The organism is Defluviimonas sp. D31, assembly GCF_033436765.1.
In the GTDB taxonomy this organism is placed as follows: domain Bacteria; phylum Pseudomonadota; class Alphaproteobacteria; order Rhodobacterales; family Rhodobacteraceae; genus Albidovulum.
Genome location: NZ_JAWQFN010000001.1, coordinates 520,297 through 577,601, shown reverse-complemented (window position 1 = coordinate 577,601; position 57,305 = coordinate 520,297). Strand labels below are relative to the sequence as shown.

Here is a 57,305-nt window from a genome sequence, read left to right as displayed (position 1 = left end):
GGAGGACCGCGCCGCGCGGCTCCAGCCCCGGCAGGGCGATGCGCCGAAGCGCCGTGACCTCGATCGGCCGGCGCACGAGGATCGTCTGGCCGTGCCAGCCGAGGCTCGGCCCGTCGAGGGCGAAGGGTGGCGCGGTGAAATCCGTCTCGCGCTCGATCAGCCGGTGCGGCAACGCGGCGGGGCGTGGTGCGAGCCGGTGGTCGACCTCCTGCAGCGCGAAGATGTCGGCGCCGACCGCGTTGATCACGGAAAGCACCCGGCGCGGCAGCCGGCGCCGGTCGAGCCCGAGGCACTTGTGCACGTTGTAGGAGGCCAGGCGCAGCATCATTCCCTCGTTCGGTGCGAACAAATGTGGGCTTGAAGCGGTAATTTCGCAATCCTAGATTGAACTTATGTGGATGCGCCGCCTCCGCCGCCAGCCCTTGGTCGTCCAGGCGATCTGGACCGTCCTGGCCGTGGCCTGCCTCGCGGCGCTCGTGACCGGGCGCTGGTATCTCGCCTTCGTTTCGGTCGCGACGATCATGCTGTCGCTCCTGCCGGTGCTCTTTCAGGACCGGTTCGGCATCCGCCTGCCGATGCGGTTCCTGGCCTGGATCGTGATTTTCGTCTTCGCCACGATCTTCCTTGGCGAGGCGTTCGACTTTTATAACTGGCTTTGGTGGTGGGACGTCGTGCTTCATGGAAGCTCGGCCGTGGCCCTAGGCCTCGTGGGCTTCCTCTTCGTCTTCATGCTCTTCGAGGGCGACCGCTACGCTGCGCCGGCCTGGGCGGTGGCCTTCGTCAGCTTCTGTTTCGCGCTGTCGGTCGGGGCGATGTGGGAGGTGTTCGAGTTCGCGATGGATCAGATCTTCGGGCTGAACATGCAGAAATCCGGGCTCATGGACACGATGTGGGACCTCATCGTCGACATGATCGGCGCGGGCATCGGCGCGTTCGCGGGCTTTCTCCACCTCAAGGGGATTGAGCTCGGCGGGCTGACCGGCGTGCTGCAGGAGTTCATCCAGAAGAACCGGCGGTTCTTCCGCAAGTTCCGCCGCTGATCAGGTGCCGCAGAAGGTGCGCCGGACGACCTCGTCGGGCTTGGGTGCGTCCCGGTAGGCGGACGCCTCCGGCTGGTCGTCGAACGGTGTCGCGAGGATCGCGTTCAGCCGGTGGAACGGCGCGAAATCCCCGGCGACGGCGGCGCGGATCGCCTCTTCGACGCGGTGGTTGCGGGGAATGAAGGCCGGGTTGGCGGCGCGCATCACGGCCTCGGAGTCGGCCTTGCGGGCGAGCCGCGCCTGCCAGCCCTCGGCCCAGACTTCGAAGGCCATCGGGTCGGCAAATTCGGCCGCTGCGGTGCCGTCGGTCAGGCCGCGGAAGGTGCGGGTGAAATCGGCCGCGTTCTCGGCCATCAGGGTCAGGAGCGCCTCGATCAGCCTGGCGTCGCCCTCCTCCTCCGTTCGAAGCCCGATCTTGGCGCGGAAAAGCGTTAGCCATTCTTTCCGGTAGATCACGCCGAAACGGTTGATCGCGGTGGTGGCGGCCTCGATCGCGGGCTCGAGTTCGCCCATCAGCGGCAGCAGGCAGGAGGCGAACTGCGCGAGGTTCCAGACCGCGATTTGCGGCTGGTTGCCGTAGGCGTAGCGCCCGAACTGGTCGATCGAGGAAAAGACCTTGCCCGGATGGTAGGCATCCATGAAAGCGCATGGCCCGTAGTCGATGGTCTCGCCCGAGATGGCCATGTTGTCGGTGTTCATCACGCCGTGGATGAAGCCGAAGCTCATCCATTTCGCGATGAGTCGCGCCTGCGCCGCTGTCACCGCCTCGATCAGCGCGAGCGGTCCCTCGGCGCCGGGGTAGTGGCGCTCGATGACGTGATCGGTGAGGAGCCGGAGCGCCTCGGTATCCTCGCGCGCGGCGAAATACTGGAAGGTGCCGACGCGGATATGGCTCGCCGCGACGCGGGCGAGGACGGCGCCGGGGAGCGCGGTCTCGCGCCAGACCGTCTCGCCGGTCGTCACCGCGGCGAGGGCGCGGGTCGTCGGCACGCCGAGTGCGGCCATCGCCTCGGAGACGATGTATTCGCGGATCACCGGGCCGATCCAGGCGCGGCCGTCGCCCCGGCGCGAGAACGGGGTCTGGCCGGAGCCCTTGAGCTGCAGGTCGAAGCGCCGCCCGCCGGGCGCGACGATCTCGCCCAGAAGGATCGCGCGGCCGTCTCCGAGCTGCGGCACCCAGCCGCCGAACTGGTGGCCGGCATAGGCCTGGGCGAGTGGGGCCGCGCCCGTGGGCGTAGCGTTTCCGGCGAAGGCGGCGATGCCCTCGGGCGTCGCGAGCATAGAGGCGTCGAGCCCGAGCTCGGCCGCGAGCCGCTCGTTCACCGCGATCAGGCCGGGTTCCGCGACCGGCACCGGGTCCTGGCGCACGAAGAAGCGGTCCGGCAGCCGGGCATAGGAATTGTCGAAGGGCAGGGTCAGGGTCATGCGCGTTCCTCGCCCCCTAGATAGGCATGGCGACGAGGCAGGGGAAGCCCGCCGTGATCAGAGCCGCCCGATGCGTTCGGTCAGGAGCGCGAAGAAGCCCTCGGCATCGACATCGCCGATGAACATCGCATTGGCCTCGCGGCCCGAGACCCGCCACCAGTCTGCGACCGTCATGCCGGCGGTGAAGCGGCCTTCAAGCTCGATCTCCACGTTGACGTGGCGGCCCGAGAAGAGGTCGGGTTCGATCAGATAGGCAATGGTGCAGGGGTCGTGGAGCGGGGCGCCTTCGGAGCCGTATTTCGCCATGTCGAAGCGCTCGAAGAAATCCGTCCAGCTCGCCACCGCGTGGCCGACCCGGGTGCCGAGGTTACGGAACGCCTCGACCCGCGCCCTTGTGGTCAGCGCCTTGTGGGTGACGTCGAGCGGCATCACCACGAGCGGCACGCCGGACTTGAAGACGATGCTCGCGGCCTCCGGGTCGACATAGATGTTGAACTCGGCCGCCGGCGTCACGTTGCCGACCTCGAAATAGGCACCGCCCATCAGCACGATCTCGGCAACCCGCTCGATGATGTCGGGCGCCTTCTGGAAGGCGGTGGCGATGTTGGTGAGCGGGCCGATCGGGCAGAGCGTGACTGTGCCCGGCGCCTCCTCCCGCAGGGTCTCGATCAGGAAGTCGACTGCGTGGCCTTCGGCCAGCGGCATCGCGGGATCGGGCAGGGCGATCCCGTCGAGACCGGTCTTGCCGTGAACATGCTCGGCGGTGACGAGTTGTCGGGTAAGCGGTGCCTCGCAGCCGGCGAAGACGCGGATGTCGCTCCGACCGGCGAGCTCGCAGACGACCCGCGCGTTCTTCGAGGTGAGCGCGAGCGGCACGTTGCCCGCGACCGTGGTAAGCCCGAGCACCTCCAGTTCGGGCGAGGCGAGTGCCAGCAGGATCGCCACCGCGTCATCCTGGCCGGGGTCCGTGTCGATGATGATCTTGCGTGCGCCCATGGCCGTTCCTCCGCTATCCGGGGCCGAGACTGGCGCGGTGTTGCTGTCTTGTCCAGATTGGTCAACCGTCCAATCCACAACCGGAAAAAGTCCAACCTTCGCCATATTTAGTCGCCAGTCTGGAAACGATCCGTGGGAAAGGCCGACATCATGCAGGCTCCAACCAGCGATATCGTGGTCCATGCCGGCGCGCATTGCTGCGGCGCCGAAGAGTTTCAGAGATTTCTTGGCGCAAATCGCGCGGCACTGGCCGCGGCCGGCTACGATCTGGCCTATCCGGGCCGGGGCGGTGCGGCGGGCGGCACCTTCGACTGCGCATTTCCCGAGCCGCGCCATCAGGGCATCGCGCTCGACGAGATCGTCGATGTGATCAAGGCGGCTCTCGCAGACCTTGGCGCGGAGGGGCGCGGTCTTATCCTGTCGGAGCATGACCTTGCCGGGCACATGGCACCCCTCCTTGGCGGGCGCTTCTATCCGGCGGCGCTGAAGCGGGCCGAGGCGTTGCGGCGGGCGCTTGGCCGGCCGGTCGACCGCCTCGTCATCGTGATCCGTCCGTACGAGGCGCTTTTTGCCTGCGCCTGGCGCCGGTTCGCGCTCGACCGGCAGATGGAGCCCTTCGCAGAGTACATTCCGGCGATGGCGGGTTTTTCCGGCGGCTGGACCGAGACGGTGACGGCGCTGCGCGACGGTCTCGAGGCGGGCAGGGTGACGGTGCTCGTCGGTCAGCAACACCCGACCGACCTCATCGCGCATCTCGTGCCCGGTTTGCGGCTCGCCGATCCGGTGGTGCTGCCCGAGGCACCGGCGGTCACCGACAGCGCCATTGCGATGATCCAGCGCCACTACGGCCAGGGCGCCCGCTTCGCGGCGGGGCAACGCGACCGGATTCTCGCCTTCCACGCAAACCAGCCGCAGCTCACGACCGGGACGGGTTTCGCAGCGCCTCAGCTCGCCGCTCTGCGTGCCCGCTACGCGGAGGATCTCGACCGGATTGCCGGGCTTGCCGGGGTCGATCTCGTCGCCGGCGCGCTTCCGGCAGTGGCGGCGGAATAGCGGGACCGCACCCCTGTTCTGGCTCGGATTGGGGGGCTCCAGATCATGCAAAAAGCCTGCGTCCGGCACGGAGCCGGCTGGCGTGCCGCGACGCGTGGACGAGCCGCTTGCCGCTTCAGCGCATCAGCGCCACGAGGGCGGCTTCCCTACGCGTGAGGCAGTTCCGCGCAAGGGCAAGACCGTCACGATCCGCAAGGCTTTCGGCTTCGGGAAAGAGCCGTCTCAGTTCCGCCACGTCCTCCCGGTCCAGCGACCGAATGGCCACGTTTCCGAGATGAAGCGACTCGCTTGCCAGCCCGTTGGAGTGGATGATCTCGTGGCGATCGAAGATGAGGTGGAAGTACGTCACCGGACCGGGGGTGTCCTCGCGTACGACACTGTGGTCGTTGACCAGGTGCACGGCATGGGCGAACGCTTCCTCGGCGCCGAAATGGAGCTCTATGTCCCAGCCGCCGATCAGGATGCGGTGGAAGGGCGAAACCAGAAGATCCGTATGCGGCCGCCCGGCGCCGAACGCGCCCGCCTTGATGCGCACCGGTCGCAGCGTCGGCTCCGCAGCAAGGCGCCGCGCGCCTATCTCCCGCCGCAGGATGTGCCGAATCGGCGCGGCCGCTCCGTCGACCGTCAGGACCCTGTCGCCCACGCCAAGCGTCTCGATCGGGCGCTCGCCGTCCGTGGTCGCGATCAGCGTGCCTTTGACGAAGCAGGGCACGGCGTTCTCGTCGATCGCGACCGTAACCGACAGGGTGTCGGTATTACCCTGACCGCCACCGCGGTGTACCGCGGTGACCGCCACGCTCAAGTTGACGCCGCCGGGCGGAATGTTGGCGCCCGGTAACAGCGTGACAGTCAGGACGCCGGTCTGGCTGATCGACACGCTGTAGTCGCCCGGGGAAAGCGCGCCGTCCGATATCACCGTGACAGACCAACTCGCGGGCAGTTTCGTCGCCGTGTAGTTCGCCACGACCTGGGTCTGGCCGGGGCCGATGCTTAGTGTGGGGCTTCCGATTACCTGCTGCGTAGCCATTTCGGTTCTGTTTTTCGATCAGCTTCGAGGTCAAACTGAAGTCGAAATGTGGCGACAATGTGTCAGGCGTCTTGCTGCGTTCGCGGCCGATCATGATCGCGCCGCCGAAAGCGCAGCGCGCAGCGCGACCGCAAGGTCGCGGCGTTCCTCAGGCGACAGGAACGCCCCGAGTTCGACCTCGCGTCCCTCGCCCTTCAACGTGAGGTAGTCGGGAACCGGACCGCCCGTGGCATGGAGCGTAACCGACACCCAGTAGGGATTGGCATGCCAGCGCAGTTCGGTTCCATCCGGTGCGCGGCGGACGATCTCGATCCGGTCGCGATGAAGCGTCAACCGCTCTGTCAACTCTCCGGTGCGGTAGCTCGAACTCAGCGCGCGCCATATTGCCCAGACGGCGAGGACGATAAAGGGCAGGAGCCCCCAGAGGATCTTGGTGCCGAGGACCGCGAAGAGCGGCAGCGACAGGAGTGCCGCGGTCGCGGCGATGAAGCCGACGAACCCGGTGCGCGGCAGCGAGCGGTGGGGCCAGAGCACGAGCTCGGCCACCGGCTCACGCGAAGAGGCCCCGGATTTCTCCGGGGCCTCCTCTGGTCGTCTTACCCAGTGATAGGGCATGTCAGTGAGCGTGGCCCTTGTCCCACATGTCGCGGGTCGGGAGCGTCTCGAACGTGTGCTCCGGGGGCGGCGAGGGCAGGGTCCACTCGAGCGTGTCGGCGTGCTCGTTCCAGTAGTTCGCCTCAGTCACGCGCTTTCCAGAGCGCAGCGTGTAGAACACGATGCCGATGAAGAAGACGAAGGAGGCGAAGGACAGGAACGCGCCGAGCGACGAGATGTAGTTCCAGTACGCGAAGGCTTCCGGATAGTCGATGTAGCGGCGCGGCATGCCCTGACGGCCGAGGAAGTGCTGCGGGAAGAAGGTCAGGTTCGCACCGATGAACATCATCCAGAAATGCAGCTTGCCGGCCCATTCCGGGTACTGGCGGCCCGACATCTTGCCCATCCAGAAGTAGCAGCCCGCGAAGATCGCGAAGACCGCGCCCAGGGACATCACATAGTGGAAGTGCGCCACGACGTAGTAGGTGTCGTGATAGACCCGGTCGACCGGCGCCTGGCTGAGGACGACGCCGGTGACGCCGCCCACGGTGAAGAGGAAGAGGAACCCGAAGGCCCAGAGCATCGGCGTCTTGAACTCGATCGAGCCGCCCCACATCGTCGCGATCCAGGAGAAGACCTTGATGCCCGTGGGCACCGCGATCACCATCGTCGCGAGCATGAAATAGCTCTGCTGGGTCAGCGACATGCCGACCGTGTACATGTGGTGCGCCCAGACGACGAAGCCCAGAACGCCGATCGCCACCATCGCGTAGACCATCGGCAGGTAGCCGAAGATCGGCTTGCGCGCGAAGGTCGCGATGACGTGGGAGATGATCCCGAAGCCCGGCACGATGATGATGTAGACTTCCGGGTGACCGAAGAACCACAGGATGTGCTGGTAGAGGATCGGGTCACCGCCGCCCGAGGGCTGGAAGAAGGTGGTGCCGAAGTTGCGGTCGGTCAGCAGCATGGTGATCGCGCCCGCCAGAACCGGCAGCGACAGCAGGATCAGCCAGGCGGTGACGAAGATCGACCAGGCGAAGAGCGGCACCTTGTGCAGCGTCATGCCCGGCGCACGCATGTTGAGGAAGGTCGTGATCATATTGATCGCGCCGAGGATCGACGAGGCGCCCGAGACGTGCACCGCGAAGATCGCGAGGTCCATCGACCAGCCGGCCTCGTTGGTGGACAAGGGCGGATAGAGCACCCAGCCCACGCCCGATCCCGCCTGGTCGTTGCCGCCCGGCGCCAGCACCGAGGCCACGGCGAGCGCGGTTCCCGCGACATACATCCAATAGGAGAGGTTGTTCATCCGCGGGAACGCCATGTCGGGCGCGCCGATATGGAGCGGCATGAAATAGTTGCCGAAACCGCCGAAGAGCGCCGGGATCACGACGAAGAACATCATCAGGATGCCGTGGGCCGTGACCAGCACGTTCCAGACATGCCCGTTCGGAGTGCAGGGTTCGTCGGAGGCGAAGAGGCGCGAGCCTTCCATGCACATGTGCTGGACGCCCGGCTCCATGAGCTCGAGCCGCATGTAGACCGTGAAGGCCACCGAGATGAGACCCACGACCGCGGCCGTGAAGAGGTAGAGGATACCGATATCCTTGTGGTTCGTGGACATGAACCAGCGGGTAAAGAACCCGGGGTGTCCATGATCACCGTGGCCATGAACGGCTGCGTCGGCCATGCTGTTCTCCCATTCCATACGCAAGGCGCGGGTTATCGCCCCGCGCACGGCTTCAGGCCCCGTAATAATTGTCCGGGGACGGATGGGCAATCAAAGAAGCGGGGCCGGCGACGGAAAATTTCCGTCCCGTGGGTTTTCGGGAAATCAAGCGCGTCCGAGGACTTGCCGGGCGGGCGCCGAGAGCGGCGAGGCCGGGCAGGGCCGCGGGGCGGCTCGTATCGTGATTGGCGTCCACGCGCGGGCAGTCGGTCTTACGGCATGGCCGCGGTCCCGGCGGGGATTTGTATCTACATCGCTTTCCTTCGACTGGCGGAGCCCGGCGAGGTCCAGGCGGGGCCGCTCTATCACCGATTCCGGGGGCACGATTTGACATGGCGCAAACCGGCTCCGGTCGGGGAATCGGTTGCCCGCGGTCTCAGGTTTCGACAGGCGCGGGCGGCTGATCCGCCTCCACCGGCCCGAAGGCCTCCGCAAACGTCGCCTTCAGCGCGACGTCGAGATCGTTCATCGTCACCGGCAGGCCGAGATCAACGAGGCTCGTCACCCCGTGCTCGCGGATACCGCAGGGCACGATCCCGTCGAAATGCGCGAGATCCGGCTCGACGTTGATCGCGATGCCGTGGAAGCTGACCCAGCGCCGGAGCCGCACCCCGATCGCCGCGATTTTGTCCTCGCGCACGGCGCCGCCGGGGCCGGGCGCCTTGTCGGGCCGGGCGACCCAGACGCCGACGCGCCCCTCGCGGATCTCGCCCCGGACGTTGAACTCGGCCAGCGCGGCGATGATCCAGGCCTCGAGCCGGCCGACGAAGGCGCGGACGTCGCGGCCGCGGCGGTTGAGATCGAGCATCACATAGGCCACCCGCTGGCCCGGCCCGTGGTAGGTGTACTGGCCGCCCCGCCGCGCCTCGTAGACCGGAAAACGGTCGGGATCGGTGAGGTCCTCGCGCCGTGCCGAGGTGCCGGCGGTGTAGAGCGGCGGGTGCTCGAGAAGCCAGATCGCCTCGCCGGCGCGCCCCTCCGCGATCGCGGCCACCCGCTCCTCCATCGCGGCAAGCGCGGTCTCGTAATCGACGAGGCCGGGGCTGGTTATCCATTCGACCATGGGCTCTCCGCATCAAAGTTGCCGCAAGGGCAGGAATTCCAGACTGGCGCCATTCGGCGCGGCGGCGCATAGTCCCCCGCATAGTACGACCTCCCCGAAAGTTCACGGGGTTTTTTGATCAGATCATTGGGGGCAAGCATGTCGGTGTTACGCATTGCGGCCGCTTCGGTGGCGATCACGGTCGGTCTTCTCATCGTGTCCGCCGTCCTGGCTCAACCGGGCTTCGGGCCGGAATCAGGGGCGGTATCCGGCGAGATGATCGGCTTCAGGTAGAAGAACTTCCTGATTGTTCTGGTTACGAGTGCGCAGAACCCGAGTCCGAACCCCTTCACAGTTGCTTTAGCGACGCGAGGGGTTCAAACTCGGGTGGTTTCCAAGTCTCGCCGCGACCTGGACGTGCCTGGGGCACGGCGAAAAGCTATTTTCGTCGGGGGGTACGATATGATCAAGCAACGCATAGTCGCCGCATCCGCAGCCGCTTCGCTAGCACTGTGACCGGCCAGTACGGCCTTGGCCGATGCCGGCGACGCCATCGCCGGAGGGATCATCGGCGGCATCATCGGCGGCGCGATCGTCAACGAATCCAACAAGAAAAAGCGCTATGTGCGCCGCTCGCCGAGCTACCACTACAGCGGGATCAGTTCCGCGCAGCGCGCCCAGAACCGCGAGGTGCAGGTTGCGCTGAACTATTTCGGCTACCCGGTCGGCGCCGCCGACGGGGTGATAGGCAGCCGCTCGCGGTCGGCGATTTCACAGTACCAGGCGACGCTCGGTTATCCGGCCACCGGCAATCTTACCGAATACGAGCGCAACCTGCTCGTCGGGTCCTACCACCGTGCGGTGGCGGGGGGCTCGGCGACGATGAGCCAGGCCGCGGCCCATCCGATGGGCGTGCGCGGGCTCCTGTTGACCTGGCGCGACGAGGCCGCAGGTGTCACGCCGTACGGCCAAGGCGCGGTGCAGGGCCAGATGACCGCGATGCCGGCGGCTCCGGTGCTCCCGGTGCCCTCGGCGCCCGCCGTGACGGCGCCCGAGTCGCAGACCGTCATCGCCACGCCGGACCCCAAGGTCGAGCCGGAACCGGCCGCGCCGGGCCTGCCGACCTTCCTCGGCGGCGCGACGACCGAGGCCTCGCTCGCCTCGCACTGCAACAGGGTCGGGCTGATGGCCTCCAGCGGCGGCTATACGACCGTCGCGACCATGACCGATCCGATGACGGCGCTCGGCGAGCAGTTCTGCCTCGTCCGCAGCTTCGCAATCGCCGAGGGCGAGGAGATGGCCGCTCGCGTGCCCGGCGTCACCATGTCTGAGGTGGCGGCCCAATGTGCAGGCTTCGCGCCGGCGATGAAGACCCATGTTGCCTCGGTCTCGCTCGAAACAGCCGACCGCGTCATCGCCGATGTGCGCGATTTCGCGCTCTCGACCGGCATGGCGCCGGCGCAGCTCGCGGCGACGGCGAAGATCTGTCTCTCGGTCGGGTATTCCGGCGACGACATGGATGTGGCCGTGGCCTCCAACCTGATTCTCGCGGCGCTTGGCGAGGCCGCGTATGGCGAGTTGCTCGGCCATCACCTGAGCCAGGGATTCGGCGCCGCCCGTCGGGCAGATCTCGCCTTCGACTGGTACGACATGGCGATCACCGCAGCCGACCTGACGGGTGCGGCCCCCTTCGCGCCGGGCCAGCCGGAGCGGATGCAGCTCGTGCGCAAGGCTGCCTACACGATTGCCGGCCGCGGCGATCAGGCCGCGATTCCGGCGGTGCCGGAGGCCATGCCCGCGGCGCTTCCAAGCTTCGCGATGCCGCTCGACACCGCCTCGGCCGAGGTCACCGAGTAGCCCTCGAACGCCGTTTCGCGAGTTTCGTTCCCCGTCGCGTGTTTTTTCGCGACGGGGCGAAAATTCCCCTTCACATCGCCATAGGCTTTGGCTAAGAAGCGCCCACCTCGCCCGGAGGTGAACTTCGGGCCCGGTGCGGTTGTGGCGGAATTGGTAGACGCGCAGCGTTGAGGTCGCTGTGGGCTAACCCCCGTGGAAGTTCGAGTCTTCTCAACCGCACCAAATCCTCCACTTTCAAAGGGTTATCCGGCTTCTGTAACAGTCGGAGGACAGGCCTTTGAACCATCCGTTACCCAAGCACATCTTCAAGCGCGGTAAGGTGTATGCCCTGCGCTACTCCATCCCCACCGAGTATCAACAACTTATTGGAAAGAAAGAGATTGTCCGCAGTCTCGGCACTCGTGACCTGGGCGAAGCCTTGGCCAAGAGGGGCGGCGCGATAGACGAAATTCAGCGCGATCTAATGGCCACTGTAGAAGCCGCCGCGAGCGGAACTGTACGGGTGAGCGAGGGCCGACTTTCGGCACACTTAAAGCGGACCCCGAGCAAGGCCGCGACGATCCGCGACACCGCCCATCGTTGGCTTGCGGAGGCAGACGGTATCGCTGCGGCGACTCGGGTTCGCTACCGGCAGCACCTTGAAGCATTCGCGGATTACGCGGGTAACATCGAGGTTGCCGAGATCAACCGCGAACTGGCCTTGGCGTTCATGGACCATCTCAAGGCGACACCCTCGGACCGCACTGGCCAGCCGCTTTCACATCGTTCCCTTGGGTCTTACCAAGTGTGCCTCGCGTCCTACTGGCGGGTGCTTGAGCATTGGGGCTTGGTGGACGGGGACATGAAGAACCCGTTTTCATCCCTGCTTCGTCGGCTGGCGGGGCAGAGGAAGAAGGCCGACCCTCGGAAGAAGGTGCTTCGTCCAGTGACGCGAGCGGAGGCGGAAGCCCTGCTTGGCTACATCGCGGCCAATCCCTCGCTCAAATACCAGCGGGAAATGTTCCTTGTCGTCAGGCTGCTGTGGGTGACCGCGTGTCGTCTCAACGAAATCGCCGCGCTCCGCTTGAGCGACCTGAGCGACAAAGGCGACCACTTCGCCTTGCAGATCAGCAATGCCAAGACCGAGGCGGGAAATCGGGTCGTCATGGTCGTTGGAAAGGATGACTGCCGGTTGCTCAGGGAAACTGTGAGGCTGGCCAAGATCACCGAGCCGGTACAGCCCGAGAATGCAGACCTCCTGTTTCCTCGGTTGCTCCGTGGCGGGTACGACAAGAAGCCCGGTCACTACCTCGGGAAAGCCTTGGAGAAGGCGAGGAAGTCGCTACCGGACCATGACGGGACATGGGATATGCACTCTTTCAGACGAACGGGGGTTTCAGCCTTGGTCAACGCAGGTGTAGCCAAGGAAGCCCGTAACCTTGTCGTCGGTCACTCGAACAAGGACGACATAGGCGTGTCGGTCTATGCCAAGAGGGGCGATCTTAGCGAGGTCATCAAGACGACCTTTGAGGCGCTTTACATCGAGCTTGAGGGTGGTCTAGGTAATGGTAACGCATTTAATTGTATGGAGAAAATAAGATGCTAAGGCGTAGAACGATTGGGTTTTTGGCTACCATTTCCGTATTCGTTTCTTAGGCAAGGGCAACAAGCATGATTAAAGAAGATCGCGTCCCGAATTTCTTCGAAACAATGCGTCGCGAGCCAGTTTTGACAATAATCGGGGCCGCCTTCTGGGCAGGAGTCGGTTGGTGGGTATGGTCAACCATGACCTACAGAGACGTTGCCGAGGCAGATCGGCAGAGCTGCTCATTAATTGCCGAGGTAGCGAGCGAAGCGGCGGAAGCACGAGACAATTTCGTGGATCAAAGACGTTTCCAGTCAGAACTCAGGAGAAACCTTGGCATTAGGTTGCCCCAAGACGCGCTAAGTGCGATTGAACTTGCCTACCGTAATACCCTGATGAGTCCGTCGGAGTTGAGGGATCATGTTAACGGCAGGTGTCTCTGGAGTTTTCGGCACACTAACAAGGACAGGTAGCCCATTTCTTTCAATGGCTGGAGGCGGCTACAAGCGCCTTGTGGACGCCCTCTATGCGTACGAGGAAGTCACCGGGGGGCAGGCGCATCCGGTGAACGGGTGGTTGTTGGAGATCGCCGTGTAGGACGTTGGGGACTGAGTAAGCTTTGGGAGGCCGGGGGTGAACCTTCGGCCTTTTTCGCTTGTTACGGGTGGCTCCCTGGTGTTCATATGAAGCTGTGTTGATCCCGTAACTCCCAGAGAAAGCTATGATTCCTGATTATCAATCCTTGATGAGGCCGGTGCTTGCGTGTGCGAAGATCGGACCTAGAAAAATCTCTGAGGTTGTGGACGAAATCTCGCAGCAGCTTGGTCTGAGCGCAGAGGAGCAAAATGAGATGCTTCCGAGCGGCAAGCAAACGATCATCAGTAACCGGGTCCATTGGGCCAAGACTTACCTAAAACAAGCGGGGCTTGTGAAAAGTGATCGCCGTGGGTGGTACGAACTCGCCCCGCGCGGCATTGAGATTCTCGATACACCGTCCATAAAATTAAGCACAAAGTTCCTCGAAACATTCCAAGAGTTTCAGGACTTTAAGACTCGGAGTCGCTCGTCAGATGATGGGGGCTATGTTGAACTATCCGCGTCCGACGAGGACATCACACCTGATGAAAGCATCCAAGCTGCTCACGCTAAACTAACGGCAGCCTTGGGATCTAACCTCTTAGATAATGTTCGCTCCGCAACGCCAGTATTCTTCGAAAGGATGATCGTCGAATTGCTGCTAGCGATGGGATACGGTGGCACTTCCGAAGAGGCCGGTCGGGCATTGGGTCAGTCTGGCGATGACGGTGTAGATGGTGTGATTGATCAAGACCCGCTTGGGGTGGACCAAATCTATCTACAGGCTAAACGCTATGCAGCGGGTAACACCGTGGGGCCAGCCGACATTCGCGATTTCTATGGCGCACTCAGTATAAAGAAGGCCACCAAAGGAATCTTTGTGACGACCTCGTCTTTCACGAGTTCTGCGATGCAGACAGCTACCGCACTGGGTTCGCGGATCGTCTTAATTGATGGTGGGCAACTCGCGAAGTTGATGATCCGGTACAACATCGGTTGTCGCGACAAGGAAGTCCTGCACATCAAGCAACTTGATGAAAGCTATTTCGACGAAGCCGAGGGCTGAATTTTCCGAAAAAAAATTTGTGACGGTATATACGGTGAGGCGCGGCTACCTTTCCCCCGTGCCCCCTAGGGTCACCACCAGAAAACCAATGGCCACCCCCTCGGTTCACCGGAAGCAATCACGCCTTGCCTAAGGGTAGGGCCGCGTAACGCGCGGCGCTCAGCCATGCTCCGACGACCGACACGCTGCGCGGTAGAACCGAAGCCGCTGTCGCTCAGGTGTGAGTAGGATGACTCGTAGTGAACTCATGGAAAACAGTGGGTTGCCCTAGGTGTGCGGGGGGAACTGTAAGGAAGTTCATGGGATGTTCTGAATAAACCCTCCATACGGAGATACACACCACCACCCCTTGCCGACGCAAACCCAACGGCGCTCAGGTTGGTCATGGTGAAAAAAGTTGCCATACGGATATACACGTCACCGAACCGCGTCAGACCAAGGAAGCAAGGGCTTCTGATGCGGTGGCGGTCATTTACCCCTCATACGGAAATACACGACCGATACGCACCGCTCAGGCTGGACGTGGTGAATAAACCCTCCATTACGAGATACACGCCGCCACGTTCCTTCCGCCAACTTCCGCGTTCTTCGATTTTCTCGGTAGATCAAGGCCCCTCCGTGCCTCGCAGAAAGCAGACCCTCTCCCTTTCTGTTCTCTCCGGGTCATGCTCGGGAAACACGGTTAGATCACCGTCGAATTAGATACTCGACGTTAACTCGGCGGCGAACCTTGGATTTTGTTTCCTTTTGTCCATCGTTCGCCGCTTCTTTTTCGATCACCAGCATCGTCAACACCAATTCTTTGGAGGCAGCCTCTTGGCGCTCATTCACCATGCGTACATTTGAAGCCAGTTTGAAGATCACTGACCCTCACACGGGGGCCATCACCTATCGCCGCCTGTTCACCCGACGTGCCAAGGACAAACACCAGGTAGCCGCTGAGGCGGTGGCGCTTGGCCTCGCTCATCCGATGGGCGAACTCATCGTCTATCCCTTCTGAGCCAAGACATACCAATTGCTACAAGTTATTGAACCCTTTACGGGGGAGAGCGTATCTCCACCCGCACAGTCTCTTTGTCCTCATTGCGGGACGCTCTTTAGTTTCCGCAGAAACAAGACCTTCTGTTCCCGCACATGCAAGAACACGAGCCAACGCAGGAAAGAGCGGAAGGCCATCCCGGCCAACGCCGCTTGCAGCTACATCAAGGCGAGGGAACAATCCGAGAAGTTTGACCTTGCCATGCGTATGGCCGAGCGCCTTTATACGATGCCGCCAGGGGAACGCCTTGGATATCTAGAGGTTGTCGTGTCGCTCGCTCGCGGCGGTCACTCACCAATCGTCAAAGATATTCTGACGACCCCGCAACTCTTGAACCCCGACCCTGACAAGACCTTTCTCTTTCATCGCAAGGCACCCGGCGTTTACTTCACGATTGCCCAAGCGGCGAACCGGTACTGCCTCTGGTCACCTTGGGCTGCACCTGTGGGCCATGTCGTCAGCGGCTTAACCCCTGAGCCGCCAACCGGAGAAGTCTTCCCTGACGGGACGGTTGACAATGGAGACGCTGAATACAACCGCCGTCGCCTTCGCACCCGACGCGTTCAGAAAAGGGGTGACACCCTTAATAGAGGGGAGCCGATGGGCCGACCTCCGGTTCATCCTTGGTATGGCCTAGGCGACGAATATCCGCACCCTTTGCGGCGCTACACGCCGACCGGGGATCTGAAAAAGGGGTGACACCCTTAATAGAGGGGAACCCGTGGCGATCTTGAGTTGGACTTAGGACACCCCAAGTCTGCGCGAGCCAGCCGACGCCGCCGCGCCACCCTGATGTTGCCGTAGGTTACATGGGGAACACCGGCAGCAGACCCCAACTCCCCGACATAAATGATTGCCGACTAAGGCAACCCGAGACCCCATTTCCTATCACAAAATTGCCAAGCCATGACGCGCGGATAATTTAGATAAATCGAAAGAAAGCAATGACTAAGACCAAACAGCTACTGACCGTCGAGAACATTCCCTACCTCCTCGAATGCTTCGACACATCCCGCATTGATGATGGCGTACTGATCTGGAAAAAGCGCCCCCTAGGCCACTTCAAGAGCGAGACCGCTTGGCGGTCCTACAACTCCCGTGTCGCCGGTACTCACGCAGGACGGAAAGCCCGAGGGCATCTCTACCAAACCCTCGCGGTCAAAGACCCGAACACCAAGCAAACCGTCTATGTGAACAAGCATCGCCTGATTTGGCTCTTGAAGCACAACGAAGTCCCGCCCCCGATCATAGACCACAAGAACCGTATCACCATCGACAACCGACCGAGCAACCTCCGGGCGGCAACGGATGCGGAGAACCGCCGCAATTCAATCAAGAGCAAGGCCAGCCCCGGCAAGGGGGAGATCGTTAAGAGCGAGAACGGGAAGTTCCTGGCGCGGTTCATTCCAGAGGGCGGGACCGGTTTCGAGATAGAGACCGACCATTACATTCTCGCTTACAGCTTCGTTAACTACCTGTCGTACCTCGCTGACGAGGCCGCAAAGCTGGACAAAATCCAATGATCCTTGATCTTGCCGTCCTGTTCTTTGGTGTCTTGCTATTTTCCGATGCACCCCCGTTCATCCCCGAGTGACCCCCAAACCATCTTTGAGTACACCCGACGCCGCAAAGGCACGACCGCGAAGACCCTTCACGCCCGGAAGACGGCCAATAAGGCGCTGATCTGTGCTTGCCGGGAATGCGATCGGCACCGATCCGACCTGTCGGTTTATTGCCTCGCTCACACGCGGCGGCGGGGTACTCAAGGCCATCCGACAATTGACCTTCCAACCTCCAAGGAACTTGCCGCTTTGGAAGACGCCATCCGCGATTGGCTAGAACATGACTACGTTGGCGTGTCGATCACCCGAGAGGGCTTCAAGAAGCTGTGGGGATCGGCCTTGCAGCGGCTCAGGAAATCCCCGAGCCACGCCATTCCCTTCTTTCGGCTAGAGGGAGTCTCGGGTTTTACCCAGCGGTCCAAGGCGGAGGTCCTGTTGGCATGGTACCACCATCGCAACGGGAAACCGTTAGGGGCCGCGATGCTCCGGTATATGGCGGTCAGGCTGTGGGCCAACCTCAAGTTCACCCTACCTGACGGCAAGAACAACCTTGCGAAAGAGCGGGATTACTTCGTCGCCACCCAAGCCGGGAAGTTCGTCCTCCATCACTCGGGGTTCTGCAAATCCAAGACCGAACGCAACATCATCGGCTGGCAGGAGGATTTCCTGTCATCCTTCTCTGACGGCTCACCCCGCCATATCCCAATCGTTGAAACCACCACCAAGAAGGTGCGCCTGAAAGACACCAAGGCAGCACCGATTTCCCGCGCCATCGGAGCGGAACTTAGGGACGCCGTTGAGTATGCCCTTGGTCCGCTCTGGTACACCAACGGCGCACTCAGGGACCGAGCCGCCTTGGCTTTGTCCGCATCTAACCGATGACAAGAAAAGAGAAATAATGACCCAAGCAATTGATGCCACCGGCAATGCTGTGGCTTCCACTTCCAACCTTACCCACGACAATGACTTCCGTGCCGCGACCCGAAACGTGGATGCCGAGCGGCAAGCCAACGGCCACTTCGCGCGGAGTTCCAATTACATCTCCGACGACGACGCCAACAACAACATCCGTGTCGTGACCCGTGACGGTTCGCGGCAATACGTGGAGGGCGGTTACCAGCCGACCGATATCATCAAGATCGAAGGCATGGAGGTTCCCTACGAAACCGCCGTGTCACTCGGGTTGATCCAGCCCCACAACGGCGCTCAAGGCGACCAATGGGCTGAACCGCAGGAACACTTTGAGCAACCTCTAGGCGCTCAGCCGCAGGAGGAACAATCCGCGCTGGACGGCGCAAACCTCCTTCATGCTCAGCTTGAACTTGCCGTCGGTGGCAATGCCGATGCCGTCTTGGCCACCTTTGGCGACGATATCGTGACCAACGGGGAGATCAGCGAGGAGGGCTTCCGGTACGCCCAAGACAAACTCGGCATGTCCGAGGGTAGCGCCAGGGCGCTCTATGACGAGATGCAAGAAAGCGGTTCGCAAACCTTGGCTGACTTCATGGAGGTTGGGGACTCTCTCGGAATGGAGCGGATGGAGTTCCTCGTTGAACTGGCCGAGCGCGGTAACCGCGATGAACAAGCCATCGTCCGCAACCTTTGGTTCCAAGCGGCAACCGGCAAGCTGACGCGAGAGGGTGCCGCCGAGGCTTTCGACTACCTCTATGCGCCATATGCGTGAGGTCGGGCGATGACTGACACCGAACGCCCGGTGGCTGACGAAGCCACCAACGCTACCCGAGCGGACCTTGAGAAACTCAATGGTCTTCTAATCCGTACCCTGATCCAGAAGCTGGAAGACGGAAGCGCCACGACCACCGACATAGGCAGCGCCGTGAAGGTTCTTGTGTCCAACCGGGTGCAACCCGAGGAAGCCGTGGGCCACCAAGGCTACCAAGGCTACCAAGGCTACCAAGGCGAATACCCGGTCTCGGACTTCGACTTTCCTATCAGTGTTTGAACGCCAGCGGCTGAGCGTCTAGCGCCCAACAATCCCTATCCCAAACCTACCGCGCCTTTTCCGGTCTCTGTCGCCGGGGGAGGCGCTCCCTTCAATTCAATCAAAGGAACATCACTATGGCACGACAAAGCATTTTCCCGGTCGTCATCGAAATCGCAGACTTCATCTCCTTCAACCGGAACATCATGGACCCATCGGATATCAACTGGCTGAACCATGTGTCCGACCTTGTTAGCTCCAAGACCGCCTCACAGGAGCAAGCGAGCGCCGCTCTTGCGCAGGTCCGGGCGCGGACGCTGGCTGAGTCTCAGGGTTAACCTTGCGCGCCTAGCGGCTGAGCGACTCGCGGTGACTCTCAGAGGCTGGCTACAGGCGCAACTCGGGTTGGGGCAGGGGTAACCTCCGGACAACTTTGAACGACCTGTGGCCAGCCTCGGAGGCGCTGTGTGGAAGGTTGTCGGATTCACCATAGGGCGAACGAGAAACACAAAGAATCCATATACTAGAAACTGTAAGGGTTGCCTTGCGTTTACCCTTACAGTAAGAATGCTACTCGAAGCACCGGCTAACCTGCTGATTTGTGGGCTTAAGTCTTTGGGGTGATTGCAGACGGAGTTCGTTGAGATACTGTGGGTGTACCCCGTGCCTCTTCGAGTCTTCTCAACCGCACCACTTTCAACTCCGATCCCTCCGGCAACCTCGGCCCGTATAGGGCGGATCCAGTGTTCGTTTGCACGCCTGCGCACGCATCGACTCAGTGCCAATCCCGGCCCGTCGTGGCTCGCTCGCGGGGGTTGCCCATTCGCCGGATTGGCATTCGTGCGCTCCGGATGACGGCCCGCAAGCTTCGTCGGGAGGATGCGGCCCGGTCGCAACTCGCCATGTCGCTGGATAAGTTTTCGCGCGTCAAGTATATCTCGGACCAACGGAAGGCGATCGCGGCGCTCTGGCGAGGCGCTTGCGAAGGCTCATGAAGGAAAGGCGAACGACCGTGGCCAAGGAGAAGCCGAAGAACATGGAGGAGTTTGCCGGGCTGGTCGGCATTTCCCGCCCCACGCTGTCGAAATACTTCTACGATCCGGACAGCGTGCGCCCGAAGACCCGCGACAAGATCGAGGCGGCGCTGGAGCACTACGACTACCGGCCCAACATCTTCGCCATGAACCAGAACCGCAAGCTGACGAAGAACGTCGGCATCGTGGTTCCCTATCTCGCGGATCCGTTCTTCGCCGAGATCGCGCGGAACATCGAGCAGCAGTGTATCGACGCGGGCCACCGGCCGTCGCTGTTCAGTTCCTACGGCGATCCCGCGCTGGAAGTGGATATCCTTGACACCTTGCGCTCGCTGAAGCCGGCTGGCGTGTTGCTGGCGCCGCTCGGGCGGAACTCGAACCGGGCGGCGGTCGAGAAGTTCTGCGCCGAGGTGCCGTCGGTGCTCTTCGACAGCAATGTCGACGATGTGGGGCTGGCGTTCGTGGGTTCGGACAACGCCCAGTTCGCGGCGCTCATCGTGGATTACCTGTGCCGCACCGGCTCGCCGCCGTGCTTTTTCGAGATGCGCAATCCGGCCAATCCCAACGCGAACAAGCGCCGCGCGGGCTATGTCGCGGCGATGGAGCGCCTCGGCCATGCGCCGCAGATCGTACAGGTCGACGGCGAGGGGTGGGCGTTCGAGGAAATCGGGCGGCGCGAGGGTATCAAGGCCATCGAGGAGAAGCGGTTCGCCACCGACACGGTCCTGTGCAGCAATGACCGGCTGGCGATCGGCTTCCTGACCGCCTGCTACGAGAAGGGCCTGCGCGTCGGGCGCGCGTCGCATTGCGCCATTCGGGTCGCCGGCCAGGACGATCATCCCTTCTCGCGGTTCACCTGCCCGCCGCTGACCACAATCGCGCAGGACTACGCCGCGATTTCGGCGCGCGCGGTCGAAACCCTGTTTCGCATGATCGACGAGGGAGGATCCGGCATGCCGCGTGACGTGACGCTGTTCGAGGGGAAGTTGGTGATGCGGGACTCGGCATAAGAAAGTTATCGCGCGTAAAGAAAAATATTGACGCTGCGACAGCGCCTCTCCTAGAGTTCTGGCGAAACATCCAGACTGAGGGAGGATTCGGATGTATCGGAACTACGCACTTCGTGCGGCCACGGCCCTTTGGCTGATCGGTGCCGGCGGCGCCCAGGCCGAGACCATCACCATCGCCACGGTCAACAACGGCGACATGATCCGCATGCAGGGTCTGACCGATGACTTCACGGCCAAGACCGGCCATACGGTCGAATGGGTGACGCTCGAGGAAAACACCCTGCGCCAGCGCGTGACCACCGACATCTCGGCGAAGGGCGGTCAGTTCGACATCATGACGATCGGCATGTACGAAACCCCGATCTGGGGCAAGAACGGCTGGCTGGTGCCGCTCGACGACCTCTCGGCCGAATACGACGCGGCCGACATCCTGCCGGCGATGGCGGGCGGCCTGTCTTATGAGGGTACGCTCTACGCCGCGCCGTTCTACGGCGAGAGCTCGATGGTGATGTACCGCACCGACCTGATGCAGAAGGCCGGTCTGGAGATGCCCGAAGCACCGACATGGGAGTTCATTCGCCAGGCCGCTGAGGCGATGACCGACCGGGCCAACGACATCAACGGCATCTGCCTGCGGGGCAAGGCCGGCTGGGGTGAGGGCGGTGCCTTCATCACCGCTATGTCCAACTCGTTCGGCGCGCGCTGGTTCGACGAAAGCTGGAAGCCCACCTTCGACAGCGAGGCTTGGCACAACACCCTGACTTTCTACAAGGGCATGATGGACGAATTCGGCCCGGCCGGTTACGCTACGAACGGCTTCAATGAAAACCTCTCGCTCTTCCAGCAGGGCAAGTGCGGCATGTGGATCGACGCCACGGTTGCAGCCTCCTTCGTGACCAACCCGAACGACTCCACCGTGGCCGACAGCGTCGGCTTCGCGCTGGCGCCGGATAACGGACTCGGCAAGCGATCGAACTGGCTCTGGGCCTGGGCTCTCGCCATTCCGGCCGGCACCCAGAAGGAAGCCGCCGCGAAAGAGTTCATCGAATGGGCAACTTCCAAGTCCTACATCGAACTCGTCGCCGCCAAGGAGGGCTGGGCCAACGTCCCCCCCGGCGCCCGGACCTCGCTTTATGAGAACCCGGATTACCTGGCCGTGCCCTTCGCCAAGATGACGCTCGACTCGATTCTCTCGGCGGACCCGAACAATCCGACCGTTGACCCGGTTCCCTATGTCGGCATCCAGTTCGCCGCCATTCCTGAATTCGCCGGGATTGCCACGGATGTGAGCCAGGAGTTCTCTGCCGCCTATGCCGGTCAGCAGACCGTTGACGAGGCTCTGGCAAAAGCCCAGGCGATCGCCACTGACGCGATGGAAGCCGCCGGCTACTAGGCCCCGGCCCATCTGATCCGGAGGGCGGTGATCCGCCCTCTGGCACCCCTTAAATCCTTGCCAGGCCAAAGTCACCGCAAGCACTGTGCATCTTGCACAACCGATGGAGGTTTGCCCGATGGCCACGAAAGCGTCGCGTTCCGCTGCCAGACTCATGATGGCTCCCGCCGTCATCCTGCTACTGGGCTGGATGCTGGTGCCGCTGATCATGACCCTGTGGTTCTCGTTCAGGACCTATCTGCCGCTGCGCGGCGGCGATCTCGGCTTTGCCGGCTTCGAGAACTATGTGCGCTTCGTCACCTCGTCTGCCTTCTGGCCCGCGGTCGTGGCAACCCTGGCCATCGTCGTCGGTTCACTGGTCATCACCGTGGTCTTCGGCGTGCTACTCGCGCTCCTTCTTGATCAGCCGATCTGGGGGCAGGGCATCGTGCGTATCCTTGTCATCGCCCCCTTCTTCGTCATGCCGACAGTGTCGGGCCTCGTCTGGAAGAACATGTTCCTGGACTCGGTCAACGGCCTTTTTGCCCATGTCTTCAAGTTTTTCGGGGCGACCCCGGTCGAATGGATGATCGACAAACCCTTCTTGAGCATCGTCCTGATCGTGAGCTGGCAGTGGCTGCCCTTTGCCACGCTGATCCTGCTGACCGCGATCCAGTCGCTTGACAGCGAACAACTCGAAGCGGCCGAAATGGACGGCGCACCGCCCCTGATGCGTTTCTGGTTCATCACCATACCGCATCTGAGCCGCGCCATTACCGTGGTCCTGCTGATCGAGACGATCTTCCTGCTCGCGATCTTTGCCGAGATCTTCGTCACCACCGCCGGCGCCTTCGGCACCAAGACGCTCACCTACCTCATCTTCCAGCGTGTGCTGGAAAGCCAGAATGTGGGCCTCGGTTCCGCCGGAGGGGTCTACGCAATCATTCTTGCCAACATCGTTGCGATCTTCCTGATGCGCATCGTCGGCAAGAACCTGGACGCGTGAGATTTATCATGGCCCGTGCAGTCACCAACCGCCGCAAGACGATCAACACCGCCCTCGCATGGAGTGTCGGCCTGATCATCTTCTTCCCGATCCTCTGGACGATCCTGACCAGCTTCAAGACCGAGGGCGATGCGATCGCCTATCCGCCGAAATTCCTCTTCTTCGACTGGACGCTGGAAAACTACTCCATCGTGCAGGAGCGCTCGGACTACATGCGCTATCTCTGGAACTCGGTGATCATTGCCGGGGGCTCCACGCTGCTTGGAATCATCATCGCGGTGCCCGCCGCATGGTCGATGGCCTTCGTGCCCTCGAAGCGGACCAAGGACATCCTGATGTGGATGCTGTCCACCAAGATGCTTCCGGCGGTGGGCGTGCTCTACCCGATCTACCTGATGTTCATCAAGCTCGGGCTTCTGGACACCCGCATCGGTCTTGTCATCGTGCTGATGCTGATCAACCTGCCGATCATCGTCTGGATGCTTTACACCTATTTCAAGGAAATCCCCGGCGAGATCCTCGAAGCGGCGCGGATGGACGGCGCCACGCTGCGGGACGAAATCCTCTACGTGCTGACGCCAATGGCCGTTCCGGGGATCGCCTCGACCGTGCTTCTAAACATCATCCTCGCCTGGAACGAAGCGTTCTGGACGCTCAACCTGACGGCCGCGAAAGCCGCCCCGCTCACCGCCTTCATCGCCAGCTACTCAAGCCCCGAGGGCCTCTTCTACGCCAAGCTCAGCGCCGCTTCGACGATGGCCATCGCGCCGATCCTCGTCCTCGGCTGGTTCAGCCAGAAGCAACTCGTGCGCGGCCTGACCTTCGGCGCCGTGAAATAGGGAAAGATCATGGGACGCATCACTCTCGACAAGGTGACCAAGAGCTTCGGCGACGTGGAGGTCATCCCACCACTGGACCTGACCATCGAGGACGGGGAGTTCGCCGTGTTCGTCGGCCCCTCGGGCTGCGGCAAGTCCACGCTCCTGCGCCTGATCGCGGGGCTCGAGGACGTGACGTCAGGGCAGATCCGCATCGACGGCGAAGACGCGACCAGGGTGCCGCCGGCGAAGCGCGGTCTCGCGATGGTGTTTCAGTCCTACGCGCTCTATCCGCATATGTCGGTCAGAAAGAACATCGCCTTCCCGCTACGGATGGCGGGGATGGAGAAGGCCGAACAGAACCGCCGGATCGAGCAGGCCGCCTCGGTTCTCAACCTCACCGACTATCTCGACCGCAAGCCGGGCCAGCTCTCCGGCGGCCAGCGCCAGCGCGTCGCCATCGGCCGCGCCATCGTCCGCGAACCGGCGGCCTTCCTCTTCGACGAACCGCTCTCGAACCTCGATGCCGCGCTCCGCGTCGGCATGAGGCTGGAGATCAGCGAGCTGCACAAGCGGCTCGCGACAACGATGATCTATGTCACCCACGACCAGGTCGAGGCGATGACCATGGCCGACAAGATCGTGGTGCTGCGCGCCGGCGTGATAGAGCAGGTGGGCTCGCCGCTGGAGCTTTATCGTGCGCCGCGGAACCTCTTCGTCGCTGGGTTCATCGGCTCGCCCCGGATGAACTTCATCGAAGGCGCCGAGGCCGCCCGGCAGGGCGCCCACACCATCGGAATCCGCCCCGAGCATATCGAGGTCCACGACAAGGAAGGCTCCTGGTCCGGGGTCGTCGGCGTCTCGGAGCATCTCGGCTCGGACACCTTCTTCCACATCCATGACACCGGGCTTGCAGAGACCATCACCGTCCGCGCCGACGGCGAGGTCGGATTCCGTCACGGCGACCGCGTGCACCTGTCACCGCGTGCTGACGTCATTCACAAGTTCGATGCCGGCGGCCTGAGGATCGAATGAAACGGCTTCAGGACAGGACGGCGCTGATCACCGGCGCCGCGCGCGGAATCGGCCTGGCTTTTGCCGAGGCCTTCGTCCGCGAAGGCGCGCGAGTGGCGTTGGCCGACATCGACCTCGCCCGCGCCCGTGCCGAGGCCGACCGACTCGGTCCGGCGGCGATGGCGGTCGGTATGGACGTGACCCGCCAGGACAGCATCGACGACGCCGTCGCCCGGGTCGTCGAGGGCTTCGGCGGCATCGACATCCTGATCAACAACGCCGCCATTTTCACCGCCGCCCCGATCGTCGAGATCGAGCGCGCCGATTATGCCCGCATCTTCGAGGTCAATGTCGCCGGCACCCTCTTCACGCTGCAGGCCGTCGCCCGCCACATGGTCGCGCGCGGCAGGGGCGGCAAGATCATCAACATGGCCAGCCAGGCCGGACGCCGGGGTGAAGCCCTTGTGGCGGTCTACTGCGCCTCCAAGGCGGCGGTCATCAGTCTGACGCAATCGGCGGGGCTCGACCTGATCCGGCACGGGATCAACGTGAACGCGATCTCTCCGGGCGTCGTCGATGGCGAGCACTGGGACGGCGTCGACGCATTTTTCGCGAAATACGAGGGCAAGGCGCCCGGACAGAAGAAGACGGAAGTGGCCGCGGGCGTTCCCTTCGGGCGGATGGGCCGGGCCGAGGATCTGACCGGGATGGCGGTTTTTCTTGCCTCGCCCGAAGCCGACTACGTCGTGGCCCAGTGCTACAACGTCGACGGCGGCCAGTGGATGAGCTGAGGAATGAACTTGCACGGGAAGCTGTACCGATGAAACTCCGCGACCGCGCATTGGGCGACCTGCCCGAGGGCGTATCCCGACCGACCTACGACCGTTCTGCCCTGACGCCGGGGATCGTGCATATCGGACTCGGGAACTTCCACCGCGCGCATCAGGCCTGGTACCTGCACCGGTTGATGCAGGACGGCGAGGCGCGCGATTGGGCGATCCTCGGCGCCGGCGTGCGTCCCTACGACGCGCGGATGCGCGAGAAGCTTATGGCGCAGGACTGCCTGACAACGCTGATCGCGCTCGACCCCTCCGGAACCTCGGTCGAGGTGGTCGGCTCGATGATCGGCTACCTGCCGATCGAGGAGGACAATGGTGCCCTGATCCGCGCGATGGCCAACCCGGGGATCCGCATCGTCTCCCTGACCGTCACCGAAGGCGGGTATTTCGCCGATCCCGCAACGGGCGGTCTTGACGCAGACGACCCTGACATCCGCCATGACGTGGCACACCCCGATCGCCCCCGCACCGTCTTCGGCGCCATCATCGCGGCGCTACGGCTTCGCCGCGACGCAGGCTCCGGCCCCTTCACAGTGCAAAGCTGTGACAACTTGCAGGGCAACGGCGCAATCACGCGGCAAACCGTGGTTTCGCTTGCGCGACTCTCCGACCCGGTCCTCGCCGACTGGATAGACCGCCATTGCAGCTTCCCAAATTCGATGGTCGACTGCATCGTGCCCTCGACCGGCCCGAAGGAGACCGCGCTCGCCCAAAGTCTCGGGATCGACGATGCCGCGCCCGTCACCCATGAGACCTTCCGCCAATGGGTGATGGAGGACGACTTCTGCGCCGGGCGCCCGGACTGGGACAGGGCAGGGGCCATTTTCACCGATCGCGTGCATGATTACGAGACGATGAAGATCCGCATTCTCAACGCGGGGCATCAGGTGGTTGCCAATGCCGGGGAGCTCCTCTCCGCCCCGACCATCGCGGACTGCATGGCGCATCCACGCATCTCGGCCTTCTTCCGAAAGGTCGAGCACGAGGAGATCGCTCCCTTCGTCCGGCCGGTGCCGGGCATGACTCCCGACGATTACATCGACCTCATCGAAAGGCGATTCTCGAACGTGGCGATCCTCGACACCACGCGGCGGGTCGCCTTCGACGGCTCGTCGAAACATCCCCGCTTCGTCCTGCCGGTTCTGCGCGACGCGCTTGCCGCTGGCGCGCCGGTCGATGGCCTGAGCCTGGTGGAGGCGCTCTGGGCCCGAATGTGCGCCGGCACGCGCGAGGACGGCACTGAGATTGAACCGAACGATCCCAACTGGCACAGTCTCGTTCCTGCCGCCCTGGCGGCGAAGGATCGCCCGCGTGCCTGGCTGGAGCAGCGGCAGATCTACGGAGACCTGAAGATGAACGCGAGGTTCTCGACTCAGTTCGAATACTGGCTCGACCTGATCTGGTCCGCCGGCTGCGCAGCGGCGCTGCGCGCCTATGTCGAGGGAGCGGCGGAGCAGCGATGATCCTGTGCTGCGGTGAAGCCTTGGTCGATATGATACCGGAGCCGACGGTGGGAGGGCGCGAAGGATTCGTGCCCCATCCGGGCGGTGCGGTTTTCAACACCGCAATCGCCCTGGGGCGTCTCGGGGTGAAAACCGGCATGTTCACCGGCTTGTCGACCGACATGTTCGGTCAGCAGCTCAAAACCGCTTTGGAGGCAAGCCACGTCGATACGTCCCGTGTCGTGACCTCCGACCGGCCGACGACGCTCGCCTTCGTGCATCTGGCCGGCGGCCAGGCCAGCTACAGCTTCTTCGACGAGAACTCCGCGGGCCGCATGCTGACGCCCGACGTCCTGCCGGCGCTGCCGGACGAGGTCTCGGCGCTGTTCTTCGGCGGGATCAGCCTCGCTTCGGAACCGGCTGCGGATGCCTATGCGGCGTTCCTCGCGCGTGGGCGTGGCGGGAGGGCCGTAATGCTCGATCCGAATATCCGCCCCGGCTTCATACGCGACGTCGCGCGCTACCGGGCCCGTCTCGACGGCATGATCCGGCTCGCCGATATCGTGAAGGTCTCCGATGAAGATCTGAACTGGATCGTGCCCGAGCCCCAGTCCGTTCGAGAGAAGGTCGACGCAATTCTCGCCAAGGGGCCCTCGCTTGTGGTTTTGACGCGGGGCGGCGACGGGGCTACGGGGTTTCTCGCGGGTGGCGGAACGGTTTACGCGCCGGCGATTCGGGTGCGGGTCGTCGATACGGTCGGCGCGGGCGACACGTTCAACGCGGGCCTGCTCGCGAGGCTGTCCGAACTCGGCCTGCTGCGGAACGCAGACCTCAAGACCCTGCATCCCGCCAGCCTGGAGCAGGCGCTTGCGCACGGCGCCCGGGTCGCGGCGTTCACGGTATCGCGTTCCGGCGCCAACCCTCCGTGGGCCGAAGAGTTGGTGCCGAACCCCGGCACCGGCGAGCCTGGAGGCTGAGTTTCCCCGGCCTGATCAGCAGGTTCACCCAATTAGGGCTCTGTCGATGACTTGGATGGACTCCGATGATGGGTTGGGTAAACCCTCCTTACGACACTTGTCCTACGGCGCTCCGGACGGGTTGGAAGGACACCGTCGATCAACATACTGCGTTGCCCCATCGCCGGGTTTGGCGCCATCGCGGGCGAGGCGCCGCAAGGATCATGCGCTAACCTTCCGAGCGGGCCACTCGGTGGCGGCAGTCCAGAAAACGATTGGCATGGTGTCGACCCGATAGGGTCACAGCCGTGTCGCGCGGCATGAATCGGCCTCACCCATGCGGGCGTTCGGGCGGAATCCTGCGGGTCAACGGAGTTAATTCCAATTTTGCACTCACCGAAATCCGGGCGGGATGTTACCCTTGGAGCGCTGCCCTTTCCGCTTACCGTTCTTTCGTGCCAGGAATTGCCCCATGTCCGACACCGAAGCCAGACTGCGAGAGATTACCGCGACGCTCCTCGATGCCGATCCCGTCGCCATCGTCGCTGAAACGAAATTCGTTGATGACCTTGGCGTGGACAGCCTCGAAACCATAGAGATCCTGATGGCGCTCGAATATGAGTTCGGAATCGAGATCCCGGACGACGAGATTGAGGGGCTCAAGACCTTCGGTGAGGCCGTTTCCTATATCCAGTCAGCCCATCGCCTGACGGTCGCGGCCGCGTAGGTTTTGATTCCAGGGCTTGATGGTTCGGTCCATTCACTGGAATGGAAGGCACCACGGCGCCGGCACCGCACGCATGGCCGCGATGGCCAAGCGCCGTTTACCCCTCGCCTCGGGTCACGCTTTTGTACCAGCTTACGATCTTCGCCCGCTCCTGCGGTTCCATGAACGAGGCGTTCGCGGGGGGCATGGCGTGGCTGACGCCGGCCTGCAGGTAGATCTCGCGCGCCCAGGAGGCGACCTGTTCGCGCGTTTCGAGAATGACCCCCTTCGGCGCGTAGGGGATGCCGTCGAAGAACGGCTCGGAGGCATGGCACATCGAGCAGCGGCCAAGCACGATGTTTTCCACCTCCTCGAACTCCTCCGCCGCAGCGAAGCGCGTCGCGGCGGGGGTCAACCGCGCCTCTGCCGCGTCGTCGGCCCGGAACATCGGCGCTGTCGAGAGCCAGGCGATGAGGAGGAAGAGGAGCGCGGTCACGGCCCAGGTCCAGGTCGGGTTGCCCTTCCGGGCGTGGACCGTGTTGAAGTAGTGCCGGATCGTGACCCCCATCAGGAAGACGAGGCTGGCGATGATCCAGTTGTACTCGGTGGCGAAGGCCAGGGGATAGTGGTTCGACAGCATCATGAAGAGCACGGGCAGCGTCAGGTAGTTGTTGTGGGTCGAGCGCTGCTTGGCGATCTTACCGAATTTCGGGTCGGGGGTGCGGCCGGCGATGAGGTCGGCGACGACGATCTTCTGGTTCGGGATGATGACGAAGAAGACATTCGCGCTCATCACGGTTGCGGTGAAGGCGCCGAGATGTAGAAGGGCCGCCCGCCCCGAGAAGACCTGCGTGTAGCCCCAGGCCATGATCACGAGGATGATGTAGAGCGCGATCATGAGCCGCGTGTTGTCGTCGCCGAACTTGGACTTGCAGATATTGTCGTACATCAGCCAGCCGAGCCCGAGCGAGGCGACGGAGATGATGATTGCCAGCCAGACGGGGATGTCGAGCACTTGCGGATCGACGAGATAGAGATCGGCGCCAAGATAGTAGACGAGCGCCAGCAGTGCGGCACCCGACAGCCAGGTCGCGTAGCTTTCCCATTTGAACCAGACGAGATCGTCGGGCATCTTTTCCGGCGCCACGAGGTATTTCTGGATGTGGTAGAAGCCGCCGCCATGGACCTGCCATTCCTCGCCATCCGCCCCGCTCGCGAGATTGCGGTCGCGGTGCAGGCCAAGATCGAGTGCGATGAAGTAGAAGGATGAGCCGATCCAGGCGATCGCGGTGATCACATGCAACCAGCGCACCGCGAATTCCAGCCAGTCGGCTAGCACGATGAAGTCGTACATTCGGCCCCTCCTTCAGGATTGTCTTGATAATGACGCTATACCGAAGTTCATCTTCCTGATAATTCTTGGAATATCTCAGAACTTTCAATGAATGCCGAAAAATGATCGGCCGGGATGCGGCGATGGCCTATGTGAACAATATCAAGATGTTCGTCCGGGTCTTCGAACTCGGCTCGATGTCGGCCGCGGCCCGCGATCAGCGCACCTCGCCGGCGGTCGCCTCGGCGCGGATCGCCGAGCTCGAAAAGCATCTCGGTGTCCGGCTCTTCAACCGCACCACGCGCCGGCTGCAGCCGACCGAGAACGGACGGCTTTTCTACGAGGGCGCGCGCAAGGTGCTGGAGGCGATCGACGATGCCGAGGCGGCGGTCATGGTCTCGACCCAGAACCTGCGAGGGACGGTCTTCGTGGCCGCGCCATTGGGCGTCGGGCGGCGGTTCATCGCGCCGCATGTGCCGGAATTCAAGGACCAGTATCCCCAGATCGACGTGCGGCTGCGCCTCTCGGACCGCAAGATCGACGTGATCGGCGAGGGGCTCGACATGGCGTTCCATCTCGGGCTTCTGGAGGATTCGACGCTGAAGATGCGGCTGGTCGCGGAATGTCCGCGCATCCTGTGCGCCGCGCCGTCCTATGTCGAGACCCGCGGCGATCCGGCCGATGGCGAGGCGCTTGTGCAGGGGCGCCACGATTGCCTGAACCTGCGCTTCCCCGGCGCGCGCGAATACCAGTGGACGCTGGTCACGCCGGAGGGGCCGCGGCGCTACGAGGTCGCCGGGCCTTTCGAGACCGATGACGGCGACGTGCTGACCGGTTGGGCGCTCGACGGGCGCGGGATTGTGATGAAGCCGATCTTCGAGGTGGCCGATTACCTGCGCGACGGGCGGCTGGTGCCGGTCGCGCGGGCGACGCCGCCGGTGCCGGTGCAGTTGTCCTGCCTGACCCAGCACCGAAGGCTGCGCGACCCGAAGATCCGGGTCTTCACCGATTTCATCGTCGCCAAGTGCCGAGAGGAACTCGACCGCGCGATGGAAGGGCTCGTCATTCCGGAATGAGCTTCGTGGCCGGCGCATGGTCGCGCGAGATCGGCCGCCAGTCTCTGACAGTGTCAGTCCAGCAGCCGGTCGAGCAGCCCGGCAAGCCGAGCGGCGTCGCCAGGTTCGAGCTTCGCTTCGATTGCCGCCGCCATCGCCGCTGCATAGACCGGCCACATCGTCGCGCGGACCTGCCGGCCCTGCGCGGTGACCCTCAGGATCTGTCCGCGGCCATCCGCGGGGCAGGGGGTTCGCGTGATCAGCCCCGCCGCCGCGATCCGTTGCAGGAGCCGGGAGAGCCCGTATTGCGGCAGGAGCAGCCGCTGCTGCAATTCGAACTGGCGGAGGCCCTCACGGTCTGCGCGCTCGATTTCAAGGAGTGCGTCGTACCATTGCAGGCAAGGCAGGCCCGCATCTGCCAGATCGCGCTCGATCCGGCCCCGGATCCTGTCGGACGACCGGGCGAGGCGGGTCCAGACCGCCTCGCCGGGCGGCGTCTGCGTGTCGGGCTTGTGCATCCTTGAACATATACATGCGTATGCATTCGGATTGAAGGGCCGCGGCGCCGAGCTACATGCATTTGCATGAAAATGTCGGATGAAAGGAACTGGACATGTCGGCGAAACTCGTACTGATCAGCCATCACCTCTGCCCCTATGTTCAGCGTGTCGCCATCGCCCTGGCCGAAAAAGGGATGTCGTTCGAACGCGTGAATATCGACCTCGCCAACAAGCCGGACTGGTTCCTGGAACTGTCCCCGCTTGGGAAGACGCCGGTGCTGACGGTCGATGGCAAGCCGATCTTTGAATCCTCGGTGATCCTTGAATACCTGGAAGAGATCGGCCCGCAGCCGCTGCACCCGGCTTCCGCGCTCGACCGCGCCGACCACCGCGGCTGGATGGAGTTCGGATCGGCGGTCCTGAACGACATCGCCGGGCTCTACTCGGCGGCGACGGCCGAGGCGTTCGAGGCGAGGCGGCAGGCGCTTGGCGCCAAGTTCGCCCGGATCGAGGCGCGGCTCGGCGAGGGCGAGCTGTTCGACCTGCGTGGCTTTTCGCTGGTTGACGCGGTCTTCGCACCGGTCTTCCGCTATTTCGACGTCCTTGACAGGTTCGGCGATCTCGCCGGTATCGGGTCCATGCCTCGGCTCGGGCGCTGGCGCCGGGCGCTCGCGGCGCGCGCTTCGGTCCGCGAGGCTGTGGCCCCGGACTATACCGAGCGGCTGGCCGAGTTCCTGAAAGCCCGGCCGTCCCATCTCGCGGGGCTGATGGCCTGACGCACGGGCGCCCCTGTCCCGGCCGGGGCATCCGGCGGGCGGGCGGATCAGTCGAGCCCCGCCTTTTGCAGGCCGCCGACATAGATCTCGAGCTGTTTCGGATCGCGCAAGTAGAACAGTCGCTCTGCGACGAAGGCGCGGGTGATACCCGGGCGCTGGTCCTTCAGTTCCGTCACCGCCTGCGCGGCGCGCTCGGCCTCGCCAAGATGGCCGAGCGCGGAGGCCTTGATCGCGGTCGCCCAGTAATGAGAATTGGGCACCGCCTCGGCGCGTTCGGCCCAGTCGGCGGCGGCCTCGAACTTCCGCTTGAAGAGCAACGCCGTCGCGCCATAGGCGAGGAAGGCCCAGCGGTAGGGATCGGCGGGGCTGAGCCGCACCGCCTCGTCGAAGCACGGCATCGCGCGGTCGAGTTCGCCGGCATAGGCGAGCGAGTCGCCAAGCCCGCAATGGGCCTGCGCCATGTTCGGGTTGAGTTCCGTGGCGGTCCGAAGCTCGGCCAGCGACCGGTCGTATTCCCCGCGCGCGAGGTAGACCCGGCCAAGCGCGAAACGGCCGACGGCGTCGTCGGGGTCAAGTCGGCAGGACTTGCGCGCAAGCTCCAGCGCCTCGTCGAGAAGGGCGGCGACCTCGCCCGCCTCGAAATAGATCGCCGAGATCACCATCGCGTAGGAGAGCCGCGCATAGGCCGCGGCGAAGTTCGGGTCGAGCGCGATCGCGCGGCGGAAATAGCGCTGCGCCTCCGCATTAGTCTCGGCGGCAAATTCGTACTGGATGGCGAGGCCGCGGTGATAGCAGTCCCAGGCGTTCATCTCGCCGATGCCGAGCGTTCGGGCCGCGCGTCCGGCGCGCCGCTCCAGTTCGGCCTCGACCGAGGCGGCGATGGTTTCGGCCAACTCATCGAGCACCGCGTCCAGCGTCTCGCCGTCCCGGTCGTAGCGTGTCACCCAGAGATAGCGGCCGGTGCCCGGCTCGGCGAGTTGCACGGTCAGGCGCAGGTTTGGCCCCAGGGTGCGCAGCGACCCGTGCACGACGTAATCGAGCCCGAGGTCGCGGCCGAGCGCGCTGAGTTCGCTCGCCGTCAGCCGCTTGCCCCCAAGGCCGGGGCCGGCACGGACGTCGAGCCAGCGAAAGCGCGACAGGTTCGTTGTGATGTCGTCGCAGAGGCCCTCGGCGAAGGCTTCCTCCTCGGGGCCGGGCATGATCGTCGCGAAGGGCACGACGGCGATGGCGGGGCGGGTCGTTTCGGCGACCTCCCCGGCCGCGGCGGAGCCGGGGCCAGGCGGTTGTTCGGCCGCTTCGACCGGGGCCATGAAGGCTTCGCCGCGAATCTCGCTCATCAGTCGCTGCAACTCGTGCCCGGGTTCGACGCCGAGTTCCTTCACCAGCTGGGCCTCGTAGAGATTGTAATGCTGGATAGCCGTCGCCCGTTCGCCCGACTGGGCGAGGATGCGGACCAGCACCATATGCGAGGCGTCGCGCAGCGGGTCGAGCGCGACGAGCCGGCGCGCGGTTTCGAGCGCGGCATCGACATTGCCGGCCTTCAGATGCGCTTCGGCGGCACGTTCGAACACCCGGCAGGCGAGGCTGCCGAACCGCTGGCGCTCCGAGACGATCCAGTCATCGAAGTCGCTCTGCTGACCAAAAAGCCCGTCGAGCAGCGGTCCTTCCATCAGCTCGATGGCGCGGACCGCGGCCTCGGGCGCGGGGTCGGCGGCAAGTTCCGCGAAACGGTCGACATCGACGCTCACCGCCTCGGGATCGAAGCCGACGCGGTCGCCCTCTGTGCGGATCGCGTCGACGCCGCAATCGAAGCTCTTGCGCAGCTTCGAGATCGCCTGCCGCAGGCTCTGCCGCGCCTGTTCGGCAAACCGGTCGCCCCAGAACAACGCCATCAGCCGGTCGCGCGACGGCGGCATCCCGGTGTTGAGCGCCAGATAGGCGACGAGCCCTTGCGTCTTGGCGCCCGTAATCGGCACCTCGGCCCCGTCGGGACCGGCCACCGACAGCTTGCCGAAGAGCCTGATCGTGAACATCGCTCTGCGTCCCCTAAGGGAAAGTTTACGCATTTTTGGCCGCCAAGGGAAAGTTTTCGGTCGGAACTGGCAGAATTTGCAGGAAAATCCGGAATTGACGGCGAATTCACGGTGGCTTTTGCCCCGGGATCACGGCGCGATGCCGGGGTACGGGCAAAAAGGTCTTATCAGCGAAAGCCAAAACTGGGAGACTGACAATGACCGCGATGACCAAGTTTTCGACCGCCGATCTGCCCGTTCCCGAGATCATCGGTCCATATTCGGAGTGGCCGCGCCGCGAGAAGCCGCAGGCCAAGGCGCCGCGCCGCCGCCGCACCATCGCCTATGCCTCGGGCCTGGCCGCCCTCGGCATCTTCGCCCACTGCGCCGTGCCGCTTCTCGTCTGAAGTGGCACCGAGACCAGGACAGGACGGACCCATGACCAAGTTCGAGACCAGACTCACCGACAAATCCGGCGCCGACACGCCGCGCCAGGCCGCGACCGGCATCCGCGCCTCGATCCTCGACACCATCGGGCATACCCCGATCGTGCGGATCAACAACCTCGGCCCGAAGCATGTCGAGCTCTTCGTCAAGATCGAGGCCTTCAACCCGATGGGTTCGGTCAAGGACCGTCTTGCCCTTGGCGTGATCGAGGCGGCCGAGCGCGACGGCACGCTTAAGCCCGGCCAGACCGTGATCGAGGCGACCTCGGGCAATACCGGGATCGGGCTCGCCATGGTCTGTGCCCAGAAGGGCTATCCGCTTGTCGTCACCATGGCCGAGAATTTCAGCGTCGAGCGGCGCAAGCTGATGCGCTTTCTCGGCGCGAAGGTGGTCCTGACCCCGGCCGCCGAGAAGGGCACCGGCATGATCGCCAAGGCGCGCGAACTGGCGGATAAACACAGCTGGTTCCTCTGCCGCCAGTTCGAGAACGAGGCCAATCCCGACACCCATTCGTGCACCACCGCCGAGGAGATCCTCTCCGATTTCGAGGGGATCGGGCTCGACTACTGGGTCTCAGGCTATGGCACGGGCGGCACACTGAAGGGCGTTGCACGGGTCCTGAAGGCGAAAAGTCCCTGCACACGGGTCGTCGTCGCCGAGCCCGACAACGCCCAGCTGCTGTCGAGCGGGATCGAGCAGGCGCGCAATCCCGACGGCACCGCCGCGGCGAGCCATCCGGGCTTCCGCCCGCACCTGATGCAGGGCTGGACGCCCGACTTCATTCCCAAGCTCGCGGGCGACGTGCTCGATGACGCGCTGATCGACGTCTACCAGCCGGTCGCCGGCGACGACGCGCTGCAATGCGCGCGCGACCTGGCGGCGAAGGAGGGCATCTTCTGCGGCACCAGCGCCGGCGCGACCTTCGCCGCCGCGCTGAAGGTGGCCGAGACCGCACCGGAAGGCACGCGCATCCTCGCTATGCTGCCCGATACCGGCGAGCGCTACCTCTCGACCCCGCTCTTCGCCGATATCGAGGAGACGATGACCGGCGAGGAGATGGAGATCGCCCAGTCGACCCCGCGCTACCGGTTCGACACCGCCGCGACGCCCGCCCCGGCCGCGGCCGGGACCGAGGCGAAGCCGGAGGCCGTTGCGATGGTCGAGGAGATGGTGACCGACCCGGACCGACCGGTGGTGATGTTCGCGCTCGAATGGTGCGAATTCTGCTGGTCGGTGCGCAAGCTCTTCGCCGCGGCGGGGATCGAATACCGGTCGGTCGACCTCGACTCGGTCGCCTATCAGAAGGACGATCTCGGCGGCGACCTTCGCGCGGCGCTTCTGGAACGGCTGGGTGTGCCGACGATCCCGCAGATCTTCGTGGGCGGCCAGCATCTGGGCGGCGCGACGGAGACCTTCGACGCCTTCAACGACGGCAGCCTGAAGGCGCTCCTGACCGAGCACGGCGTGGCCTTCGATCCCGAGATGAAGAAGAACGCCTACAGCTTCCTGCCGAACTGGCTGCATCCGCGATGAGATCGGAGGTGATCATGGCGGCCGAGGCCTCCGCCCTGCGGCGCGCCGCCGATTACGGCGCCGCGTTCCGCGACAAGGGCCATCCGCTCCATCCGGCCGAAGGCGCGCCGGCGCTCCGGCGCCGGTTCTGCTGCCCGCTGGGCGAGAACGGGCGCGACGGCGCGGCGGTGATCGAGGACCTGATCGCCGCCGCAGAGCCCGGCCTTGTCGGCAATACCGACGGCGCGTTCTTCGCCTGGGTGATGGGCGGATCGAACCTGACCGGCGTCGCGGCCGACTGGCTCGCCTCTGTCTGGGGCCAGAACGCGGCGACCTACCAGTGCTCGCCTGCCGCCGCGGTCGCCGAGGAGGCGGTGGAGGGCTGGATCCTCGACCTGCTCGACCTGCCGCGCGAGAGCTCGGTGGGGTTCGTGACGGGCGCGACGATGGCCGGGTTCGTCGGCCTCGCCGCAGCGCGCGGCGCCGTGCTCAGGCGCGTGGGCCACGACATCGACCGGCTCGGGCTTCAGGGCGCGCCGCTGGTCAGGATCTACCTTTCCGACGAGGCGCATGTCTCAAACCATACCGCGCTGAAGTTCCTCGGCTTCGGCGAGGCGAACCTCGAGCGGATCGGGTCCGAACGCCAGGGCGTGATGCGGGTGCCGGAGCTGGCAGAGGCGATGGCGCGGCATGAGGGGCCGAAGATCGTCATCGGGCAGGCGGGCCAGATCAACACCGGCGGTTTCGACGATTTCGAAGCACTGGCGGATCTCGCCGAAGCACATGACGCCTGGCTCCATGTCGACGGTGCTTTCGGCCTCTGGCTCCGCGTTCTGCCGGAGAAGGCGGCGCTGACCGCGGCGATCGAGCGGGCCGACAGCTGGTCGGTCGACGGCCACAAATGGCTGCAGGTGCCCTACGATTCCGGGTTCGCCATCGTCCGCGACCGCGAGGCGCACCGGCGGGCGATGGACATGACCGCCGCCTATATCGCGCCCGCGCCCGACGACGGGCGCGACCCGAAGGACTACAATCCGGAGTTGTCGCGCCGGGCGCGCGGCTTCGCGACCTGGGCCGTTCTGCAGGGGCTCGGCCGGTCCGGGGTGCGGGACCTCGTCCGGCGCCATTGCGCGCTGGCCACGGCGCTCGCGGAGCGGTTGTCCGGCGTCGCGGGGCTCAGGATCCTGAACCGGGTGGACTGCAACCAGGTCGTCTTCGCCTGTGACGGCGGTCCCGATCCCGATACCGCGACCCGGCATCTGGTCGAGCGTCTGAACGCGACGGGGAAGGTCTTCCTCCGCACAACGGACTGGAAGGGTCGGGCGGTGATCCGCGTCTCAGTCATCGCCGAGCCGACCGGCCGGGACGAGATCGACCGGCTCGGCGATCTGATCGAGGCCGAATGGGCGCGGCTCAGGCGCGAACTGGCCGAGGTAGCGCGGTAACGCCGATCACCAGAGCTGCGGGTACGCGACCGGCTCCTGGCGCGCCTCGACCGGACCGCGCGCCGACAGTTCCGCCGCGAACCCCCCGGCGAGCGCGATCACCATGTCGAGTCCGGCCAGGAGTTCGCTCGCGCTGAACTCGCCGAGCAGGGCAAGCGCGTCCTCGCGCAGACCCGCCGCAAGCGCGGCCTCGATCACGCGCTGCAGCCGTTCGGTCCGGCCGGCGAGCGCCGCCTCGCGCGCGGCAAAGGCCCGCACCGAGCGCGCAAGCGCGTCCTCGCCGAGGAGGTGCAGCAGGTACATCAGACGTTTCGATTCCGCGACCGCCGAGCGGGTGGCCTCGGCCGCCTGCGGCACCAGCGAGACCGTGTCGACCCCGCCGCTCACGGCCTTCCGCAGATCCATGAACCGGTGCGACTCGCCCCGCGTCAGGTAGCGGTGGGGGCCGAATTCCGCCGGCACGTCGCGTTGACCGAGGAAGACCGGCGCGAAGGGCGCCGCGAGCGCGCCAATCGGGGCGTGCCACATCATGTGAAGATCCGGATCGACCGGCGTCACGAGCGGGACGACCTGGCCGTAGCCTGCCGTGTCGCCGGTGAGCCGTTCGGTTCGCACCGCCCAGATCACGTCCTCCAGCCCGATCTTCTCGGCCCGCGCCGCGCGCTCGGCCATCTCGGCCTCGATCCAGCAGACGCCGTCCCAGCGGCCCTTGCCGTCGCCGTAGACCGTGTTGGCGTCGAAGGGGCCACCGGCATACCAGCCCATCTCGCGCGCGAAGCTGACGAAATTGGGCGACCAGAGGAAATCGGGGTGATCGGGCGAATCGACCGGCACCTCTAGCACATAGCCGGGGCGCGAGGCGCGGATCGCATCCGGGCCCAGTCGTTCGGCGACCCAGAGCCCCTTGCCGCCGGCGAACTGGATCATCACCCAGGCCTCGTCCGCATCTGCGAAGAGGTGGGAGTTGCCGCCATAGGTGCTTTCGCCATGCTCCGCAATCAGGGCGCCGCAGATCTCCACCGCCGCGCGCGCCGTGCCCGCGCGTTCGAGCGCGATCCGCGCGAGGTCGCTGTAGTTCGGCCCGGTCTGGTCCGCGGGCGTCATCGCGATCAGCTCGTCGCGCGAGGTCGACCAGACGTCGCGCACCGCGACGCCCTTCTCGTTGACGCCACCATTGGTGATCGGTGCCGGCACGCCCTTGTAATAGGAATAGCTGACCCGCATGTTCCGGAGCGTTTGGCCCACCTGCGGAATCGTGCCGCGGACGCCTGGCATGTCGGCCTCGGCCCCGACGCCGACCTCGATCGTCGCGCCAGCCGGATGGTCGGCCGACGGGACGATCTCGAGCCAGTGTGAGGAAGGCTCGTCGCCATAGCCGCCGAGCCAGGCGTGACCGGTCCGGCTGTGGTTGCGGCCGATATAGATCGCGTAGCTCATGCGCCGGCTCCGATGCGTTTTGTTGTGTCTATTTCTTCCATTTCAGCCGCGAAAATCGGCAATCCACGCCGCCAAGTTTGCACTAATCGAACATTTTCGATGTTTTCAGGCTTCGCGAGCGGATTCGCGTCGAGCACGGCCAGATCTGCGAGCTTGCCCGTCTCGATCGAGCCGCGTGCGGCTTCCTGGAAGACCTGCCAGGCGGCGTCGATCGTGTGGGCGCGGAGCGCGCTCAGGGCGGAAATGCGCTGGTGATCACCGAGCAGCCGGCCGCTCTGGGTGCGCCGGTTCACGGCCGTGTGGATCAGCTGCAGCGGCCGGGTCGGGGTCACCGCGGCGTCATTGTGGATGGTGAAACGGACGCCCGCCGCCTCGGCCCAGGCGGCCGGCGAGATGTTCGCGGCCCGCTCGGGGCCCAGCAACTCGTCGTAATGCTTGTCGCCCCAGAACCAGACATGGGCGGGAAAGAAGCTGATCGTGACGCCGAGCGACGCGCAGCGCGCGAGCTGGTCCTGCCGCATCACCTGTCCGTGGATGATGGTGTGGCGGTGATCGTGACGGGTATTGGCCCTCGTTGCCGCCTCGACGGCATCGAGGAACAGGTCGGAGGCGGCATCGCCGTTGCAATGGGTGTGGATCTGGAAGCCGAGGTCGTGGAGCTTCCGGACCTCGGCGAAGAGCGCCTCGCGGTCCATGTAGGGCAGGCCGGTATCGGGGGTCTTGCCGGGGGCGCCGGTATGGTAGGGCTCGGTGAGCCAGGCGGTGCGCATCAGGAACGAGCCGTCGGTCAGGATCTTGCGCGGCCCGAGCGTGACATGCGCCTGATCCGGCCAGCGGGTTCCGAGCCCCTTGGTCGAGAAGTCGGGCTCGATCTCGGCGATGGGCAGGAGGACGAGGTCGATGCCGGGATCGCCCGCCGCCGCGACCTCGGCGAAAAGCTCCAGAAGCGGCTGCGCGGTCCAGGAATTCTGCGCCAGCGTCACGCCCTGGGCGAGGTACTCGGCGCGCGCGACGTCGAAGCAGCGGCGGAAGTTGCTGGCGTCGATCAGGAAATGCGTGTCGCCCATCTCGCCCATGGCCGACAGCCCCTCGATCCCGCCGGTGAGCCGGCCGCCGGCATCGCGCAGATAGCGCCCACCGGCGGGGTCGGGCGTATCCTCGCCAACGCCGTGGCGGGCTAGTGCGAGGGAATTCGCCACGCCACAATGACCGGAGGTGTGGATCACCCAGATCGGATGGTCGGAGGACACCGCGTCGAGCTCGTCGCGGGTCGGCATCCGGCCCTCGGCCAGAAGCGTCTCGTCGAGCGCCGCGCCCATGACCCAGTCGCCCTTCGGCGTCTCGGCCGCCTTGGCGTGGAGCCGCGCGAACACGTCGGCAAGCGTGCGGCATTCGCCCCGCGGCGGCGAGGCGAGATCGGCGCGCAGGAGTGTCACGAAGGCCGAATCCGGGAAATGCCCGTGCGGGTCGATGAAGGCCGGGATCAGTGTGCGCCCGGCGAGGTCGATCTCCCGCGCGCCCAGCAGTGCGGCCCGGACCTCGGCCAGCGGTCCGACGGCGGCGATGCGCTCTCCCGCGATGCCCACCGCCTCGGGGGTGGAGTTGGCCGCATCCATCGTCAGGATCGGGCCGCCGGTGAAGATCGTGGCGCTCATGATGCGGCCTGAGCCTCGCGAGTCCAGATTTCGGGGTAATGACAACGATGCGCGCCGCCGGCATGAGTTGTCCAGCCCGGCACGTCACGGGAACAGCGGGGCTGCACGAAGGGGCAGCGGGTGTGGAACTCGCAGCCGTTCGGCCGGCGCAGGATCGAGGGCGGTTCGCCCTGAAGCTCCACCCGCATCAGCTGCGCGTCGGGGTCGGGTTCCGGGTTCGCCGCCAGGAGGGCCAGCGTGTAGGGATGCTGCGGGCGGGCGAAAACCTCTTCGGTCGGGCCTTCCTCCACCAGCTTTCCAAGATACATTATACCAACTTTGTCAGTGATGTGGCGCACGACGTTAAGGTTGTGGGTGATGATCATGATCGCGAGCCCGAGCTCGTCCTGAAGGCGGGCGAGGAGGTTCAGCATCTCGCCCTGGATCGAGACGTCGAGACCGGCCGTCGGCTCGTCGGCGATCAGGAGTTTCGGGTCGAGTGCCAGCGCCCGCGCCACGCCCACCCGCCGCGCCTGGCCGCCGGAGATCTGGTAGGGATAGCGCGACGCGAATTCCGGCGGCAGGCCGACCATAGTGAGAAGCCGCCGCGCCTCGGCGTCGAGGTCGCGGTCGTTCATGCCCTGGATGCGGAACGGCTCGGTGATCAGCGACTTGATGGTGAGACGAGGCGAGAGCGAGCCGATCGGATCCTGGAACATCATCACGATCTCGCGGCGGAGCTTGCGGAACTCCGCCTCGGGCAGGTTCACGAGCTCCTGCCCGCGATACTTGATCGAGCCTTCGGAGGCGTGGTGGAGGCCCGCGACGGCGCGGGCGAGCGTGGTCTTGCCCGAGCCGCTCTCGCCGACGATGCCGTAGGTCTTGCCCTCCTCGACATCGAGGCTGACGCCGGAGACGGCGTCGATCGTTCCGGCGGAGGAAAATATGCCGCCGCGGAGGTGGAAGCGGACGAAGACGTCGCGGATCTGCAGAAGCGCGCTCATGCGGTTTCCCTCTCGGCAATCAGGTGGCAGGCGGCCCGGTGGCCCGCGCGCGCGGTCCAGAGCGCGGGGCGCGTGTCGCAGGCCCTGTGGCGCTTGTCGCAGCGATCAGCGAAGATGCAGCCCTTGGGCAGGTTCACGAGGTCGGGAATGTTGCCCGGGATCGTCGGCAGGACTCGTGTCTTCACCTTGATATGGCCCGGGTCGCAGTCGAGAAGGGCGGCCGTATAGGGATGGGCGGGATTGTGGAAGACATCGCGGACGGTTCCGCTCTCCACCACTTCGCCGGCATACATCACGACGACCTCGTCGCAGAGTTCCGCGATCACGCCGAGATGGTGCGAGATGAAGAGAACCCCGCAGCCGATCTCGTCCTGCAACTCCTTCAACCGCTTGATGATCTGCACTTCGAGCGTGGCGTCGAGCGCGGTTGTCGGCTCGTCGGCGATAAGAAGTGCCGGCCGGGCCATCAGCGCCATCGCGATCGCGATGCGCTGGCGCATCCCGCCCGAGAACTCGAACGGATACTGGTTGAGCCGCGCCTCGGGGTCTGGGATGCCGACGAGCGCCAGCATCTCGGCGGCCCGTTTCAGCTTCTCGGCCTTGGGTTTCTTGTCACGGTACTGGATGTCGACCATCTGCTGGCCGACGGTCAGGACCGGGTTGTGCGTCTGCATCGGGTCTTGGAAGACCATCGAGATCTCGGTACCGCGCAGCGCCCGCATCTCGGCCTCCGACCGCGCAAGCAGGTCCGCCCCCTTGAAGCGCACCTCGCCCGAGCCGACCCGCGCGTTCGGCGCCATCAGCCGGATGATCGAGGAGATCAGCGTGGACTTGCCGCAGCCCGACTCGCCCACGATGCCGACGATCTTGCCCTCGGGCACCGTCAGCGAGACGTTCCGGAGCGCCCTGAGGCTCCCGCGCGGCGTCGAATAGCTGACCGAGAGGTCGCGAATGTCGAGAACGGCCATCACTTGCCCCCCTTGCCGCGCAGTTTCGGATCGACCACGTCGCGCAGAGCCTCGCCGAGGAAGGTGAAGCCGAGCGTGGTCAGGATGAGCGGGATGCCCCCAGCGATGATGAGCCAGGGTGTGTTGCGAATGAGCGCGTAGCCGTCCGCCAGAAGCACGCCCCAGGACGGCGTGGGCGGCTTCACTCCCATGCCGAGGAAGCTGAGGCCGGCCTCGAGCCCGACGACGGTCGGAATATCCATCGCGGCGAGCACCGCGAGCGGGCCGAGGACGTTCGGCAGGATGTGGATGCCCATGATCCGTGGCACTTTCGCGCCGAGCGAGCGTTCGGCTGTGATGAACTCGGACTGCTTGAGCGACTGGGTCAGCGTGCGCACGACCCGTCCGTAGGTCGGGATCGAGGTGACCATGATGACGAAGATGACGGTGTTGAGGCTCGGCCCCACCAGCGCCACGACGGCGAGCGCGAACATCACCGTCGGGAAGGAGCGCACGGTGTCGAAGAAGAGCACGATGAGGCTGTCGAGCCATTTCGGCCCGTAGCCCGCGATCATGCCGAGCAGGAGCCCGAACGCGACCGCCCCGGCGATGGTCGGCAGCGCCACCTTCAGGGCCACGCGGCCGCCCCAGATCACGCGGGAGAAGGTGTCGCGGCCGATCTGGTCGGTGCCGAGGAGATGGGCGGCGTTCGGCCCCTGCAGCCGGTCCTGGATGTTCATCGCCACCGGGTCGTAGGGCGCGATCCAGGGCGCGAGGAGCGCCGAGCCGACGATCGCCACGACGATGATCAGGCCGGCGAGGCCGAGCGGATTGCGGACGAGGTGGTAGATTATCTCGCCCAGTTCGGAGCGGGCCTTGTACAGCGCGATTGCGGTATCGGTCATTCTCTCCCCCTCACTTGCCGGCCCGAATGCGCGGGTCGAGGATGGCGTTGATGATGTCGGCGAGCGTCGTGGAGGCGACGAAGATCAGCGTCGAGAACAACACCGAGCCCATCACGACGGGGTAGTTGCGGGTGGTGATGCTGTCGATCACCAGCTTGCCGAGGCCGGGACGCGAAAAGACGATCTCGGTGAAGACGGCGGCCGAGAGGAGAAAGCCCATGCCCACCCCGATCACCGTGACGGTGGGCAGGATCGCGAGCCTCAGCGCGTAGCGGTAGGTGATCCGGCGTTCCGGCAGGCCGAAGGCGCGGGCGGTGCGGACATGGCCCTCGCCCATCACCTCGAGCATCGAGGCGCGGACGAGTCGGGCGATGTAGCCGACCCAGGACAGCCCGATCGCGAGGCTCGGAAGGATCAGGTGGTGAAACTGGTCGCCCCAGGCGCCCGGCTCGCCCGCGCCGATCGCCGGGAACCATTGCAGCTTCACCGCGAAGATCAGGAGCGAGTAGAGCGAGACGACGAAGGCCGGCACCGCGATGACCGAGACCGACAGCACGCCGGCGAGCCGGTCGCCGAAAGAGTTGCGGTTGACCGCCGAGTAGCAGCCGAGCGCGATGCCGAGCAGGGCCGACCAGAGGATCGAGAACAGGATCAGCACCAGCGTGTGGGGGATCTGCCCGAGCACGATCATCGTCACCGGACGGTTGGTGAAAACGTCCATGCCGAGATCGCCCCGCAGCATGTTGGCGAAGAAAAGCCCGATCTGCACCGGCAAGGGCTTGTCGAGGCCCATCCGCGCCTCGAGCGCGGCACGCAGCTCCGGCGAGGCCTTCGGGCCGAGCATGGTCGAGACCGGATCGCCCGGAATCATGTGGATGATCAGGAACAGGAGCGTCACCGCGAGCACGGTGATGAGCGCCGCCAGTCCCAACCGGCGCAGAATATAGGTCAGCATGGTTCCTCCCCGAACGCTTTCGACCGCCTGAAGGTGAAGGGGGCACGGGCGAACCCGCGCTCCCTCCGTCCGCAGGGAGCTGGTCAGGCCGCGCCGAAGTAGCGGTAGAGCGGCAGGCCGTCCGGCCGGAGCGCCGGTGCTACGGTGTTGCGGTAGATAACGGGCGTCGATTCATGGGTGATGAACTTGTAGGCGCCGCTTTCCTCCATCAGGTTCTGCATGCGGACATACATCTCCGCGCGCTTGGCCTGATCGGCCTCGGACTGGGCGGCGATGTGGAGCTGGTCGAACTCCTCATTCCTGAAGCGCTCCCAGTTCCAGATGCCGGCCTGTTCGGCGATGAACCACGAGGTCGCGTAATAGGGATCCGGCGTCATCGAGAAGCGGTTCAGCACCAGCTCCAGCCCCTCGTTCGAGCCGAGTTCCCAGAAGGTGGCACCCTCGTTGAGCTTGATTTCCAGCGTGATGCCGATCGCGGCAAGGTTCGCCTGGATGATCTGCGCCGCGGTGACGTTGGCGGACTTGTTGAGGATGTCCATCGTCAGCGAGACATTGGTCTCGCCCGATTCCGCCATCAGCGCCTGCGCCTTTTCGAGATCGGCAGCCGCCCCGGTCATCGACGCCTCGCGGTGGCCGGCGAGGCCCGGCGCGATGATCCCGGTCGAGGGCTCGGCCGCGCCGAAATAGGCGCCCGCCATGATCGAGGGCACGTCGATCGCATACTGGATCGCCTGCCGGAGCTTGATGTTGGCAAGCTTCGGATTGTCGAGGTTCATGCCGACCCAGACGTAGTAGAGCGAGGGGTATTCATCGAGCGTCGCACCCTCGATCGGTGCGGATTTCAGCCGCTCCACCGAGTCGAGGCTGACGCGTGTGAAGTCGATCTCGCTGGCCTCGAAGGCGATCTCGGCGGCCTTTTCGTCGTCGATGTGGAAGATCTGGATCTCGTCGTAGGCAACGGGATCGCCCTTCCAGTCGGGGTTGCGCTTCAGCGTGGTCTTCTGCTTCGGCTCCCAGCCTGCATGGAGGTAGGGGCCCGAGGTCGCGACGGGCTGGGTGTCGATCTTGCCGCCGGCCTGCTCGAAGGCGGCCTTCGAGACGATGTTGCCGGCGATGTAGGGCAGGGTGATGTTCCACAAGGGCTGGAAGGCGTTCTTCAGGACGATCGTGCCGGTGCGCTCGCCGGTGACCTCGACATGGTCCAGGGGGCCCCAGTCGGGCTTGTTCGTCGATTCCAGCGTGTCGTCGATGATCCGCTCGAAGGAGAACTTCACGTCCTCGGCGGTCATCGCGCCGAACCCGTTCGTGAAGCCGATATCGTCGCGGAGCGCGAAGTTGATATGTGTGTCGTCGGCCTGCTCGACCATCGCCGCGGCGTCGAGCTGCCAGCCCCATTCGCGGCCCTGCTTGTACTGGATCAGCTTGTTGTAGATCGCGGCGTGGATCTCCTCGTCCACCACGCCCTGGCTGAAGGCCGGGTCCATCGAGCGGATGTCGGCATAGGTCCGGGTCTTCAGCGTGCCGCCCTCGGCCCGCGCGGCGCGCGGCAGCGAAAGACCGGCGACCGACGCCAGCCCGAGCGCCGTCGCCCCCTTGAGGAACGCGCGGCGCGGCAGGCCGACGCGGCTCCAGGTGATGTTCTGCGAAGTCATGATGTTCTCCCTGCTGTGTGACGCGCCGGGACGCGGCGGTGTCGCTCTCAGGAAAGCGCGGAAGCGACAGGCGAACAATTTCGCCGCCGGCAGCGACCTGACGCGAATTTGCGCTGTATTCGCGTCAGGTCGCGAAATAGATTGGCGGTGAAACCGCCTGTCTGGCCCCTTCCGGAAGGACCGCGCTTGGAACACACAGCGATCGCGACGAATCTGCGGCTCCTCTGCTCGACCGATTCGTCGATCTCGGCGACCTGCCGTCAGATCGGAATCAACCGCCAGCAGTTCAACAAGTACCTCAGTGGCGCCTCGACACCGTCGGCGGCGAACCTGCGGCGGATCGCCCTGCATTTCGGCGTCCGCCCGGCCGAACTCCTGCTGCCGCCGGAAGAGTTCGAGATCCATCCGACCGTGGCGCCGCGCCTTCAGGGCATGGTTCTGAGCCGTCCCGGCAGCCGCGGCTTCGACAGCGCCTTCGAGGGCCAGACGATCCCGCTGCGCCGCTATCTCGGCTACTACCTCAGCTACTTCCCGACCGAGAGCTGGAACAACGCGATCATCTGCGCGCTGGTGCGGATCGACGAGCGCGACGGCATGGTGCACTGCAAGTCGGTGGAACGCTCGGTCGACCCGGAGGACGGCACGCTCTACCTGTCCAAGTACCACGGCCGGGTGGCGATGCTCGGCAACCGGATCTTCGTGATGGAATTCCAGAGCCTCGCGCGGGACGCTTTGGTCGAGACGGTGCTCTACCCCGTGGGGCGGGGACAACAAACCTACCTGCGCGGCGCCACCTTCGGCATCACCAGCCGCCACCGCGCGCCCTTTAGCGCGCCGATCGTCTGGCGCTTCCTCGGCAGCAACATCGACCTCAGGGCGGCGATGCGGCAGGTCGGGCTCTACGACAAGGGCTCGCCAAGCCTCGATCCCCGCGTCGCCGGCCTCCTGTCGGGTGCCACGCCGAATGTCGCGCCTGCGGGCGCGTCTTTCCGGCGATGAAGGCCGCTCGCCGCGCCCCGGCTCAGAGCCCTGTGCGCAGGTGCCAGAGCTCGGGGAACAGCTCCACTTCCAGCATCCGGCGCAGGTAGCTCACGCCGCCGGTGCCGCCGGTGCCGCGCTTCAACCCGATCACCCGCTCCACCGTGGTCACATGGTTGAAGCGCCAGCGCCGGAAGTAGTCCTCGAAATCGACGAGCTTCTCGGCCAGGTCGTAAAGCGTCCAATGCGCCTCGGGATCGTCGTAGACGATGCGCCAGACGGCCTCGACGCCGTCATGCGCGGTCCAGGGCGCCCTCAGATCGCGCGCCAGAACCTCTTCGGGTACCGGCAGGCCGGCACGGGCGGCGGCGCGCAACGCCTCGTCATAGAGCGAGGGCCGCCCGAGTTCGGCCTCGAGCCGGGCGAGGATGTCGGGCCGGTGCGCATGCGGCTTCAGCATCGCCAGGTTGCGGTTGCCGGCGGCAAATTCGATCAGCCGGTACTGCCAGGACTGGAACCCCGAGGACACCCCGAGTGCTGTCCGGAACCGCGTATAGTCCGAAGGCGTCATGGTTCTAAGCACATCCCAGGCCGAGTTCAGCTGCTCCATGATCCGCGCCACGCGGGCGAGCATCTTGAAGGCCGGCGCCAGATCGTCCGCCGCGATGCGTGCCCGCGCCGCCGAAATCTCGTGCAGCATCAGCCGCATCCAGAGTTCCGAGGTCTGGTGCTGGACGATGAACAGCATCTCGTCATGCGCGTCGCTCAGCGGCTTCTGCGCGCCGAGGATCGTGTCGAGCGCGAGATAGTCGCCATAGGACATGCGCCCCTCAAATGACGTCTCGGCGCCTTCCCGGCCGGGGTCATAGGGATCCGCCATTCCACCTCCTCGGGCCGCAAGTGCCGCCCCATCCCTTCTTCATTGCGTAAATACCCCCGGGGGGTGCGGGGGGCAGGCCCCCCGCCCGGGTCCGGGCCGAGAAGGCCCGGAAGCCCCTCACGTCACCTTCGCGCGGGTCCTGAATTCCGCGCGGTCCCAGGCCGACGTCGCCATGATCCCGGTGAGGATCCTGACCGCCGCCTCGACCTCCTCCATCGTCGTGTAGAGCGGCGTGAAGCCGAAGCGCAGAATGTCCGGGGCGCGGAAATCGCCGATCACGCCACGGGCGATCAGGGCCTGCATGATCGCGTAGCCCTCGGGGTGGCGGAAGCTCACCTGGCTTCCCCGCGCCGCGGGATCGCGCGGCGAGGCAAGCTCCAGCGTCGGGCAGGCGGCCTCGACACCCCGCAGGAACGCCTCGGACAGTTCTATCGAGCGTGCGCGCACATCGGCCATCTCTACCCGGTCCCAGATGTCCATCGAGGCCTCGAGGGCGGCCATCTGCAGGATCGGCGGGGTGCCGACGCGCATCCGCTCGATCCCCGCGCCGGGGCGGTAGTCGAGGTCGAAGGCGAAGGGGGCGGCATGCCCGAGCCAGCCCGACAGCGCCGGCCTGACCCGGTCGGCGAGATACGGCGCGACATAGATGAAGGCCGGGCCGCCGGGGCCGGAATTGAGGTACTTGTAGGTGCAGCCCACCGCGAAATCGGCCTTCGCCCCGGCAAGGTCGACCTCGATCGCGCCGGCGGAATGGGCGAGGTCCCAGACCACGAGCGCCCCCGCCTCATGCGCCTTCGCGATCAGCCGCGCCATGTCGTGGCGGCGCCCCGTGCGGTAATCGACCTCGGTCAGCATCAGGACGGCAAGATCGGGCGTGATCGCCGCCTCGACCGCCTCGGGTGCCACCGTGCGCAGCTCGCAGCCCCGCCCGAGCGTGCGGACGAGCCCGTCGGCCATGTAGAGATCAGACGGAAAGTTCCCTGTATCCGACAGGATCACCCGGCGGCCGGGATTAAGTTCCAGCGCCGATGCCAGCGCCTGGTAGACCTTGATCGACAGCGTGTCGCCCAGCACGACCGTTCCTGGCGCCGCCCCGATCAGCCGCCCGATCCGGTCCCCGAGCCGGCGCGGCAAATCGATCCAGCCCGCCCGGTTCCAGGCGGTGATCAGCATGTCGCCCCATTCACCGGTGATGCAGGAGGCCACGCGCTCGGCCGCGCCCCGCGGCAGGGGGCCGAGCGAATTGCCGTCGAGATAGATCACCCCGTCGGGAAGCTGGAACATCGCGCGGGTCGCGGCGAAATCGGCGGCCATTGGAGGGTCTCCTTCACGGGTACGGTTCCTGTCTAGGAGGCCTCGTGCCGCCTCGCCAGAGAAATCGCAACCCAGCCGGTGCGGAGGGAACACAAACCCTTCCGAATGACGCGACTTTCCCGGGTCGGCGGCTTGCGTTCGGCCGGCTTCGGGCACTAGGGTCCGTTAAGCTTGGGTACAGGAAGCCATTCGATGGCCAAAGACGTGGATTTCCCGCCGGTCTGGCTGGCCGGCTTCGCGGTGCTCGGAGGTATCGTCGGAAAGTTCCTTCCGGTCGAGACCGCGGCCAATGACTATGTCGGTGGGGCGCTGATCATTGCCGGCGTAACGCTGATGCTGGTCGCAGCGGTGCAGATGCTGGTTGCACGTACGACCGTGATCCCTCGCCGGGATCCCGGTGCACTGGTTACGGGCGGTGTGTTCCGCCTCGGCCGAAATCCCATCTATCTGGGCGACGCCCTGCTTCTGGCCGGCCTTTTCATCGCCTGGGATGCGCTCGTGGCGCTTCCGCTGGTTGCGGTCTTCATGTGGGTGATCGACCTGCGATTCATTCGCGGCGAGGAGGAGCGGCTCGCGGAGCATTTCGGAGAAGAGTTCGACGCCTACCGTCAGCGGACTCGGCGATGGCTGTGACCGGGACGACCGGACCCAGCGTCAGTGAAATCGCCTATTGCCGCGACGCAGCATCGAAGGCTAATAATATTGCGCGAACCGAGGGAAGCGGAGAATTTTCGACCCCAAGGCCGAAGATTGTAGTCGCGGAAAGAGAGGGACAGTGAAGATCGGGGCACCGAAGGAGATATTTGAGGGCGAAGCGCGGGTGGCGCTGACGCCCGACTCGGCGGGTCTGCTCAAGAAGCTGGGGCACGAGTGCTTCGTCGAGGCCGGCGCCGGGGCGGCGGCCGGTTTCTCGGATAAGGCCTACGAGGCGGCCGGCGTGACGGTGGTCAAGACCGCGGCCGCGCTCTTCAAGGAAGTCGATGTGGTCGCCAAGGTGCGGCCGCCCTCGGAGACCGAGACCAAGCGGCTCTCGAAGGGCCAGACCCTGATCTCGTTCTTCTACCCTGCGCAGAACAAGGAGCTTCTGGAACTCGCCAACAAGCAGGGCGCCACCGTCGTCGCGATGGACATGGTGCCGCGGATCAGCCGCGCCCAGAAGATGGACGCGCTGTCGTCGATGGCCAATATCGCCGGCTACCGCGCGGTGATCGAGGCGGGCAACAACTTCGGCCGCTTCTTCACCGGCCAGGTGACGGCGGCGGGCAAGGTGCCCCCGGCGAAGGTGCTCGTCGTCGGCGCCGGCGTTGCCGGCCTTGCCGCGATCGGCACCTCGACCTCGCTCGGTGCCATCACCTACGCCTTTGACGTTCGCCCCGAAGTGGCCGAACAGATCGAATCGATGGGCGCCGAGTTCGTCTATCTCGACTTCGCCGAAAGCCAGACCGACGGTGCTGCGACGGGGGGCTATGCCGCCCCGTCCTCCCCCGAGTTCCGCGAGGCGCAGCTGAAGAAGTTCCGCGAGCTCGCGCCCGAGGTGGACATCGTCATCACCACCGCGCTCATCCCCGGCCGCGACGCGCCCGTCCTCTGGACGAAGGACATGGTCGAGGCGATGAAGCCGGGCTCGGTCATCGTCGACCTCGCCGCCGAGCGCGGCGGCAACTGCGAGCTGACCAAGCCCGACGAGAAGATCGTCACCGACAATGGCGTGACCATCGTCGGCTACACCGACTTCCCGAGCCGCATGGCGACGCAGTCCTCGACCCTATACGCCAACAACATCCGCCACATGATGGCGGACCTGACGCCGGGCAAGGACGGTGTCGTCAACCACAACATGGAAGATGACGTGATCCGCGGCGCCACCGTCACCCACGCGGGCGAGATCACCTTCCCGCCGCCGCCGCCGAAGGTGCAGGCGATCGCGGCGCAGAAACCGAAGGAGAAGGCGAAGGAGCTGACACCGGAGGAGCGGCGCGCGAAGGAAGTCGCGCTCTTCAAGAAGCAGACCCGCAGCCAGGTCACGCTCCTGACCGTCGGCGGCGCGCTGCTGCTGGGCGTGGGCCTCGTGGCGCCCGCGAGCTTCATGCAGCACTTCATCGTCTTCGTGCTCGCCGTCTTCGTCGGATTCCAGGTGATCTGGAACGTCTCGCATTCGCTGCACACGCCCTTGATGGCGGTCACCAACGCGATCTCGTCGATCATCATTCTCGGTGCCCTGATGCAGATCGGGTCAGGGTCGTTCCTGGTGATCGTGCTGGCGGCGCTCTCGATCTTCATGGCCGGGATCAACATCTTCGGCGGCTTCCTCGTCACCCGGCGCATGCTCGCCATGTTCCAGAAATCCTGAAGGAGGCCGTAGAGATGGAATTCGGTTTCACCACGGCCGCCTATGTCGTCGCGGCGGTTCTCTTCATCCTGTCGCTCGGCGGGCTTTCGGGGCAGGAAAGCGCCAAGCGCGCGGTCTGGTACGGCATCGTCGGCATGGCGCTTGCCGTCGCCGCGACGCTGATCGGACCGAGCTCGGGGCTCTGGCTCCTGTCGGTGCTCCTGATCGCGGGCGGCGGCATCATCGGCACTTACGTCGCCAACAAGGTCCAGATGACCGAGATGCCGCAGCTCGTCGCTGCGATGCACTCGCTGGTCGGCCTCGCGGCCGTCTTCGTCGGCTTCAACGCGCATTTCGAGCTCGGCAACGTGCTGGCGATGAGCGAGGAAGCCCGTCACGGGCTCGAAGGCTTTGCCGCCGTCCTTGCCCACAAGACGCCGGTCGAACAGTCGATCCTCAGGGTCGAGCTCTTCCTCGGGGTATTCATCGGGGCCGTGACCTTCACCGGCTCGGTCATCGCCTTCGGAAAGCTCGCGGGCAAGGTGACTTCGAAGGCCGAGAAACTGCCGGGCGGGCACATGCTGAACGCGGGCGCCGCGGCGCTCTCCGCGATCTGCCTCGTCTGGTACTTCAATACCGGGGGCTTTCTGCCCTTGTTCCTGATGACGCTCGCCGCGCTCTTCATCGGCTATCACCTGATCATGGGGATCGGCGGCGCGGACATGCCGGTCGTGGTGTCGATGCTGAACAGCTACTCGGGCTGGGCCGCGGCGGCGATCGGCTTCTCGCTCGGCAATGACCTCCTGATCGTGACCGGCGCGCTCGTCGGTTCCTCGGGTGCGATCCTGAGCTACATCATGTGCAAGGCGATGAACCGGTCCTTCATCAGCGTCATCCTCGGCGGCTTCGGCAACACGGCCGGACCGGCGATGGAGATCGCGGGCGAGCAGATCGCCATCGACGCCGACGGCGTGGCGGCGGCGCTGAACGACGCCGACTCCGTCATCATCGTGCCGGGCTACGGCATGGCGGTGGCGCAGGCGCAGCAGTCGGTCGCGGAACTGACCCGCAAGCTCCGCGCCAAGGGCAAGGAGGTGCGCTTCGGCATCCACCCCGTCGCCGGCCGCCTGCCGGGCCACATGAACGTGCTCCTGGCCGAGGCGAAGGTGCCCTACGACATCGTGCTGGAGATGGACGAGATCAACGACGACTTCCCCTCGACGGACGTCGCCATCGTCATCGGCTCGAACGACATCGTGAACCCGGCCGCGCAGGAGGATCCCAACAGCCCGATCGCCGGGATGCCGGTCCTCGAAGTCTGGAAGGCGAAACAGGTCTTCGTCTCCAAGCGCGGTCAGGGAACCGGTTATTCCGGCATCGAGAACCCCCTGTTCTACAAGGACAACACGAGGATGTTCTACGGTGACGCCAAGAAGTCGGTGGACAGTCTCCTGCCGATGCTCGACTGAAGCGAAACCCCGGCCCAGGCGGCCGGGGTTTTTCGTTGGAGGGAGCCCCATGGTCCGCACCCTTCCAAAAGGCGTCGTCGCCCTTGGCCTCGTCAGCCTCTTCATGGATGTCTCCTCCGAGATGATCCATGCTCTCCTGCCGCTCTTCCTGACCGGAACGCTCGGCGCGACGGCTCTCGCGGTCGGGTTGATCGAGGGGGCGGGGGAGGCCGTGGCGCAGATCGTCAAGGTCTTCTCCGGCGTCTGGTCGGACCGGATCGGACGGCGCAAGCCGCTCCTCATCATGGGCTACGGGCTCGCTGCGCTGACGAAGCCGGTCTTCGCGGTGGCGGGCGGGGCGGGAACGGTGCTCGCCGCGCGCATGGCCGACCGGATCGGCAAGGGCATCAGGGGGGCGCCGCGCGACGCGCTGGTCGCCGACCTCGTGCCCGAGGCGCAGCGGGGCGCGGCCTATGGCCTGCGCCAGTCGCTCGACACAGCGGGGGCGTTCCTCGGGCCGCTCCTGGCCATTGCGCTGATGCTGCTGTCGGGCGGCGACATCCGGCTCGTCTTCGCCGTGGCCGTCCTGCCCGCCGTCCTCGCGGTCCTCGTCCTGTGGCGCGGCGTGTCCGAGCCGCCGCGACACGACGGCGAGCGGAAGGTGCCGCCGCGCCTTGACCGCCGGACCCTTGCCGCCCTCGGCCCGGCCTTCTGGCGCGTCGCTGCCTTCGGCGCGGCCCTGTCCTTCGCGCGGATTTCGGAAGCCTTCCTGATCCTCAAGTCCGCCGATGCCGGGCTCGCACCGGCCTGGGCGCCCGCGGTCTTCGTCCTGATGAACCTCATCTACGCCGTGGTCGCCTGGCCCGCCGGCGCATTGTCGGACCGGGTCGGGCAGGGCGGGCTCCTGCGTCTTTCGATCCTGACGCTCGTGGCCGCGCATCTGATCTTCGCCGCGACGGGCGGGCTTGCGGCCGCCTTCCTCGGCATCGCGCTCTGGGGCCTCCACATGGGGCTGAGCCAGGGACTTCTCTCCGCCGCCATCGCCCGCGCCGCCCCGGCGGAGCTGCGCGGCACGGCTTTCGGCGCCTTCAACCTGATGGGCGGCATCGCCACGCTCGGCGCCAACGTGCTCGCGGGCGGGCTCTGGACCCTGTCGGGGCCAGGCGACACCTTCGCGGCTGCCGCCGCGGCGGCGTTCGCGGCCCTTCTCATCGCGCCGCGATGCCGCTAAAGCGTTGCTTAAAAGCAAGTATACCTCGGTGTGCCTGTCACCGGCACGCTTTCCCCCCGCAAATGCCTTGGCGGGCGCTATGGTCCGGCACGGAGACGCAACCCATGATCGACGACCATCCCCTGCGCTACGCGCTTGTGAACGAACTCCACGCGCGGCCCTTTCCGTCGCTCGACCTGCCCTGCCACGCCGTCTATTTCGCGGTGAAGCAGCCCGTCGACGCCCATAACCGCGACCGATCCGAAGACCTCGCGCATCTTCTGTCGCTCCTCGACCGGAACGGCGCCGCGCATCCACCCGAAGGGGCCACCCATCACGCCGCGCGGATCGGACGGCATGACCTGAAATGGGAAAGCCATACCGAGTTCGTGACCTATTCTGCCTTCGGCAAGGGCGTCGGCGACCGCGCCTTCAACCCGGCCGAGGCCGAGGTCTTTCCCGCCGAGTGGGCCGCGCGCGCGCCCGGCAGGCGCGTCGCCGCGATCCTGATCCGGGTGGAGCCGCTGCCCGACGACCTCGAGACCGTCAAGACGCGGCTCGAGGAGTGGTTCGTCCCCGAAAGCCTCGCCTGTTCCTGGGTGCTGGACGAGGCGGCGATCATCGCCGGCGACTTCCAGATCGATCCCGCGGGCTTCATGCGCTTCGCGATCTTTCCCCGGCCGGGCACCGGCGCCCGCCGCATCGGCCGCATCGTCCAAAGGCTGTGCGAGATCGAGACCTACCGGGCGATGTCGATGCTCGGCCTCGGCCGGGCGCGGGAGCTCAACGGCCGGCTCAACGCGCTCGACCCAAAACTGTCGGAGCTTGTCGCGACGATGTCCGACAAGGGCCGCGACGCCGAGGACACGCTGCACGAGCTCCTGGCGATCTCCGCCGAGCTCGAGGCGCAGGCCGTGCGCCACGCCTTCCGTTTCGGCGCGACCGGCGCCTACGAGGCCCTTGTGACCCAGCGCGTGCAGGTCCTGCGCGAGACGCGGTTCAACGGCCGCCAGACCTTCGCCGAGTTCATGACCCGCCGCTACGATCCGGCGATGCGGACGGTGAAATCGGCCGAGCGGCGGCTCGAGCAGATGGCCGAGCGCGCCGAACGCGCGGGCGAGCTCCTGCAGACCCGCGTCGATGTCGAACGATCGGGCCAGAACCAGAAGCTGCTCGAGAGCATGGACCGCCGCGCCGACCTTGCGCTCCGGCTCCAGCACACGGTCGAGGGGCTCTCGGTCGTCGCGATCTCCTATTACGCGGTGAGCCTCGGCAGCTATTTCCTTCAACCCCTGGCCGATGCGATGGGCTGGAAGAAAAGCCTGTTGACCGCGGCGCTGGTGCCGCCGATGCTGCTTGGCGTCTGGCTGATGATCCGGCGGATCCGCCAGAAGATGCACTGAGCACGCCCGGAGCGGAGGCAGGTTTCAGGGTGATGTTTCCGATCTCTGTCGCGAGCCCGGTCCGCTTCCCCGGCCCGCCGCCGAAGGCCGCCGACGTCGTGGTGATCGGCGGCGGCGTGATCGGCGTGATGACGGCATGGTACCTCGCCCGGCGCGGCGTCCGGGTCGTCCTTTGCGAGAAGGGCCGGATCGCCGGGGAACAGTCGAGCCGCAACTGGGGCTGGGTGCGCCAGCAGGGCCGCGACCCGGCCGAACTGCCGATCATGATCGAGGCGCTGTCGATCTGGAAAGGGCTCGAGGCCGAGGCGGGCGCCTCGCTCGGCTTTCGCCAGACCGGCGTTCTCTACATCGCCAACGGGGCGAGGGACATGGCGGCGCACGAAGCCTGGACGGCGCATGCGCGGGCGCACGGGATCGACACGCGGGTGCTGTCGCGCTCCGAGGTCGCAGCGATGCTGCCGGGCGACGCGGGCTGGACCGGCGGGATTTGGACCGCCTCGGACGCACAGGCGGAACCCTGGATCGCGGTGCCGCGACTCGCCGAGGCGGCGGCGGCACGCGGCGTCCGGATCGTCGAGAACTGCGCCGTGCGGGCGCTCGACATCACGGCGGGCCGCGTCGCGGGCGTGATGACCGAGATGGGGCGCGTCGCGGCGGACCGGGTGGTGCTCGCCGGCGGATCGTGGTCCGCACTCTTCGCCCGGACGCACGGGCTTGGGCTGCCGCAACTCTCGGTCCGCGCGACGGTCGCAGCGACCGCCCCCCTGCCGCAGATCTTCCCCGGCGCGGCGGCCGACAGCCGCTTCGCGCTGCGGCGGCGGCAGGATGGCGGCTACACGCTTGCCCTGCGGCTCACCCACGACTTCTACCTCGGCCCCGATGCGTTCCGGCTCTTCCGGACCTATCTGCCCCTGATCCGCAAGGATATCGCCGGCACGCGGTTCAAGCCCGCCGCGCCGCGCCACTTCCCCGACGGCTGGCGGACGCCGCGCCGCTGGACCGCGGAGGGGGAAACCCCGTTCGAGCGGATGCGCATCCTCGCCCCGGAACCCGATCCGGCCCAGGTCGAACGGATGCGCGACCGGTTCGCCGCGGCTTTCCCCGGGCTCGGAAGACCGCTGATCGCCGCCGCCTGGGCCGGCATGATCGACACGATGCCAGATGTCCTGCCTGTCATCGACCACGCCGCGGCGCTGCCCGGCCTCACGATCGCGACCGGCATGTCGGGCCACGGCTTCGGAATCGGCCCCGGGGTCGGCCGCGTCACCGCAGATCTCGTCGAGGGCCGCGCGCCGCGCCACGACCTCGCGCCGTTCCGCCTCGCGCGCTTCGGCACTTACGTGTAGCGCAAACCACCGCTCCCGCTCGGGATTTCTTCATTGTGGAAATACCCCGGGGGTCCGGGGGCAGCGCCCCC

51 protein-coding genes, 1 tRNA gene and 1 pseudogene (1 of these 53 running past the window's edge) are annotated in these 57,305 nt (G+C 65.3%); 34 read left to right on the top strand and 19 right to left on the bottom strand.

Annotated features, from left to right (window positions below; translation table 11 throughout):
• Positions 1-328 carry the 5' end (the start) of an endonuclease/exonuclease/phosphatase family protein gene (locus R5H32_RS02780; RefSeq protein WP_318337155.1) on the bottom strand. It extends 392 nt beyond the left edge of the window, so only the first 328 of its 720 coding nucleotides appear in the window; it begins with the start codon at positions 326-328; the stop codon falls past the left edge of the window.
• Between the two features lie 64 nt (positions 329-392).
• Here R5H32_RS02780 and R5H32_RS02775 point away from each other — a divergent pair, with 64 nt between their 5' ends.
• Positions 393-1,040, top strand: a complete 648-nt coding sequence (locus R5H32_RS02775; RefSeq protein WP_318337154.1) for a hypothetical protein — start codon at positions 393-395, stop codon at positions 1,038-1,040.
• Here R5H32_RS02775 and R5H32_RS02770 read toward each other — a convergent pair whose 3' ends face one another.
• Both R5H32_RS02770 and R5H32_RS02765 read right to left on the bottom strand, forming a co-directional pair.
• Positions 1,041-2,465 (bottom strand): protein adenylyltransferase SelO, encoded by a 1,425-nt coding sequence (locus R5H32_RS02770; protein WP_318337153.1) that lies wholly within the window; start codon positions 2,463-2,465, stop codon positions 1,041-1,043.
• A 57-nt stretch (positions 2,466-2,522) separates the two neighbouring features.
• The gene (locus R5H32_RS02765; RefSeq protein ID WP_318337152.1) at positions 2,523-3,461 is read right to left on the bottom strand and encodes a nucleoside hydrolase; all 939 of its coding nucleotides are present in this window, start codon (positions 3,459-3,461) and stop codon (positions 2,523-2,525) included.
• 150 nt (positions 3,462-3,611) lie between these two features.
• Between R5H32_RS02765 and R5H32_RS02760 the strand changes: the two genes are divergently transcribed.
• A complete protein-coding gene (locus R5H32_RS02760; protein ID WP_318337151.1) occupies positions 3,612-4,514 on the top strand; it encodes a hypothetical protein in 903 nt (300 codons plus the stop codon).
• Between the two features lie 115 nt (positions 4,515-4,629).
• On the opposite strand, the gene R5H32_RS02755 is transcribed toward R5H32_RS02760, so the two are convergent.
• The 4 genes from R5H32_RS02755 to lipB all read right to left on the bottom strand — a co-directional run bounded on the left by R5H32_RS02755 (position 4,630) and on the right by lipB (position 8,930).
• A complete protein-coding gene (locus R5H32_RS02755; protein ID WP_318337150.1) occupies positions 4,630-5,541 on the bottom strand; it encodes a Hint domain-containing protein in 912 nt (303 codons plus the stop codon).
• Positions 5,542-5,631: 90 nt separating this feature from the next.
• Positions 5,632-6,156 (bottom strand): DUF2244 domain-containing protein, encoded by a 525-nt coding sequence (locus tag R5H32_RS02750; protein WP_318337149.1) that lies wholly within the window; start codon positions 6,154-6,156, stop codon positions 5,632-5,634.
• A 1-nt stretch (position 6,157) separates the two neighbouring features.
• On the bottom strand, positions 6,158-7,828 hold the full coding sequence (gene ctaD, locus R5H32_RS02745; RefSeq protein ID WP_318337148.1) for a cytochrome c oxidase subunit I: 1,671 nt from the start codon (positions 7,826-7,828) through the stop codon (positions 6,158-6,160).
• Between the two features lie 415 nt (positions 7,829-8,243).
• Positions 8,244-8,930 (bottom strand): lipoyl(octanoyl) transferase LipB, encoded by a 687-nt coding sequence (gene lipB / locus R5H32_RS02740; RefSeq protein WP_318337147.1) that lies wholly within the window; start codon positions 8,928-8,930, stop codon positions 8,244-8,246.
• A gap of 510 nt (positions 8,931-9,440) precedes the next feature.
• Between lipB and R5H32_RS02735 the strand changes: the two genes are divergently transcribed.
• From R5H32_RS02735 to acpP, 19 genes are all read left to right on the top strand, one after another.
• Positions 9,441-10,766, top strand: a complete 1,326-nt coding sequence (locus R5H32_RS02735) for a peptidoglycan-binding domain-containing protein (RefSeq protein WP_318337146.1) — start codon at positions 9,441-9,443, stop codon at positions 10,764-10,766.
• A gap of 135 nt (positions 10,767-10,901) precedes the next feature.
• Positions 10,902-10,988 (top strand) — tRNA-Leu (locus R5H32_RS02730).
• A gap of 55 nt (positions 10,989-11,043) precedes the next feature.
• Positions 11,044-12,351, top strand: a complete 1,308-nt coding sequence (locus tag R5H32_RS02725; protein ID WP_318337145.1) for a DUF6538 domain-containing protein — start codon at positions 11,044-11,046, stop codon at positions 12,349-12,351.
• A 700-nt stretch (positions 12,352-13,051) separates the two neighbouring features.
• Positions 13,052-13,972: a restriction endonuclease gene (locus R5H32_RS02720; protein WP_318337144.1), complete on the top strand. Its 921-nt coding sequence runs from the start codon at positions 13,052-13,054 to the stop codon at positions 13,970-13,972.
• Between the two features lie 730 nt (positions 13,973-14,702).
• Positions 14,703-14,972 (top strand): hypothetical protein, encoded by a 270-nt coding sequence (locus R5H32_RS02715; RefSeq protein ID WP_318337143.1) that lies wholly within the window; start codon positions 14,703-14,705, stop codon positions 14,970-14,972.
• Positions 14,973-15,955: 983 nt separating this feature from the next.
• The gene (locus R5H32_RS02710) at positions 15,956-16,534 is read left to right on the top strand and encodes an HNH endonuclease signature motif containing protein (RefSeq protein ID WP_318337142.1); all 579 of its coding nucleotides are present in this window, start codon (positions 15,956-15,958) and stop codon (positions 16,532-16,534) included.
• 288 nt (positions 16,535-16,822) lie between these two features.
• A complete protein-coding gene (locus R5H32_RS02705; protein WP_318337141.1) occupies positions 16,823-17,455 on the top strand; it encodes a hypothetical protein in 633 nt (210 codons plus the stop codon).
• Between the two features lie 16 nt (positions 17,456-17,471).
• Positions 17,472-18,257: a hypothetical protein gene (locus R5H32_RS02700; RefSeq protein ID WP_318337140.1), complete on the top strand. Its 786-nt coding sequence runs from the start codon at positions 17,472-17,474 to the stop codon at positions 18,255-18,257.
• 9 nt (positions 18,258-18,266) lie between these two features.
• Positions 18,267-18,536: a hypothetical protein gene (locus R5H32_RS02695; RefSeq protein WP_318337139.1), complete on the top strand. Its 270-nt coding sequence runs from the start codon at positions 18,267-18,269 to the stop codon at positions 18,534-18,536.
• A gap of 116 nt (positions 18,537-18,652) precedes the next feature.
• Positions 18,653-18,853 (top strand): hypothetical protein, encoded by a 201-nt coding sequence (locus tag R5H32_RS02690; protein ID WP_318337138.1) that lies wholly within the window; start codon positions 18,653-18,655, stop codon positions 18,851-18,853.
• Positions 18,854-19,527: 674 nt separating this feature from the next.
• Positions 19,528-20,559 (top strand): LacI family DNA-binding transcriptional regulator, encoded by a 1,032-nt coding sequence (locus tag R5H32_RS02685; protein WP_318337137.1) that lies wholly within the window; start codon positions 19,528-19,530, stop codon positions 20,557-20,559.
• Between the two features lie 91 nt (positions 20,560-20,650).
• Entirely contained in the window at positions 20,651-21,952 is a 1,302-nt protein-coding gene (locus R5H32_RS02680) for a sugar ABC transporter substrate-binding protein (RefSeq protein ID WP_318337136.1), read from the top strand.
• A 118-nt stretch (positions 21,953-22,070) separates the two neighbouring features.
• Complete coding sequence (locus R5H32_RS02675; protein WP_318337135.1) at positions 22,071-22,937, top strand: sugar ABC transporter permease; 867 nt, start codon at positions 22,071-22,073, stop codon at positions 22,935-22,937.
• An 8-nt stretch (positions 22,938-22,945) separates the two neighbouring features.
• Positions 22,946-23,776 carry a carbohydrate ABC transporter permease gene (locus R5H32_RS02670; RefSeq protein ID WP_318337134.1) on the top strand — a complete coding sequence of 277 codons (831 nt, stop codon included), beginning with the start codon at positions 22,946-22,948 and terminating at the stop codon, positions 23,774-23,776.
• 9 nt (positions 23,777-23,785) lie between these two features.
• The gene (locus tag R5H32_RS02665) at positions 23,786-24,790 is read left to right on the top strand and encodes an ABC transporter ATP-binding protein (protein WP_318337133.1); all 1,005 of its coding nucleotides are present in this window, start codon (positions 23,786-23,788) and stop codon (positions 24,788-24,790) included.
• Positions 24,787-25,560, top strand: coding sequence for an L-iditol 2-dehydrogenase (locus R5H32_RS02660; RefSeq protein ID WP_318337132.1), 774 nt, complete (start codon positions 24,787-24,789; stop codon positions 25,558-25,560). Before R5H32_RS02665 ends, R5H32_RS02660 begins: the two co-directional genes overlap by 4 nt.
• Before the next feature lie 29 nt (positions 25,561-25,589).
• On the top strand, positions 25,590-27,071 hold the full coding sequence (locus tag R5H32_RS02655) for a mannitol dehydrogenase family protein (protein ID WP_318337131.1): 1,482 nt from the start codon (positions 25,590-25,592) through the stop codon (positions 27,069-27,071).
• On the top strand, positions 27,068-28,027 hold the full coding sequence (locus R5H32_RS02650; protein ID WP_318337130.1) for a carbohydrate kinase: 960 nt from the start codon (positions 27,068-27,070) through the stop codon (positions 28,025-28,027). Before R5H32_RS02655 ends, R5H32_RS02650 begins: the two co-directional genes overlap by 4 nt.
• 451 nt (positions 28,028-28,478) lie before the next feature.
• Positions 28,479-28,733, top strand: coding sequence for an acyl carrier protein (gene acpP / locus R5H32_RS02645; protein ID WP_318337129.1), 255 nt, complete (start codon positions 28,479-28,481; stop codon positions 28,731-28,733).
• 97 nt (positions 28,734-28,830) lie between these two features.
• Here the strand turns inward: acpP and R5H32_RS02640 are convergent, their stop codons facing one another.
• On the bottom strand, positions 28,831-30,066 hold the full coding sequence (locus R5H32_RS02640; RefSeq protein ID WP_318337128.1) for a urate hydroxylase PuuD: 1,236 nt from the start codon (positions 30,064-30,066) through the stop codon (positions 28,831-28,833).
• A 122-nt stretch (positions 30,067-30,188) separates the two neighbouring features.
• On the opposite strand from R5H32_RS02640, the gene R5H32_RS02635 reads away from it, so the two are divergent.
• Entirely contained in the window at positions 30,189-31,121 is a 933-nt protein-coding gene (locus tag R5H32_RS02635) for a LysR family transcriptional regulator (RefSeq protein ID WP_318337336.1), read from the top strand.
• A gap of 53 nt (positions 31,122-31,174) precedes the next feature.
• Here the strand turns inward: R5H32_RS02635 and R5H32_RS02630 are convergent, their stop codons facing one another.
• On the bottom strand, positions 31,175-31,618 hold the full coding sequence (locus R5H32_RS02630; protein WP_318337127.1) for a MarR family transcriptional regulator: 444 nt from the start codon (positions 31,616-31,618) through the stop codon (positions 31,175-31,177).
• A 95-nt stretch (positions 31,619-31,713) separates the two neighbouring features.
• Here R5H32_RS02630 and R5H32_RS02625 point away from each other — a divergent pair, with 95 nt between their 5' ends.
• On the top strand, positions 31,714-32,376 hold the full coding sequence (locus R5H32_RS02625; protein ID WP_318337126.1) for a glutathione S-transferase family protein: 663 nt from the start codon (positions 31,714-31,716) through the stop codon (positions 32,374-32,376).
• A 47-nt stretch (positions 32,377-32,423) separates the two neighbouring features.
• Here the strand turns inward: R5H32_RS02625 and R5H32_RS02620 are convergent, their stop codons facing one another.
• Positions 32,424-34,409 (bottom strand): BTAD domain-containing putative transcriptional regulator, encoded by a 1,986-nt coding sequence (locus R5H32_RS02620; protein WP_318337125.1) that lies wholly within the window; start codon positions 34,407-34,409, stop codon positions 32,424-32,426.
• A 197-nt stretch (positions 34,410-34,606) separates the two neighbouring features.
• On the opposite strand from R5H32_RS02620, the gene R5H32_RS02615 reads away from it, so the two are divergent.
• The 4 genes and pseudogenes from R5H32_RS02615 (at position 34,607) to R5H32_RS02600 (ending at position 37,792) form a co-directional block, all read left to right on the top strand.
• A complete protein-coding gene (locus R5H32_RS02615; protein WP_318337124.1) occupies positions 34,607-34,795 on the top strand; it encodes a hypothetical protein in 189 nt (62 codons plus the stop codon).
• A 100-nt stretch (positions 34,796-34,895) separates the two neighbouring features.
• Positions 34,896-35,924, top strand: a pseudogene (gene cysK, locus R5H32_RS02610) (cysteine synthase A); the annotation flags it as partial.
• Positions 35,925-35,990: 66 nt separating this feature from the next.
• Entirely contained in the window at positions 35,991-36,368 is a 378-nt protein-coding gene (locus R5H32_RS02605) for a glutaredoxin family protein (RefSeq protein ID WP_318337335.1), read from the top strand.
• Positions 36,365-37,792 (top strand): pyridoxal phosphate-dependent decarboxylase family protein, encoded by a 1,428-nt coding sequence (locus tag R5H32_RS02600; RefSeq protein ID WP_318337123.1) that lies wholly within the window; start codon positions 36,365-36,367, stop codon positions 37,790-37,792. The genes R5H32_RS02605 and R5H32_RS02600 overlap by 4 nt, the downstream gene beginning before the upstream one ends.
• A 6-nt stretch (positions 37,793-37,798) precedes the next feature.
• On the opposite strand, the gene R5H32_RS02595 is transcribed toward R5H32_RS02600, so the two are convergent.
• The 7 genes from R5H32_RS02595 to R5H32_RS02565 all read right to left on the bottom strand — a co-directional run bounded on the left by R5H32_RS02595 (position 37,799) and on the right by R5H32_RS02565 (position 46,326).
• Positions 37,799-39,229 (bottom strand): C69 family dipeptidase, encoded by a 1,431-nt coding sequence (locus R5H32_RS02595; protein ID WP_318337122.1) that lies wholly within the window; start codon positions 39,227-39,229, stop codon positions 37,799-37,801.
• Positions 39,226-40,884 (bottom strand): amidohydrolase, encoded by a 1,659-nt coding sequence (locus R5H32_RS02590; protein ID WP_318337121.1) that lies wholly within the window; start codon positions 40,882-40,884, stop codon positions 39,226-39,228. Before R5H32_RS02590 ends, R5H32_RS02595 begins: the two co-directional genes overlap by 4 nt.
• Positions 40,881-41,867: an ABC transporter ATP-binding protein gene (locus tag R5H32_RS02585; RefSeq protein ID WP_318337120.1), complete on the bottom strand. Its 987-nt coding sequence runs from the start codon at positions 41,865-41,867 to the stop codon at positions 40,881-40,883. Before R5H32_RS02585 ends, R5H32_RS02590 begins: the two co-directional genes overlap by 4 nt.
• Entirely contained in the window at positions 41,864-42,835 is a 972-nt protein-coding gene (locus tag R5H32_RS02580; protein WP_318337119.1) for an ABC transporter ATP-binding protein, read from the bottom strand. The genes R5H32_RS02585 and R5H32_RS02580 overlap by 4 nt, the downstream gene beginning before the upstream one ends.
• On the bottom strand, positions 42,835-43,719 hold the full coding sequence (locus tag R5H32_RS02575) for an ABC transporter permease (RefSeq protein ID WP_318337118.1): 885 nt from the start codon (positions 43,717-43,719) through the stop codon (positions 42,835-42,837). The genes R5H32_RS02580 and R5H32_RS02575 overlap by 1 nt, the downstream gene beginning before the upstream one ends.
• 10 nt (positions 43,720-43,729) lie before the next feature.
• Positions 43,730-44,674, bottom strand: a complete 945-nt coding sequence (locus R5H32_RS02570) for an ABC transporter permease (RefSeq protein WP_318337117.1) — start codon at positions 44,672-44,674, stop codon at positions 43,730-43,732.
• 83 nt (positions 44,675-44,757) lie between these two features.
• Entirely contained in the window at positions 44,758-46,326 is a 1,569-nt protein-coding gene (locus tag R5H32_RS02565) for an ABC transporter substrate-binding protein (RefSeq protein WP_318337116.1), read from the bottom strand.
• Positions 46,327-46,512: 186 nt separating this feature from the next.
• Here R5H32_RS02565 and R5H32_RS02560 point away from each other — a divergent pair, with 186 nt between their 5' ends.
• On the top strand, positions 46,513-47,325 hold the full coding sequence (locus R5H32_RS02560) for a helix-turn-helix transcriptional regulator (protein ID WP_318337115.1): 813 nt from the start codon (positions 46,513-46,515) through the stop codon (positions 47,323-47,325).
• Positions 47,326-47,347: 22 nt separating this feature from the next.
• Here R5H32_RS02560 and kynA read toward each other — a convergent pair whose 3' ends face one another.
• Both kynA and kynU read right to left on the bottom strand, forming a co-directional pair.
• A complete protein-coding gene (gene kynA, locus R5H32_RS02555; RefSeq protein ID WP_318337114.1) occupies positions 47,348-48,184 on the bottom strand; it encodes a tryptophan 2,3-dioxygenase in 837 nt (278 codons plus the stop codon).
• Between the two features lie 117 nt (positions 48,185-48,301).
• Entirely contained in the window at positions 48,302-49,498 is a 1,197-nt protein-coding gene (kynU, locus tag R5H32_RS02550) for a kynureninase (protein ID WP_318337113.1), read from the bottom strand.
• 192 nt (positions 49,499-49,690) lie between these two features.
• Here kynU and R5H32_RS02545 point away from each other — a divergent pair, with 192 nt between their 5' ends.
• The 6 genes from R5H32_RS02545 (at position 49,691) to R5H32_RS02520 (ending at position 57,234) form a co-directional block, all read left to right on the top strand.
• Complete coding sequence (locus tag R5H32_RS02545) at positions 49,691-50,131, top strand: isoprenylcysteine carboxylmethyltransferase family protein (RefSeq protein ID WP_318337112.1); 441 nt, start codon at positions 49,691-49,693, stop codon at positions 50,129-50,131.
• A 142-nt stretch (positions 50,132-50,273) separates the two neighbouring features.
• Positions 50,274-51,848: a Re/Si-specific NAD(P)(+) transhydrogenase subunit alpha gene (locus tag R5H32_RS02540; RefSeq protein WP_318337111.1), complete on the top strand. Its 1,575-nt coding sequence runs from the start codon at positions 50,274-50,276 to the stop codon at positions 51,846-51,848.
• A 14-nt stretch (positions 51,849-51,862) separates the two neighbouring features.
• Entirely contained in the window at positions 51,863-53,296 is a 1,434-nt protein-coding gene (locus tag R5H32_RS02535; RefSeq protein WP_318337110.1) for an NAD(P)(+) transhydrogenase (Re/Si-specific) subunit beta, read from the top strand.
• Between the two features lie 49 nt (positions 53,297-53,345).
• Positions 53,346-54,506 carry an MFS transporter gene (locus R5H32_RS02530; protein WP_318337109.1) on the top strand — a complete coding sequence of 387 codons (1,161 nt, stop codon included), beginning with the start codon at positions 53,346-53,348 and terminating at the stop codon, positions 54,504-54,506.
• Between the two features lie 104 nt (positions 54,507-54,610).
• A complete protein-coding gene (locus tag R5H32_RS02525; RefSeq protein ID WP_318337108.1) occupies positions 54,611-55,888 on the top strand; it encodes a DUF3422 domain-containing protein in 1,278 nt (425 codons plus the stop codon).
• A 29-nt stretch (positions 55,889-55,917) separates the two neighbouring features.
• Positions 55,918-57,234, top strand: coding sequence for an FAD-dependent oxidoreductase (locus R5H32_RS02520; protein ID WP_318337107.1), 1,317 nt, complete (start codon positions 55,918-55,920; stop codon positions 57,232-57,234).
• Positions 57,235-57,305 lie beyond the last annotated feature (71 nt).

Excerpts from the sequence above, each read along its gene's own strand:
- R5H32_RS02545 (WP_318337112.1), top strand. The coding sequence starts at position 49,691 with ATGGCCAAAGACGTGGATTTCCCGCCGGTCTGGCTGGCCGGCTTCGCG.
- R5H32_RS02665 (WP_318337133.1), top strand. The coding sequence starts at position 23,786 with ATGGGACGCATCACTCTCGACAAGGTGACCAAGAGCTTCGGCGACGTG.
- R5H32_RS02695 (WP_318337139.1), top strand. The coding sequence starts at position 18,267 with ATGACTGACACCGAACGCCCGGTGGCTGACGAAGCCACCAACGCTACC.
- R5H32_RS02750 (WP_318337149.1), bottom strand. The coding sequence starts at position 6,156 with ATGCCCTATCACTGGGTAAGACGACCAGAGGAGGCCCCGGAGAAATCC.
- R5H32_RS02770 (WP_318337153.1), bottom strand. The coding sequence starts at position 2,465 with ATGACCCTGACCCTGCCCTTCGACAATTCCTATGCCCGGCTGCCGGAC.
- R5H32_RS02655 (WP_318337131.1), top strand. The coding sequence starts at position 25,590 with ATGAAACTCCGCGACCGCGCATTGGGCGACCTGCCCGAGGGCGTATCC.
- R5H32_RS02600 (WP_318337123.1), top strand. The coding sequence starts at position 36,365 with ATGAGATCGGAGGTGATCATGGCGGCCGAGGCCTCCGCCCTGCGGCGC.
- R5H32_RS02650 (WP_318337130.1), top strand. The coding sequence starts at position 27,068 with ATGATCCTGTGCTGCGGTGAAGCCTTGGTCGATATGATACCGGAGCCG.
- R5H32_RS02690 (WP_318337138.1), top strand. The coding sequence starts at position 18,653 with ATGGCACGACAAAGCATTTTCCCGGTCGTCATCGAAATCGCAGACTTC.
- lipB (WP_318337147.1), bottom strand. The coding sequence starts at position 8,930 with ATGGTCGAATGGATAACCAGCCCCGGCCTCGTCGATTACGAGACCGCG.
- R5H32_RS02590 (WP_318337121.1), bottom strand. The coding sequence starts at position 40,884 with ATGAGCGCCACGATCTTCACCGGCGGCCCGATCCTGACGATGGATGCG.
- R5H32_RS02755 (WP_318337150.1), bottom strand. The coding sequence starts at position 5,541 with ATGGCTACGCAGCAGGTAATCGGAAGCCCCACACTAAGCATCGGCCCC.
- R5H32_RS02585 (WP_318337120.1), bottom strand. The coding sequence starts at position 41,867 with ATGAGCGCGCTTCTGCAGATCCGCGACGTCTTCGTCCGCTTCCACCTC.
- R5H32_RS02710 (WP_318337142.1), top strand. The coding sequence starts at position 15,956 with ATGACTAAGACCAAACAGCTACTGACCGTCGAGAACATTCCCTACCTC.
- R5H32_RS02670 (WP_318337134.1), top strand. The coding sequence starts at position 22,946 with ATGGCCCGTGCAGTCACCAACCGCCGCAAGACGATCAACACCGCCCTC.
- R5H32_RS02595 (WP_318337122.1), bottom strand. The coding sequence starts at position 39,229 with ATGAGCTACGCGATCTATATCGGCCGCAACCACAGCCGGACCGGTCAC.
- R5H32_RS02630 (WP_318337127.1), bottom strand. The coding sequence starts at position 31,618 with ATGCACAAGCCCGACACGCAGACGCCGCCCGGCGAGGCGGTCTGGACC.
- acpP (WP_318337129.1), top strand. The coding sequence starts at position 28,479 with ATGTCCGACACCGAAGCCAGACTGCGAGAGATTACCGCGACGCTCCTC.
- R5H32_RS02530 (WP_318337109.1), top strand. The coding sequence starts at position 53,346 with ATGGTCCGCACCCTTCCAAAAGGCGTCGTCGCCCTTGGCCTCGTCAGC.
- R5H32_RS02605 (WP_318337335.1), top strand. The coding sequence starts at position 35,991 with ATGGTCGAGGAGATGGTGACCGACCCGGACCGACCGGTGGTGATGTTC.
- R5H32_RS02575 (WP_318337118.1), bottom strand. The coding sequence starts at position 43,719 with ATGACCGATACCGCAATCGCGCTGTACAAGGCCCGCTCCGAACTGGGC.
- R5H32_RS02580 (WP_318337119.1), bottom strand. The coding sequence starts at position 42,835 with ATGGCCGTTCTCGACATTCGCGACCTCTCGGTCAGCTATTCGACGCCG.
- R5H32_RS02635 (WP_318337336.1), top strand. The coding sequence starts at position 30,189 with ATGGCCTATGTGAACAATATCAAGATGTTCGTCCGGGTCTTCGAACTC.
- R5H32_RS02620 (WP_318337125.1), bottom strand. The coding sequence starts at position 34,409 with ATGTTCACGATCAGGCTCTTCGGCAAGCTGTCGGTGGCCGGTCCCGAC.
- R5H32_RS02765 (WP_318337152.1), bottom strand. The coding sequence starts at position 3,461 with ATGGGCGCACGCAAGATCATCATCGACACGGACCCCGGCCAGGATGAC.
- R5H32_RS02625 (WP_318337126.1), top strand. The coding sequence starts at position 31,714 with ATGTCGGCGAAACTCGTACTGATCAGCCATCACCTCTGCCCCTATGTT.
- R5H32_RS02660 (WP_318337132.1), top strand. The coding sequence starts at position 24,787 with ATGAAACGGCTTCAGGACAGGACGGCGCTGATCACCGGCGCCGCGCGC.
- ctaD (WP_318337148.1), bottom strand. The coding sequence starts at position 7,828 with ATGGCCGACGCAGCCGTTCATGGCCACGGTGATCATGGACACCCCGGG.
- kynA (WP_318337114.1), bottom strand. The coding sequence starts at position 48,184 with ATGGCGGATCCCTATGACCCCGGCCGGGAAGGCGCCGAGACGTCATTT.
- R5H32_RS02720 (WP_318337144.1), top strand. The coding sequence starts at position 13,052 with ATGATTCCTGATTATCAATCCTTGATGAGGCCGGTGCTTGCGTGTGCG.
- R5H32_RS02570 (WP_318337117.1), bottom strand. The coding sequence starts at position 44,674 with ATGCTGACCTATATTCTGCGCCGGTTGGGACTGGCGGCGCTCATCACC.
- R5H32_RS02615 (WP_318337124.1), top strand. The coding sequence starts at position 34,607 with ATGACCGCGATGACCAAGTTTTCGACCGCCGATCTGCCCGTTCCCGAG.
- R5H32_RS02675 (WP_318337135.1), top strand. The coding sequence starts at position 22,071 with ATGGCCACGAAAGCGTCGCGTTCCGCTGCCAGACTCATGATGGCTCCC.
- R5H32_RS02535 (WP_318337110.1), top strand. The coding sequence starts at position 51,863 with ATGGAATTCGGTTTCACCACGGCCGCCTATGTCGTCGCGGCGGTTCTC.
- R5H32_RS02640 (WP_318337128.1), bottom strand. The coding sequence starts at position 30,066 with ATGTACGACTTCATCGTGCTAGCCGACTGGCTGGAATTCGCGGTGCGC.
- R5H32_RS02680 (WP_318337136.1), top strand. The coding sequence starts at position 20,651 with ATGTATCGGAACTACGCACTTCGTGCGGCCACGGCCCTTTGGCTGATC.
- R5H32_RS02525 (WP_318337108.1), top strand. The coding sequence starts at position 54,611 with ATGATCGACGACCATCCCCTGCGCTACGCGCTTGTGAACGAACTCCAC.
- R5H32_RS02760 (WP_318337151.1), top strand. The coding sequence starts at position 3,612 with ATGCAGGCTCCAACCAGCGATATCGTGGTCCATGCCGGCGCGCATTGC.
- R5H32_RS02565 (WP_318337116.1), bottom strand. The coding sequence starts at position 46,326 with ATGACTTCGCAGAACATCACCTGGAGCCGCGTCGGCCTGCCGCGCCGC.
- R5H32_RS02775 (WP_318337154.1), top strand. The coding sequence starts at position 393 with ATGTGGATGCGCCGCCTCCGCCGCCAGCCCTTGGTCGTCCAGGCGATC.
- R5H32_RS02700 (WP_318337140.1), top strand. The coding sequence starts at position 17,472 with ATGACCCAAGCAATTGATGCCACCGGCAATGCTGTGGCTTCCACTTCC.
- kynU (WP_318337113.1), bottom strand. The coding sequence starts at position 49,498 with ATGGCCGCCGATTTCGCCGCGACCCGCGCGATGTTCCAGCTTCCCGAC.